The organism is Allorhizobium sp. Av2, assembly GCF_021462805.2.
GTDB classification, from domain to species: domain Bacteria; phylum Pseudomonadota; class Alphaproteobacteria; order Rhizobiales; family Rhizobiaceae; genus Allorhizobium; species Allorhizobium vitis_G.
The window spans coordinates 1321826-1379496 of the sequence record NZ_CP192696.1 but is presented as its reverse complement, the minus strand read 5'-3'; the positions used below and the strand labels follow the sequence as shown (position 1 = coordinate 1379496).

The 57671-nt window shown below is 57.7% G+C and carries 54 protein-coding genes, 1 tRNA gene and 1 pseudogene (2 of these 56 running past the window's edge); 23 read left to right on the top strand and 33 right to left on the bottom strand.

Annotation, left to right across the window (positions count from 1 at the left end; all coding sequences use genetic code 11):
• From FS819_RS06675 to FS819_RS06630, 10 genes are all read right to left on the bottom strand, one after another.
• Nucleotides 1-256 carry the 5' end (the start) of a pyruvate dehydrogenase complex dihydrolipoamide acetyltransferase gene (locus FS819_RS06675; protein WP_156547819.1) on the bottom strand. The gene continues 1091 nt to the left of window position 1, outside the view, so the window shows 256 of its 1347 coding nt (coding positions 1-256); the start codon lies at nt 254-256; its stop codon lies off the left edge, out of view.
• A gap of 15 nt (nt 257-271) precedes the next feature.
• Nucleotides 272-1657 carry a pyruvate dehydrogenase complex E1 component subunit beta gene (locus FS819_RS06670; RefSeq protein WP_156629730.1) on the bottom strand — a complete coding sequence of 462 codons (1386 nt, stop codon included), beginning with the start codon at nt 1655-1657 and terminating at the stop codon, nt 272-274.
• A 20-nt stretch (nt 1658-1677) separates the two neighbouring features.
• Nucleotides 1678-2724 carry a pyruvate dehydrogenase (acetyl-transferring) E1 component subunit alpha gene (gene pdhA, locus FS819_RS06665; protein WP_156547821.1) on the bottom strand — a complete coding sequence of 349 codons (1047 nt, stop codon included), beginning with the start codon at nt 2722-2724 and terminating at the stop codon, nt 1678-1680.
• Between the two features lie 201 nt (nt 2725-2925).
• Nucleotides 2926-3237, bottom strand: a complete 312-nt coding sequence (locus FS819_RS06660) for an FtsB family cell division protein (RefSeq protein WP_015915925.1) — start codon at nt 3235-3237, stop codon at nt 2926-2928.
• Between the two features lie 181 nt (nt 3238-3418).
• Nucleotides 3419-4693, bottom strand: a complete 1275-nt coding sequence (gene eno, locus FS819_RS06655; protein WP_070164621.1) for a phosphopyruvate hydratase — start codon at nt 4691-4693, stop codon at nt 3419-3421.
• Nucleotides 4694-4779: 86 nt separating this feature from the next.
• Nucleotides 4780-5634: a 3-deoxy-8-phosphooctulonate synthase gene (gene kdsA / locus FS819_RS06650; protein ID WP_156547822.1), complete on the bottom strand. Its 855-nt coding sequence runs from the start codon at nt 5632-5634 to the stop codon at nt 4780-4782.
• Complete coding sequence (locus FS819_RS06645) at nt 5631-6482, bottom strand: VOC family protein (protein WP_156547823.1); 852 nt, start codon at nt 6480-6482, stop codon at nt 5631-5633. Before FS819_RS06645 ends, kdsA begins: the two co-directional genes overlap by 4 nt.
• A 28-nt stretch (nt 6483-6510) precedes the next feature.
• On the bottom strand, nt 6511-7191 hold the full coding sequence (locus FS819_RS06640) for a hypothetical protein (protein WP_156547824.1): 681 nt from the start codon (nt 7189-7191) through the stop codon (nt 6511-6513).
• Between the two features lie 99 nt (nt 7192-7290).
• On the bottom strand, nt 7291-8511 hold the full coding sequence (locus FS819_RS06635) for an amidohydrolase family protein (RefSeq protein WP_156547825.1): 1221 nt from the start codon (nt 8509-8511) through the stop codon (nt 7291-7293).
• Between the two features lie 101 nt (nt 8512-8612).
• The gene (locus FS819_RS06630) at nt 8613-9812 is read right to left on the bottom strand and encodes an amidohydrolase (protein ID WP_156547826.1); all 1200 of its coding nucleotides are present in this window, start codon (nt 9810-9812) and stop codon (nt 8613-8615) included.
• 235 nt (nt 9813-10047) lie between these two features.
• Between FS819_RS06630 and FS819_RS06625 the strand changes: the two genes are divergently transcribed.
• Entirely contained in the window at nt 10048-11601 is a 1554-nt protein-coding gene (locus tag FS819_RS06625) for a gamma-glutamyltransferase family protein (RefSeq protein WP_156547923.1), read from the top strand.
• Between the two features lie 427 nt (nt 11602-12028).
• Here FS819_RS06625 and uvrB read toward each other — a convergent pair whose 3' ends face one another.
• Nucleotides 12029-15034, bottom strand: a complete 3006-nt coding sequence (uvrB, locus tag FS819_RS06620; protein WP_156547827.1) for an excinuclease ABC subunit UvrB — start codon at nt 15032-15034, stop codon at nt 12029-12031.
• Between the two features lie 140 nt (nt 15035-15174).
• Nucleotides 15175-17112 (bottom strand): putative bifunctional diguanylate cyclase/phosphodiesterase, encoded by a 1938-nt coding sequence (locus tag FS819_RS06615; RefSeq protein ID WP_156547828.1) that lies wholly within the window; start codon nt 17110-17112, stop codon nt 15175-15177.
• A gap of 348 nt (nt 17113-17460) precedes the next feature.
• On the opposite strand from FS819_RS06615, the gene FS819_RS06610 reads away from it, so the two are divergent.
• Entirely contained in the window at nt 17461-17814 is a 354-nt protein-coding gene (locus FS819_RS06610; protein ID WP_156547829.1) for a VOC family protein, read from the top strand.
• 117 nt (nt 17815-17931) lie between these two features.
• Here the strand turns inward: FS819_RS06610 and ccoP are convergent, their stop codons facing one another.
• From ccoP to ccoN, 4 genes are read right to left on the bottom strand one after another with little or no spacing between them, the layout of a single operon-like run.
• Nucleotides 17932-18795 carry a cytochrome-c oxidase, cbb3-type subunit III gene (gene ccoP / locus FS819_RS06605; RefSeq protein ID WP_156547830.1) on the bottom strand — a complete coding sequence of 288 codons (864 nt, stop codon included), beginning with the start codon at nt 18793-18795 and terminating at the stop codon, nt 17932-17934.
• A gap of 2 nt (nt 18796-18797) precedes the next feature.
• Nucleotides 18798-18959, bottom strand: coding sequence for a cbb3-type cytochrome c oxidase subunit 3 (locus tag FS819_RS06600; protein WP_156547831.1), 162 nt, complete (start codon nt 18957-18959; stop codon nt 18798-18800).
• A gap of 10 nt (nt 18960-18969) precedes the next feature.
• Complete coding sequence (ccoO, locus tag FS819_RS06595; RefSeq protein ID WP_070150883.1) at nt 18970-19701, bottom strand: cytochrome-c oxidase, cbb3-type subunit II; 732 nt, start codon at nt 19699-19701, stop codon at nt 18970-18972.
• 10 nt (nt 19702-19711) lie between these two features.
• Nucleotides 19712-21352 (bottom strand): cytochrome-c oxidase, cbb3-type subunit I, encoded by a 1641-nt coding sequence (gene ccoN, locus FS819_RS06590; protein ID WP_070165108.1) that lies wholly within the window; start codon nt 21350-21352, stop codon nt 19712-19714.
• An 88-nt stretch (nt 21353-21440) separates the two neighbouring features.
• On the opposite strand from ccoN, the gene FS819_RS06585 reads away from it, so the two are divergent.
• Complete coding sequence (locus tag FS819_RS06585; protein ID WP_156547832.1) at nt 21441-21590, top strand: hypothetical protein; 150 nt, start codon at nt 21441-21443, stop codon at nt 21588-21590.
• A 489-nt stretch (nt 21591-22079) separates the two neighbouring features.
• On the top strand, nt 22080-22586 hold the full coding sequence (locus FS819_RS06580) for a hemerythrin domain-containing protein (RefSeq protein WP_156547833.1): 507 nt from the start codon (nt 22080-22082) through the stop codon (nt 22584-22586).
• 157 nt (nt 22587-22743) lie between these two features.
• Here the strand turns inward: FS819_RS06580 and FS819_RS06575 are convergent, their stop codons facing one another.
• The 4 genes from FS819_RS06575 to rpiA form a co-directional block, all read right to left on the bottom strand.
• The gene (locus tag FS819_RS06575; protein WP_070150888.1) at nt 22744-24120 is read right to left on the bottom strand and encodes a class II 3-deoxy-7-phosphoheptulonate synthase; all 1377 of its coding nucleotides are present in this window, start codon (nt 24118-24120) and stop codon (nt 22744-22746) included.
• Nucleotides 24121-24459: 339 nt separating this feature from the next.
• Entirely contained in the window at nt 24460-25848 is a 1389-nt protein-coding gene (gene gor / locus FS819_RS06570; RefSeq protein WP_156547834.1) for a glutathione-disulfide reductase, read from the bottom strand.
• 227 nt (nt 25849-26075) lie between these two features.
• Nucleotides 26076-26669, bottom strand: a complete 594-nt coding sequence (locus FS819_RS06565) for a DUF2059 domain-containing protein (RefSeq protein WP_156547835.1) — start codon at nt 26667-26669, stop codon at nt 26076-26078.
• A gap of 139 nt (nt 26670-26808) precedes the next feature.
• Nucleotides 26809-27507: a ribose-5-phosphate isomerase RpiA gene (gene rpiA, locus FS819_RS06560; protein WP_156547836.1), complete on the bottom strand. Its 699-nt coding sequence runs from the start codon at nt 27505-27507 to the stop codon at nt 26809-26811.
• Nucleotides 27508-27727: 220 nt separating this feature from the next.
• On the opposite strand from rpiA, the gene FS819_RS06555 reads away from it, so the two are divergent.
• Nucleotides 27728-28441 carry an HAD family hydrolase gene (locus tag FS819_RS06555; protein WP_156547837.1) on the top strand — a complete coding sequence of 238 codons (714 nt, stop codon included), beginning with the start codon at nt 27728-27730 and terminating at the stop codon, nt 28439-28441.
• Between the two features lie 65 nt (nt 28442-28506).
• On the opposite strand, the gene FS819_RS06550 is transcribed toward FS819_RS06555, so the two are convergent.
• Nucleotides 28507-30351, bottom strand: a complete 1845-nt coding sequence (locus FS819_RS06550) for a L,D-transpeptidase family protein (protein ID WP_156547838.1) — start codon at nt 30349-30351, stop codon at nt 28507-28509.
• 395 nt (nt 30352-30746) lie between these two features.
• Here FS819_RS06550 and fumC point away from each other — a divergent pair, with 395 nt between their 5' ends.
• The gene (gene fumC, locus FS819_RS06545; protein WP_156547839.1) at nt 30747-32138 is read left to right on the top strand and encodes a class II fumarate hydratase; all 1392 of its coding nucleotides are present in this window, start codon (nt 30747-30749) and stop codon (nt 32136-32138) included.
• A 136-nt stretch (nt 32139-32274) separates the two neighbouring features.
• On the opposite strand, the gene FS819_RS06540 is transcribed toward fumC, so the two are convergent.
• Nucleotides 32275-32721, bottom strand: coding sequence for a hypothetical protein (locus FS819_RS06540; RefSeq protein WP_156547840.1), 447 nt, complete (start codon nt 32719-32721; stop codon nt 32275-32277).
• A gap of 187 nt (nt 32722-32908) precedes the next feature.
• On the opposite strand from FS819_RS06540, the gene FS819_RS06535 reads away from it, so the two are divergent.
• Nucleotides 32909-34513, top strand: coding sequence for a fumarate hydratase (locus tag FS819_RS06535; RefSeq protein WP_156541606.1), 1605 nt, complete (start codon nt 32909-32911; stop codon nt 34511-34513).
• Between the two features lie 183 nt (nt 34514-34696).
• Nucleotides 34697-35764: a GGDEF domain-containing protein gene (locus tag FS819_RS06530; RefSeq protein ID WP_060715615.1), complete on the top strand. Its 1068-nt coding sequence runs from the start codon at nt 34697-34699 to the stop codon at nt 35762-35764.
• 18 nt (nt 35765-35782) lie between these two features.
• Here FS819_RS06530 and FS819_RS06525 read toward each other — a convergent pair whose 3' ends face one another.
• The gene (locus FS819_RS06525; protein WP_060715616.1) at nt 35783-36148 is read right to left on the bottom strand and encodes a gamma-butyrobetaine hydroxylase family protein; all 366 of its coding nucleotides are present in this window, start codon (nt 36146-36148) and stop codon (nt 35783-35785) included.
• A 276-nt stretch (nt 36149-36424) separates the two neighbouring features.
• Between FS819_RS06525 and moaA the strand changes: the two genes are divergently transcribed.
• From moaA to mobB, 4 genes are all read left to right on the top strand, one after another.
• A complete protein-coding gene (gene moaA / locus FS819_RS06520; RefSeq protein ID WP_070151087.1) occupies nt 36425-37426 on the top strand; it encodes a GTP 3',8-cyclase MoaA in 1002 nt (333 codons plus the stop codon).
• Between the two features lie 102 nt (nt 37427-37528).
• Nucleotides 37529-38422 (top strand): DMT family transporter, encoded by an 894-nt coding sequence (locus FS819_RS06515; RefSeq protein ID WP_156547841.1) that lies wholly within the window; start codon nt 37529-37531, stop codon nt 38420-38422.
• Nucleotides 38423-38436: 14 nt separating this feature from the next.
• A complete protein-coding gene (gene mobA / locus FS819_RS06510; protein ID WP_156547842.1) occupies nt 38437-39078 on the top strand; it encodes a molybdenum cofactor guanylyltransferase MobA in 642 nt (213 codons plus the stop codon).
• Entirely contained in the window at nt 39065-39592 is a 528-nt protein-coding gene (gene mobB, locus FS819_RS06505) for a molybdopterin-guanine dinucleotide biosynthesis protein B (RefSeq protein ID WP_156547843.1), read from the top strand. Before mobA ends, mobB begins: the two co-directional genes overlap by 14 nt.
• Nucleotides 39593-39639: 47 nt before the next feature.
• On the opposite strand, the gene FS819_RS06500 is transcribed toward mobB, so the two are convergent.
• Nucleotides 39640-42216 (bottom strand): OmpA family protein, encoded by a 2577-nt coding sequence (locus FS819_RS06500; protein WP_197434062.1) that lies wholly within the window; start codon nt 42214-42216, stop codon nt 39640-39642.
• A 288-nt stretch (nt 42217-42504) separates the two neighbouring features.
• Here FS819_RS06500 and FS819_RS06495 point away from each other — a divergent pair, with 288 nt between their 5' ends.
• The 7 genes from FS819_RS06495 to FS819_RS06465 all read left to right on the top strand — a co-directional run bounded on the left by FS819_RS06495 (nt 42505) and on the right by FS819_RS06465 (nt 48481).
• Nucleotides 42505-43281 carry an ABC transporter substrate-binding protein gene (locus FS819_RS06495; RefSeq protein WP_156534967.1) on the top strand — a complete coding sequence of 259 codons (777 nt, stop codon included), beginning with the start codon at nt 42505-42507 and terminating at the stop codon, nt 43279-43281.
• Nucleotides 43282-43375: 94 nt separating this feature from the next.
• On the top strand, nt 43376-44179 hold the full coding sequence (locus FS819_RS06490) for an ABC transporter permease (RefSeq protein ID WP_156547845.1): 804 nt from the start codon (nt 43376-43378) through the stop codon (nt 44177-44179).
• Nucleotides 44176-45006: an ABC transporter permease gene (locus tag FS819_RS06485; protein WP_156547846.1), complete on the top strand. Its 831-nt coding sequence runs from the start codon at nt 44176-44178 to the stop codon at nt 45004-45006. The genes FS819_RS06490 and FS819_RS06485 overlap by 4 nt, the downstream gene beginning before the upstream one ends.
• Nucleotides 45007-45240: 234 nt before the next feature.
• Nucleotides 45241-45507 carry an usg protein gene (locus FS819_RS06480; protein WP_041696536.1) on the top strand — a complete coding sequence of 89 codons (267 nt, stop codon included), beginning with the start codon at nt 45241-45243 and terminating at the stop codon, nt 45505-45507.
• Between the two features lie 194 nt (nt 45508-45701).
• A complete protein-coding gene (locus FS819_RS06475; protein ID WP_070164593.1) occupies nt 45702-46511 on the top strand; it encodes a class I SAM-dependent methyltransferase in 810 nt (269 codons plus the stop codon).
• Between the two features lie 21 nt (nt 46512-46532).
• Entirely contained in the window at nt 46533-47507 is a 975-nt protein-coding gene (gene pip, locus FS819_RS06470) for a prolyl aminopeptidase (protein ID WP_156547847.1), read from the top strand.
• A 104-nt stretch (nt 47508-47611) separates the two neighbouring features.
• The gene (locus FS819_RS06465; protein ID WP_156547848.1) at nt 47612-48481 is read left to right on the top strand and encodes an NAD(P)-dependent oxidoreductase; all 870 of its coding nucleotides are present in this window, start codon (nt 47612-47614) and stop codon (nt 48479-48481) included.
• Between the two features lie 37 nt (nt 48482-48518).
• On the opposite strand, the gene FS819_RS06460 is transcribed toward FS819_RS06465, so the two are convergent.
• The 3 genes from FS819_RS06460 to FS819_RS06450 form a co-directional block, all read right to left on the bottom strand.
• Entirely contained in the window at nt 48519-49007 is a 489-nt protein-coding gene (locus FS819_RS06460) for an Lrp/AsnC family transcriptional regulator (protein WP_015915887.1), read from the bottom strand.
• A 65-nt stretch (nt 49008-49072) separates the two neighbouring features.
• On the bottom strand, nt 49073-49708 hold the full coding sequence (locus tag FS819_RS06455) for a uracil-DNA glycosylase family protein (RefSeq protein ID WP_156547849.1): 636 nt from the start codon (nt 49706-49708) through the stop codon (nt 49073-49075).
• On the bottom strand, nt 49705-50220 hold the full coding sequence (locus FS819_RS06450; RefSeq protein ID WP_156547850.1) for a thermonuclease family protein: 516 nt from the start codon (nt 50218-50220) through the stop codon (nt 49705-49707). The genes FS819_RS06455 and FS819_RS06450 overlap by 4 nt, the downstream gene beginning before the upstream one ends.
• 130 nt (nt 50221-50350) lie before the next feature.
• Between FS819_RS06450 and FS819_RS06445 the strand changes: the two genes are divergently transcribed.
• On the top strand, nt 50351-51886 hold the full coding sequence (locus tag FS819_RS06445; protein ID WP_156547851.1) for a sensor histidine kinase: 1536 nt from the start codon (nt 50351-50353) through the stop codon (nt 51884-51886).
• 19 nt (nt 51887-51905) lie between these two features.
• On the opposite strand, the gene FS819_RS06440 is transcribed toward FS819_RS06445, so the two are convergent.
• Complete coding sequence (locus FS819_RS06440; RefSeq protein WP_139190284.1) at nt 51906-52217, bottom strand: hypothetical protein; 312 nt, start codon at nt 52215-52217, stop codon at nt 51906-51908.
• Between the two features lie 175 nt (nt 52218-52392).
• On the opposite strand from FS819_RS06440, the gene FS819_RS06435 reads away from it, so the two are divergent.
• Nucleotides 52393-52467, top strand: a tRNA-Asn gene (locus FS819_RS06435).
• An 82-nt stretch (nt 52468-52549) separates the two neighbouring features.
• Here the strand turns inward: FS819_RS06435 and FS819_RS06430 are convergent.
• The 3 genes and pseudogenes from FS819_RS06430 to FS819_RS06420 all read right to left on the bottom strand — a co-directional run.
• Nucleotides 52550-52813 (bottom strand): hypothetical protein, encoded by a 264-nt coding sequence (locus FS819_RS06430; RefSeq protein WP_070164587.1) that lies wholly within the window; start codon nt 52811-52813, stop codon nt 52550-52552.
• A 124-nt stretch (nt 52814-52937) separates the two neighbouring features.
• The gene (locus tag FS819_RS06425) at nt 52938-53456 is read right to left on the bottom strand and encodes a GNAT family N-acetyltransferase (protein WP_234624433.1); all 519 of its coding nucleotides are present in this window, start codon (nt 53454-53456) and stop codon (nt 52938-52940) included.
• Nucleotides 53457-54557, bottom strand: a pseudogene (locus FS819_RS06420) (anhydro-N-acetylmuramic acid kinase); the annotation flags it as partial.
• A 141-nt stretch (nt 54558-54698) separates the two neighbouring features.
• Between FS819_RS06420 and tyrS the strand changes: the two are divergent.
• Nucleotides 54699-55955, top strand: coding sequence for a tyrosine--tRNA ligase (gene tyrS, locus FS819_RS06415; RefSeq protein WP_156547852.1), 1257 nt, complete (start codon nt 54699-54701; stop codon nt 55953-55955).
• Nucleotides 55956-56036: 81 nt separating this feature from the next.
• Here tyrS and FS819_RS06410 read toward each other — a convergent pair whose 3' ends face one another.
• Both FS819_RS06410 and FS819_RS06405 read right to left on the bottom strand, forming a co-directional pair.
• Nucleotides 56037-56543 (bottom strand): methylated-DNA--[protein]-cysteine S-methyltransferase, encoded by a 507-nt coding sequence (locus FS819_RS06410; protein WP_156547853.1) that lies wholly within the window; start codon nt 56541-56543, stop codon nt 56037-56039.
• Nucleotides 56540-57472: a DMT family transporter gene (locus FS819_RS06405; RefSeq protein WP_156547854.1), complete on the bottom strand. Its 933-nt coding sequence runs from the start codon at nt 57470-57472 to the stop codon at nt 56540-56542. Before FS819_RS06405 ends, FS819_RS06410 begins: the two co-directional genes overlap by 4 nt.
• Nucleotides 57473-57585: 113 nt before the next feature.
• Between FS819_RS06405 and FS819_RS06400 the strand changes: the two genes are divergently transcribed.
• Nucleotides 57586-57671 carry the 5' portion of a bifunctional transcriptional activator/DNA repair enzyme AdaA gene (locus FS819_RS06400; RefSeq protein ID WP_156547855.1) on the top strand. It continues 499 nt past the right edge of the window, so 86 of the gene's 585 nt are visible here — the first part of the coding sequence; it begins with the start codon at nt 57586-57588; the stop codon falls past the right edge of the window.

The window sequence follows — 57671 nt, the reverse complement described above, 5'->3', positions numbered from 1 at the left end:
CCGAGACATCCTCGCCTTCAGCGGCGAGAATGGCGATCAGCGCATTGACCTTGACGCCTTCGGTGCCAGCGGCAACGACGATTTTGGCAACGACGCCCTCATCCACGGCTTCCACTTCCATGGTTGCCTTGTCGGTTTCAATCTCGGCGATCACGTCGCCGGATTTGACGGTATCGCCTTCCTTGACCAGCCACTTGGCCAGATTGCCCTCTTCCATCGTGGGAGAGAGGGCCGGCATGGTGATATTGATCGGCATATGCCTCGCCTCCCCTTATTTGTAGCAGACGGATTTAACGGCCTGGACCACTTCGCCGACATTCGGCAGAGCGAGCTTTTCAAGGTTGGCCGCGTAAGGCATCGGCACGTCCTTGCCAGCCACGGTCAGAACAGGCGCATCGAGATAATCGAAGGCTTCGCGCTGAATGCGGTTGGCCACGAAATCGCCGACGGACGACTGCGGATAGCCTTCTTCCACCACGACCAGACGACCGGTCTTCTTGACCGATTCGATTACCGTCGGCAGGTCCATCGGACGGATGGTACGCAGGTCGATCAGTTCGACATCGATGCCAAGCTTGGTCAGCTCTTCCACGGCCTTGGTCGCATAGGTCATGCCAATGCTCCAGGACACGATGGTGACATCCTTGCCGGTCTTGTGAATGCGTGCCTTGCCGATGGGCAGCACGAAATCATCCAGCTTCGGCACATCGAAGCTGTGACCGTAGAGAATTTCGTTTTCGAGGAAGACCACCGGATTCGGATCGCGGATCGCCGCTTTCAGCAGGCCCTTGGCATCGGCTGCCGTGTAGGGCGAGATCACCTTCAGGCCGGGTATCTGGCTATACCAAGCAGCATAATCCTGGCTGTGCTGGGCGCCAACGCGGGCCGCAGCGCCGTTTGGACCACGGAACACGATGGGAGCGCCCATCTGACCGCCGGACATATACAGCGTCTTGGCAGCCGAGTTGATGATCTGGTCAATCGCCTGCATGGCGAAGTTGAAGGTCATAAACTCAACGATCGGACGCAGGCCCGCCATGGCGGCACCCACGGCCACACCAGCAAAACCATGCTCGGTGATCGGGGTATCGACCACGCGACGGTCGCCGAATTCGGCAAGCAGGCCCTGGGTGATCTTGTAGGCACCCTGGTACTCCGCCACTTCCTCACCGATGATGAATACATCGTCATTGGCGCGCATTTCTTCGGCCATGGCTTCGCGCAGGGCTTCACGCACGGTCATCGAGACCATTTCCGTTCCGGCCGGAATGGACGGATCGCTGGCAGCGCTTGAAATCGGCTGAGCCGGAACAGGCGCAGAAGCCGAACCGGTTTCGGTCGGCTTTTCTTCCTGCGGCACGGCAGGTGCTGCTGCTTCTTCAGCCTTGGGAGCGGAAACGTCGGAAGCGCTTTCACCATCCTGCAACAGCACGGCAATCGGCGTGTTGACCTTGACATTCTGGGTTCCGGCTTCAATCAGCAGCTTGCCGATCACGCCTTCATCCACGGCTTCCACTTCCATGGTTGCCTTGTCGGTTTCGATTTCGGCAATCACATCGCCGGATTTTACGCTATCGCCTTCGGCTTTCAGCCACTTGGACAGCGTGCCTTCCTCCATTGTCGGAGACAGGGCGGGCATGAGAATATTGACTGGCATGGGCTAACCCTCCCTCTCGCTTACAACAGGATGTCGGTGTAGAGCTCGGATGCATCCGGCTCCGGATCGGCTTGGGCGAAATCGGCGCTGTCGGCGACGATGTCGCGCACGTCCTTGTCGATCAGCTTGAGATCGTCTTCACTGGCCCAACCCTTTTCCAGGAGACGCAGCCGGACCTGTTCGATCGGGTCATGCTCGGAGCGCATTTTCTGCACTTCGTCCTTGGAGCGGTATTTGGCCGGGTCGGACATGGAGTGACCGCGGTAGCGATAGGTTTCCATTTCCAGGATGACCGGGCCCTTGCCGGCGCGGCAATGCTCGACAGCCTGGACGGCAGCCGCCTTAACGGCGCGCACATCCATGCCATCCACCTTGAAGCCGGGGATGTTGAAGGACACGCCGCGCTGGGAGAAATCCGTCTGCGCCGAGGCGCGGGCAACGGATGTCCCCATGGCATAGCGGTTGTTCTCAATCACATAGATCACCGGCAGGTTCCACAGACGCGCCATGTTGAAGCTCTCGTAGACCTGGCCCTGATTGGCCGCGCCATCGCCGAAATAGGCGAGAGAGACATTGTCATTGCCGCGATACTTGTTGGCGAAGGCCAGACCCGTGCCAAGCGACACCTGGGCACCGACGATGCCGTGGCCACCGTAGAAATGCTTCTCCTTGGAGAACATATGCATGGAGCCGCCCTTGCCCTTGGACAAGCCGCCGCGACGTCCGGTCAGTTCGGCCATCACACCGCGTGCGCTCATACCGCAAGCCAGCATATGGCCGTGGTCACGATAGCCGGTAATGACCTGGTCGCCGAGCTTCAGCGCCATCTGCATGCCGACAACGACAGCTTCCTGGCCAATGTAGAGGTGACAGAAACCGCCGATGAAGCCCATGCCGTAAAGCTGACCGGCCTTTTCCTCGAAGCGGCGGATCAGAAGCATTTCGCGATAGGCTTTCAGCTCCTTTTCGCGGTCGAATTCTTCAATCGTCCCAACAGCGAAATCGCCTTTTGCAGGCTTTGCTGCCGGTTTGCGGCCTGAAGCAGTCGCGTTTTTGCGCGGTGCCATTCATCCCTCCCTGAGTTGTGTAAGGGTTTTTGATTGGCACACACCATATGCAAGAATGGGACAGGCCGCAATGCATTAAATGCATGCCTTCCATTCCGTATAAACACCAGATATTTAATAATTTTTTGCGATTAACTGGATTTCAGTTAATCAACAATCCCCTAAATATCACGGGCATTGTCGCGAATGGAATGATTCACACTAGCGATTGAAAATGACGATCTCATCAGGACGGGACATGTTCAGCTGATAGCGGGCTTTTTCATCGATCATATCGCGCTCAAGCGAGCCGTCGCTGAGCAGTTTTACCTGAGTTTCCAGCTTCTTGCGGTCGTGAATGAGCGCCGCCAGTTCCTTGCTCCGCTCAGCCCGCACGACATCGAAATGCTCGCCGGCCTTCAACCCGTAATCGCCATGAATGCTGTGATAGCCGAAATAGCCGATAAAGGCGATGGTAACGGCGGGAAGGACCAGACGTCCAAATTTACGGTTCTTATGGTGACGTGTCCACATTCTCGATTTGGCCTTGCAACGCACAACATCTTTGCATCGACATTAGAGCCATTTGCTTAACCGAGTATTGACCTTGTTACGAAAAAGTTCAGCCTCTGCTCAATGCAAAAAGCCCGCACCGTTTGCACGGCGCGGGCTTGAGTGAAAAATCGTTGCGGAACAACCAGCTCCGCTCGCCGGATCAGGCCTTCAAAATGGACGTACCGGCATAAGCGGCCTGCGGTCCAAGCAGTTCCTCGATACGGATCAGCTGGTTGTACTTGGCCAGCCGGTCGGAGCGCGACAGCGAGCCGGTCTTGATCTGTCCGCAATTGGTGGCAACCGACAGGTCGGCAATGATCGAGTCTTCGGTTTCGCCCGAACGATGCGACATGACGGCGGTATAGGCAGCCTTGTGCGCGGTCTCAACCGCATCCAGGGTTTCCGACAGCGAACCGATCTGGTTGACCTTGACGAGGATCGAATTAGCGACACCCATGCGAATACCGTCGCGCAGGCGGGCGGAATTGGTGACGAACAGATCGTCGCCAACCAGCTGGGTCGTCGCACCGATCTTGTCGGTCAGATATTTCCAGCCGTCCCAATCGTCTTCGGCCATACCGTCTTCGATGGAGATGATCGGGTATTTGGCAGCCAGCTCAGCCAGATAGTCAGCCATGGCTTCCGGCTCCAGCGTGCGGCCTTCGCCTTCCATAACATACTTGCCGTCCTTGAAGAATTCGGTCGAAGCGCAGTCGAGCGCCAGATACATGTCTTCGCCCGGTCGGTAACCAGCCTTCTCAATCGATTTCATGATGAAATCAAGTGCTTCCGGTGCACTCTTCAAGCCAGGTGCGAAGCCGCCTTCATCACCGACATTGGTGTTGAAGCCCTGTGCCGAAAGTTCCTTCTTCAGCGTATGGAACACTTCCGAGCCCATGCGCACGGCGTCACGGATATTCTCCGCACCGACAGGCATGATCATGAATTCCTGGAAGTCGATCGGATTGTCGGCATGGGCGCCGCCATTGATGATGTTCATCATTGGCACAGGCAGGATACGGGCATTAGGGCCACCGACATAGCGATAGAGCGGCAGGCCGGAGGCTTCTGCAGCCGCCTTGGCAACCGCCAGCGAAACGCCGAGAATGGCATTGGCGCCGAGACGCGACTTGTTTGGCGTGCCGTCCAGCTCGCGCATGATCGTGTCGATCTGGATCTGGTTTTCAGCGTCATGGCCGCCGATGGCGTCATAGATTTCGCTGTTGACGGCTTCGACGGCCTTTTCGACGCCCTTGCCCAGATAACGCTTGCCGCCATCACGCAGCTCAACGGCTTCATGGGCGCCGGTGGATGCGCCCGACGGAACCGCGGCGCGGCCCATGCTGCCATCTTCCAGATAGACATCGACTTCGACGGTCGGATTGCCGCGGCTGTCGAGAATCTCGCGGGCAATAATGTCGGTAATAGCGGTCATGGTCACTCCCTGCTGTAAAGGCTGGACAAGGCTCTGTTCGCCCTGTCTTAGCCGATGAATTGAAAATTACAATGACATGGTCCAGGTCAGGCGGCCTTGGTGACGGCGTCAAACGCCAGCAGCTTTTCCAGCAAGCGCTCAAGGTCCTTCAGATAAACCATATTGGGACCGTCAGACGGCGCATTGTCAGGGTCCTGATGCGACTCGATGAAGAGACCCGCGACGCCAACCGCCACGGCGGCGCGTGCCAGTGTTTCCACGAATTCGCGCTGGCCACCGGTCGAGCCGCCCTGCCCGCCCGGCTGCTGCACCGAGTGTGTGGCATCGAAGATCACCGGCGCACCCATGCCTGCCATGATCGGCAGCGAGCGCATGTCGGAGACCAGCGTGTTATAGCCGAAGGAAGCGCCGCGCTCGCAGAGCATGACATTGGGGTTGCCGGACAGCGTGATCTTTTCCATCACGTTCTTCATGTCCCAAGGCGCTAGAAACTGGCCCTTCTTGACATTGATCGCCCGGCCCGTTTTTGCCGCAGCCACCAGAAGATCGGTCTGGCGGCACAGAAAAGCAGGGATCTGCAACACATCAACCACTTCAGCCACCTCGGCGCACTGGTCTTCGCTGTGAATGTCAGTCAGGACAGGAAAGCCGAATTCCTTTTTAAGGTCAGAGAAGATCGCCAGACCCTGCTCGATGCCAATGCCCCGCCCGGCCTTCAGCGAGGTGCGGTTTGCCTTATCGAAAGAGGATTTGTAGACGAGGCCAATGCCGAGTTTGTCGCAGATTTCCTTGATCGAGCCCGCCATCATGAAAGCGTGCTCGCGGCTTTCCATCTGGCAGGGACCGCAGATCAGCGAAATTTTCGCACTGTTGGAGAAGGAGACCGTCTTGGCGCCTTCGCCAATGGTGACGGTTGCATTCGGCAGGGCAGAAGCGGTCATGGCGTATTCTCCTCAAACAGAAAGGCAACGCCCTGTCCGGGCGCGGCCGGGACGGTAATGCCGCCCGCTAGTCTCTCATGGGCAACGCCATTAGCAGCCAGAACCGCCGCTGTCACCTCAAGATCGGCAACCGTAAACACCAGCGCCTCCGCCACCAGGGCCTTGTTCTTCGTCTCGCCGGAAATGATTTCCATCGACAGATTGGCGGCGTCGAAGGCCAATCCATTGGTGGTTTCTCTGGCTGCTACGCCCAATATGGTTTGTAACCAACTGGCATAAAGCGCTGGCTTCGGCGCATAGAAAAACACCCGCGTCAAACCGATGACGCCATTGGCATGGGTTTCGAGTGCTTTCCTGTCAGCAGGCAACGGATTGACCCGCTCGCATGTGAATAGAAAAAAAGGCTCAACCTCCCGCGCTGAAAAGGCAAGGTGAAAGCGCGCAACAGTCTCGCTCCCATCCGGCAGGCGCATCGGCCTTGAAAATTCCAGCATGTCGCCACCTGTCATGCCGGCTGCGACAAAGGCCGCGTGATCCGCCTTGGCGTCCTGCGATGCGGTGACAACAGCCGAAAGACCCTGGCTGTACATCTGCCTGAAGGTGCGATCACGCGCGATGAAGACATTGCCCTTGGCAATGGCGGCGTCCACAGCCTCATGGTCGCTGATCGCCAGCGGTTCCAGATAGATCCCATCGGCCAGAAATAGGCAGGCATTGACCGTGCCGAACGGATGGCGCCCATCCGGCGCGACCGTAAAGCCAAGAGCGGTCAGGCGGCTTCTCGCCGCCTCCAGCGTTACCACTGGCAGCACCAGATGATCGACTAGACGGACATTTGTATTCGACATGCTAAAAACTCACTGTGGAGCGGTTATATTAGTTGGTATCGAGCTTCGGCGGCGTAAAATCAAGCAGGTCGCGGCGATAGGTTTCCACCACCATACTGATCGGCGTTCCATCCGGCACACTCAGCAATGCCTTGTGCTGAAGAACATAGTCGGGCACCGACAAGGAATTGCCACTGGCCGGTGGCAACGCGCCGCCCATTTCCCATCCGTCCGGCAGCGGCTTCCACAACAGCTCGGCAGACATCGTGTGCCGCTGGAAATGCAGCGGCTGCACCACACGGCCAAACGCACCGTCCGTCGTGTCGAGCACTTTGTTCATGTCATCCGTCAGCCGGGCCGGTACATACCAGTTGTCGGCTTCAGACAGGATACGATCGCCGCATTTCAGCCGTACCCGACGATAGCCGACCTTATCGCCATCCGCGACCTTGAGGGCGGCGCGGATCTCACCCGTGGCGGGCTTGTCGACATCCTTTACCCGCTCGGCAACAATTTTTGCTCCATCCGCCAGCTTGTGGGTGCTGCACCAGCGGTCCAGCGTCAGCGTGGCACTGTCATGGCTCAGCAGGTCGGCATTCAGCGTTTGCAATACGGCCAATGCCTGTAACCGCGACACGGGCGTATCCGGCCAGGAGGCGGGCGTGGCAGCAAGGCTCAGGGAAGAAACGGTCATGGCAGCAACCACAGCTGGCAGGAATAAAAAACGCATGCAAGCTCCTGAAATAGAAGGAAAAACCCTAATGGAGAGTCGGGCGGACATCAGCATGAAAACATGACGGAGAGATGACCGCATTCCAACATTTCGATGTCACCGATAGAGCTGCGGCGGCTTGCGCTCGAAGGTCTTTACCCCGCTTTTCCAACCTGTCACCGCAGGCGCAATCGTCGCCACGGCCTCGGCACCGGAGGTGGCATCAAACAGGACAAGATCAGCCGCAGCCCCGACCTTCAGCTGTTCATCCAGCCCCATCAGCCGGGCTGGAAAACGGGTGATCATCTCGAAGACCTGGTTCAGATCCGCAGGCGTCGCCAGTTGGGCAACATTGGCGTAGAGATTGGCCATGCGCATCAGCGAGACATCGCCGAACGGCGTAAACGGGTTGAGGACATTATTGGTCGAGATGGTGACGTTCACCCCCTGGCGCGCCAGAAGATGCGCGGGTGCAATGCCCCTTGGACACAAGTGATCGATATCCCGACCGGTCAGGAAAAGATCGGTAGCGGGCAGAACCGTCACGGTAATACCCGCTTCGGCCAATTGCTTTGCCACCCGCTCCACTTCGTCGGGAGAAATAGCGGAAAGCTTGGTGACATGGCCAACAGACACTTTGCCTTGGTAACCCCGCGCCAACGTCTGGGCAATCACCGTCGGCAGGTTGGACCCGGAAGGATCGAGATCGAAATCGAGGTGGAAATCGACAGGTATATCGAAGCGCTGGGCCAGCTCGAAAATTCGGGAAATATGCTCGGCGGGCCTTGGATCGGTGTAAGGGCAGCCACCAATCAAATCGGCTCCTTGCGACAAGGCGATTTCCAGCATCCGCTGGGTTTCCGGCTCATTGGTCAAGCCTTCCTGAGCAAAGGCGCAGATTTCGATATCGATCAGATGGGCGTAATCGGCCTTCAGCTTGCGGATCGCCGAAAATGACCGGAAACCGGCGCGCGGATCGATTTCGACGAAGGTCCTGATCCGGGTCGTGCCGTGCACAATGGCCCGGTCCACGACATCGGCGGCGCGGGTATAGACATCTTCCTCGGTAAAGGCCTGCTTGGCTTTCGAGGTCTCCGACACAGCTTCCGCCAGTGTTCCGCTACACACCCGGCAGCGCCCGATGATCCCTGCCTTGTCGAGATGCAGGTGGGTTTCGATCAACCCGGCGCAGACCAACCGGCCCGCCGCATCCTCCTGCGGCGCATCGCAACGGAAATCCGGCTCCAGCGCAACAATCCGCCCCGCCTCGAAGGCGATGTCCAGCGGCTGCGCCGACATCGGCAGCCTGGCGCGGCGCAACACGAAATCAATCGCCATGCGTTTTCATTCCCCTCTTTGGCTGACAATCATCCAGCCACCGTCTCTGCCGCATGAAATCTCTTTCTATCCGCAAACGATATCCCATGGATGAGCGACCGTCACAAGGCGACGAGATTACCGTTGCTGGCAATCAGCACACCCGCCTTGAACACCATGCGCTCCATCGGGCGCGCCGCCACGGCTTCGGCAATCGAGGCGACTGGCAGGATGATAAAATCGGCTGGGCTCCCTTTGCCGAGGGCCGCACTGCTGCGCCCCAAAACCTCAGCCGAGAGCGTACTGACCAGCGCGAAGGCATGTTCAAGATCGGCATCGGCGCGGAAGTTCTGCCGGTCACAGAGAATGCTGGCCCGCTCCAGGAGATCGCCATTGCCGAGCGGCGACCAGGCATCGCGGATGTTGTCATTGCCGGAAAACACCCGCACGCCCGCAGCCTTCAGCCGCTTGATCGGCGGCATGCTGGTATCGCCAGGACCGGTGGTCATGATCGCCACATCGGCGCGCGCCAGCGCTTCCGCCGTGCGCCCGAAATCCATATCATCCAGCGCGCCCAGGCAATAGGCATGGCTGACGGCGCATTTGCCATGAAGACCATGCGCCAAAGCCCGTTTGGCGATCTGGCGGATTTCGAACGCGCCGAGCGGACCCGGATCGTGAAGATGCAGATCCACCCCGACGCCATGCCGTCCGGCGATGGCAAAAATTGCGTTCAGATGACCGGTAATGTCATCGTCTATTCCGGCTGGGTCGAGACCACCGATCAGATCCGCACCCGCCTTGACCGCCTGCTCCAGCAGATCGGCAGTGCCGGGATCGGCCAAGACGCCGGACTGCGGAAACGCCACCGTCTGAATATCGACCAGATGACCATGGCTTTGCTTGAGGGACAGGATAGCTTCCAGCCCGGCCAATCCGACTTCCGTATCGATATCGGCATGGCTACGGCAGGTAACGGTGCCATAGGTGGCCATCTTCTCCAGCAGCTTGCCGCCACGCACCTCGACCGGCAAGGGCAGCGAGCGACGGAGCGCCTTTTCTGCCCGGATTCGCTCTGCGACCGAGCCTCCGGGAATATGGGCAATGAACGGCATGCCGATCAGCGTCTTATCCAGATGCACATGACCATCGACCAGGCCCGGCAGGACCAGACCGCCGCGCGCGTCGATCCGCGGCTTTTCCGTTGAAACACCCTCACCCACCGCCGCGCCGATAGCGGCAATTGTAGACCCGGCAATAACGATATCGACCGGCTCACCGAGACCATTGCGGGCATTGAAAACGACGAGGGTGGCGCTCATGGAAAGATCGACTTTCAAACAGACGGGCAATCAAACAGGCGGAATGCGGGCCGGATCATGCCGTATTTCCTGGCCGGACACGAGGTTTAAAGCAAAGTCAGGATTGCGGTAATTTGGTGTTCCGTGTCAGGCTTGGACTTAATTATTCCCCGCCTCTTGCCGGAACGTATCCATGCCCTCTTCATCTCATATCATTTCCCCAACGACATACGCTGCGTCCGGCCCTGACACTGGAATGGTCACCAGCCCGCATCCGCTGGCAAGCGCTGCCGGATTGGCTGTTCTGGAGCGCGGCGGCACGGCAGCGGAAGCGTCCATCGCCATGGCCAGCACCATTGCCGTCGTCTACCCGCATTTCTGCGGCCTGGGCGGCGACTCGGTCTGGATTATGGCCGATCGGCAGGGCCGCCAGACCTGTTTCCTGGGAATCGGTCAAGCAGCGTTGGAACTGCCGGATTTTACCAGTGACAGTATTCCACTGCGCGGCCCGCTTTCAACCCTCACCACCGCTGCCACCGTCGATGCCTGGGAGGCCGTTCACCGCTATTCCACTGAGTATTGGGGTGGCAAACAGGCGTTTGGCGATCTGTTGCAGGATGCCATTCATCATGCGCAACACGGGTTTCCGGTCAGCCTCTCGCAAGGCTTCTGGCTCGATATGCGTAAGGACATGCTTGCCGACTGGCCAGGCTTCATCAACCTGTTTTTCAACAATGGACGACCCTTTGCCTTGGGAGAGATCTTCCGCCAGCCAGCGCTTGCCCGCTCCCTGGAGAATATTGCCAGCCATGGGGCGCGCAGTTTTTACCAAGGCACGCTTGCCCAGCGCATCGCCGAGGGGCTTCGGGCAGTCGGGTCGCCAATCACTCTTGCCGATCTGGCAGCAACACGCACCCGGCAGGTGGAACCGGCGCGTCTATCCTATCGCGGGTTGGAGCTTCTAGCGCCGCCGCCGCCGACACAAGGGATCTCCACTCTTGCGATCATGGGCATTCTCCAGCATTTCGACCTGTCCACCCTCACTCCCGGCAGTGCGCAGCATCTGCATCTGGTCGTAGAGGCGGTAAAACAGGCTTTCCTGACCCGCAACCGGATCGCCGACCCGGATTTTGCCGATCAACCCGTGCAGGAATGGCTATCGGCAGAACAATTGCAGCAGGCCGCCAGGGCCATCAATACAGACCACGCGCTGGCCTGGCCGCATCCCTACCGAACCGGGGACACAGTGTTCTTCGGCGCGACTGACGCTGCGGGCCAAAGCGTCAGCACGCTGCAAAGCACCTATTTCGATTGGGGCAGCGGCGTTGTCGTCGGCGATACCGGCATTCTCTGGCAAAACCGGGGAGCGGCTTTCTCCCTCGATCCGCAAAGCCCCAATTGCCTGCAATCGGGAAAAAGACCCTTCTATACCCTCAACCCCGGACTTGCCCTGCGCGACGGCAAACCGGCGCTGATCTACGGCACCCAGGGTGCAGACGGCCAGCCGCAGACCCTGGCCATGCTGCTGACACGGCTGATCGATTATGCGCAGCCTCCCGCCCAGGCGCTGGCCGGACCGCGATTTCTCCTGGGAAAGACGTTTTCCGATAGCCGCGACAGTTTGAAAATTGAGGCAGACTGCGGCCAGGCGGTGCTCGATACCCTGGCCGATCTCGGTCATCAGCTGGCACCCATTGAGCCGCAAAGTCCAATCGCGGGCCAGGCAGGTGCCATCACCATCGCCCCGGATGGCAGCCTGACAGGCGCCCATGACCCACGCGGCGAGGGTGTGGCGCTAGCCGCGTGTTGACCAATTGCATAGGGTCACTAGGTTTTATACGAACGATCATTGATCGGTGATCGTTCGTCTTCCTTTACTCAAGTCGATGATTCATCTGAGCGTTTGCACCATTCTGAAAGTGGGAATGCAGCAGCATCTTCGAGACTTGGAATGGGAGAGCCTGACAAGGCTTTGGGACGGAGTTGCGAAAACGGCTGTTGCGTAAGCAAGATCCTATAGCATCGAACCGGTTTCGGTTTTTAAACGATGCTATAGGATACCCAACCGAAAAAGGGGGGCGTTTTTCGGTTGGGTCGTGTTTTCATCCATCTGGAGATGTGTCAACGATTTTTACGTTTTCTAACAAAATTCCGAGAATTTCAGTGTCTCGCAGAAACAGTGAAACTCTCTATCTATTTGTTTTTACGCATTTTCGGACGAACAAGCCGAGCCCAACCTACCGCCCCGGCTTACCGGTCTTTCCCTTGGTGCGTGTCTTGCGTTTCTGATCTCCAGCATCTTCGTAGGAACCGGCCCCGGATTTGGCGCGGATAATCGGACGGGGATCGTCCGTTTTAACATCGCCGCTTTTCGAGCTGGGCTTGTCAGGAAGCTTGCCGGGAACAGGCTTTTCCGTCCGACCGACCGTCATTTCATCCAGGCTGTTCTTGCGAAACAGCGGCTTGGCCGTGTCCGTGCCGGGGCCCATATCATCCAGGGATGGTTTGGCGAAATAGGAGCCGTTGTCAGTGGATTCCTGACGGGAATCGTCTGCTGCAACGCCAGCGGACTGGCCGGACACGGCTTGTTCTTGCGCCCGGGCAGCGGCCTTTTCGCCGGGATCACCCATGCTGGCCAGCTCGACCTCCTTCAAACGCTTGATTTCGTCGCGCAAACGAGCGGCGGTTTCGAAATCGAGGTCGGCGGCGGCATCGCGCATCTGTTTTTCCAGCGCCGAAAGATGGGCCTGGAGATTGTTGCCGACCAGATGACCACCGGCGGCAAAGCCCTTGCCGCTCGCCCCGGAAATGTCGGCGCGGACATGGTCGCGCTCGTAGACCGAATCGAGAATGTCGGAAATCTTCGCCTTGACCGATTCCGGCGTGATGCCGTGTTCAAGATTGTAAGCCACCTGCTTTTCCCGGCGACGCGACGTTTCGTCCATGGCGCGCCGCATGGAGCCAGTGATCTGGTCGGCGTAGAGAATGACCTTGCCATCGACATTACGCGCCGCGCGGCCAATCGTCTGGATCAGCGAAGTCTCGGAGCGCAGGAAGCCTTCCTTGTCGGCATCGAGAATGGCGACGAAGCCGCATTCGGGAATGTCCAGACCTTCGCGCAGCAGGTTGATACCAACCAGCACGTCGAAGGCGCCGAGCCTGAGATCGCGCAGGATTTCGATGCGTTCCAGCGTGTCGATATCCGAATGCATATAGCGCACCCGCACACCCTGCTCGTGCAGATATTCCGTCAGATCCTCGGCCATGCGCTTGGTCAGCACCGTCACCAGCGTACGGTAGCCCTTCAGCGAGGTTTCCTTGATCTCACCCAGCACGTCATCGACCTGGGTCTTGGCGGAGCGCACTTCGACCGGCGGATCGATCAGGCCGGTCGGGCGAATGACCTGCTCGGCAAACACGCCGCCCGACTGTTCGAGTTCCCAACTGCCGGGTGTCGCCGAGACCGCGACGGTCGGCGGACGCATGGCGTCCCATTCCTCAAATCGCAATGGCCGGTTGTCCATGCAGGACGGCAGCCGGAAGCCATATTCGGCCAGCGTCGCCTTTCGCCTGAAGTCGCCGCGATACATGCCGCCAATCTGGCTGACGGAGACATGGCTTTCATCGATGAACAGCAAGGCGTTATCGGGAATATATTCGAACAGGGTCGGCGGCGGCTCACCGGGCGCACGGCCCGTCAGGTAGCGGGAGTAGTTTTCGATGCCCGCGCAGGAGCCAGTCGCTTCCATCATTTCGATATCGTAGCGGGTGCGCTGCTCCAGCCTTTGCGCCTCCAGCAGACGTCCGCCCTTTTCCAGCTCGGCCAGCCGCTGCTTCAACTCCTCCTTGATTGCTTTGATCGCCCCGTTCAGCGTCGGGCGCGGCGTGACATAGTGCGAATTGGCATAGATCTTCACCGATTTCATATCGCCGGTCTTATGGCCGGTCAGAGGATCGAATTCTGTAATCGCATCGATCTCGTCGCCGAACATCGAAATGCGCCAGGCGGCATCCTCCAAGTGGGCGGGGAAGATTTCAATCGTATCGCCCCGCACCCGGAAAGAACCACGCACGAAATTGATATCCTGCCGCTTGTATTGCTGCGCCACGAGGTCGGCCAGCAATTGCCGCTGGTCGATCCGGTCGCCGACCGACATCTGGAAGGTCATGGCCGTATAGGTTTCAACCGAGCCGATACCGTAGATGCAGGACACCGAGGCGACGATGATACAATCGTCCCGTTCCAGGATAGCGCGGGTGGCGGCGTGGCGCATCCGGTCGATCTGTTCGTTGATCGAGCTTTCCTTCTCGATAAACGTATCGGAGCGCGGCACATAGGCTTCCGGCTGATAGTAATCATAGTAGGAAACGAAATATTCCACCGCATTGTCGGGGAAGAAATGTTTGAATTCCGAATAAAGCTGGGCCGCCAGCGTCTTGTTCGGCGCCAGAATCACCGCTGGCCGCTGGGTCGCCTCGATCACCTTGGCCATGGTGAAGGTCTTGCCGGAACCAGTCACACCGAGCAGAACCTGACTGCGCTCCCCGGCGTCGATACCTTCCACCAGATCCTTGATTGCCGTTGGCTGATCGCCCGCAGGCTCGTAATCCGACACCATGCGGATCGGGATACCACCTTCGGATTTTTCCGGCCGGGCTGGGCGATGTGGCGCCCAGATCTTACCGCCCTTGAACAGCGGATTGCCGCTTTCGATCAGCGCCGACAGCGCCTCTACTGTCGCCGTCACAGCGCCTGGTGCAAGGCTCTGCGCCTCTTCAAGCGAGGTATCCATGCCAGACACCGGGTTGAGACCGGCAGCGGCGCGCGTGGCCGGATCGGATGACGCGCCAATGGATACGCCGCGTGAGGTGCGCATGGCGCTGCCGCCGTCTTCGCTCTTGGCCTTGGCAGTGCGACCGGCCTTTACGGGTTCGGCGGCCTCAGTCTTGCGGCCCGTGCTCTTCTCAAGCGCAATCTTTTCGGCATGCCTGCGCGCTTCGATCTCGATCTTCTTGCGGTGCTTGCCAGCCTTGGAAGCGAGTTCCCTTTGGCTTTCGATGCCCCCCGCTTCCGCTTGCGCTTCCAGCTGCTTCACCCAATCTGCGACACTCCCGCTCAAGGGCGCTCCTTCAAAAGCTGCCTGCGGTGACTCTTCAAACCCAGCAGCATACGGCGATCCTGCCTCATCCTGCGATGGGTTGTCATTGTTACGGACGGGAGATTTTTTCGGAGATCTGGCCATGGTCCGAATATGGATAAGACCGCAGTCAAAGTGAAGTGCGCCAGACGAAAATCAGAACAAAAAAGCAACAATTTCGCTAAAGTTTTTATCCCTTGGCATTCTCGGAAAAACCAAGGGCTCATGTCCCTGACTGGCCTCCCTCAGGCCACGGCGCGCCGTGATTTTTTCTCACTCAGTTGCTTTTTTTTAAAATCGAGCCACTTGGGCAGCATATCGGCGGGCATAGGCCGGGAGAAATAATAGCCCTGGCCAATCGTGCAGCCGATTTCGGTCAATGTCCTGGCATCTGCTACCGTTTCTACGCCCTCCGCCACGATATCGACACCCAGTGCGCGGCCGAGACCGACCAGGGCGACAACAAGCGCCTTGTTCTTTGGAGAATTACTGATACCGGTGACGAAACTGCGATCGATCTTCAACCGGGTAATCTTCAGGCTGATCAAATAGGCCAAGGACGAGTATCCCATGCCGAAATCATCCACCGTCAGCTTGTAGCCGCTGTTTTCAAGCCGGGTCAGTTGTTCGCCCGCGACCGCCGGATCCAGAATGGTTTCCTCGGTAATCTCCACTTCCAGGAGATTGCGATTGACGCCATAGGCAGCGGTCATCCGGTCGAGCATGACAGATACGTCATAGAGCGCAAATTCACGCGGTGAGACGTTCAAGGCAACAGCCGTCTCCGGCATGCCAAGCTCTTTCAGCCTGTTGAGCAGTTGGCAGATATTTTCTGTCACGAAACCGGTCAGCGCCTCACACATCTGCATGGCCTGGGCGGCGTTGACGATTTCAGGCGGAGCAATCGCCCCGAACTCCGGATGGAACCAGCGGACCAGCGCCTCGAAGCCGACGACCTTGCCCGTCGCTAGATCGACCTGTGGCTGGAACCAGGTCTCGAGCGCACTGTCGCGGAGGGCCGTTGGCAGATCCTGCTCGATACGCCGTTGGCGATCGATGCGCTGTTTGATCTGATGATCGAATTCCCGCAATTGACCGCGACCGTCCTGCTTGGCATCCGACAAAGCCATGCTGGCACAGGTAAACAGCCCGTCACCATCTTCCGCATGGTCGGGAAAAAACGCAATCCCGGCGCTCAAACCAGGACTGACCTGGGTGCCATGGACGGCAATCGGAACCATGGACGCGGCGATAACGGTCTCAGCAAGCGCCCGGCAATCCTGGCGCACGTCGCCGCTTCGCAACATGATGGCAAATTCATCACCGCTGATCCGAGCTGTGACCGCGTCACCGCCAGCGGCATTTTTCAACCTTTGCCCCAGGATCGCCAGAAACTGGTCTCCACCGCGATGACCAAAAGCATCGTTGATCAGCTTGAACCGATCGACATTGACCAATAACAGGCCAATTTCCCGGTTTCCGACTTTGGCAGCAGCAATTTCCCCCGCGAGCCGTCCATTGAAGTAGATCCTGTTGAACAGCCCCGTCACGGGATCACCGTTGGCCAGAACCTCCAGCCGCAAATTCTTGTGCTGAATATCCTCATTGGCAATGGTCAGCGATTGCGTCGCGGCCTGGCTCCTCAGCTTGGCCATTTCGCTATCCAGAAAGGTCCTGTCCGCCTTCAACAGCAGATGAGACATGAAAATGGCCAATACCATGAAATTAAACGTGGATACGGTCGCAATGATGCCGCCATGAATCGCGAAATTCCACGATATCGCTAAAATCATCGGAATACAGTAGCTGAAGGCGACCTGACTGGTGCCAGCCTGGCGGAACATGGCTGTCGCCACCAGACCGCCAATAACCACCAGAATACACGCATTACGGCCCAGCAGGTCCATATCGACCACCGCTGTCGGCAGTAGAGCCCAGACGATCCCTTGCAGACAAGCCGTGATGCACATCAGCCGAAGCACGTCATCCGGATTGGACGAGGCATAGTGACGGTGCTGCAGATGGCGCGACAATAGAAATCGAAATAGCGTTGCGACAGCCAGTGCCATCATCCAGCCGATAACGACGCTCACGTCGTTCGCCTCGGCCAGAAGCAGAATGGACGTGGATAGCCCAGCCATCACATTGTAAACTGCCGCCGCTCCACTGCCACGCAATGCCATGGACGCCCGCGCCTTATGGGCAGACGACAATAAAAATGCTTTTTGATCAGCAGTTTCTGAAAACAAGACTATCTCATTCTTCAAACTAGGCGCAATAATTGTTTTTTTCAGGGGCCTGCCGCTAAGATTGCGCTTTTCCGGTAAGAAATAATGAACAAGGCAGTTAAAAATTGCGAAACGCCTTACAATTAATCATCGCTAAAAAAGACGTGCGAAATATGCATCCTATGGATGCACTAAAGTTAACTTTAGCGTTATCACAGTTCTGCATAATTTTCACCTTAAACAGCAACCGATTTAAAGAGATTACGCAGCAGGAAAATACAATCCAAGGGGAGATGGTCGAGCATGACGCAACGGAACGATCAAATTGATTATATCGAATTCAACGTGCGCGACATTTCGGTCTCAAAACAATTCTACGCCACGGCCTTTCGCTGGTCCTTTACCGATTACGGACCGGATTATACCGAATTCAACGATGGTCGGCTGAAAGGTGGGTTTACCACGACCGCTCCGGTTTCGGCGACCGGCGGACCGCTGGTCATCCTGTTTGCCGATGATCTGGAAAAGGCCTTGAGCAGCGTGGAAAGCGCCGGCGGCACGATCACCCGCCCGATCTTTTCCTTTCCCGGCGGTCGGCGGTTCCACTTCCGCGACCTGGATGGCTATGAACTGGCGGTCTGGTCGGACAGTCTCTAATATCGGGCACAAAGCTGCAATTGGGATGATGCTGTACCTAGCCTGCCTTCGCCAAACCAGTCTTCATGCAAGACCAAAGGAGAGCCGCCGGAACTATTGAGCCCCGGCGGCTGTTTATCACTCGCCGCCGCCGAGTGAGTGAACGTAGACAGTCAATTCCTTGACTGTCGTATCGCCTAGACGCGCTGACCATCCCGGCATCACGCCATGCTTGGGATGGGACACCTGCTGGATGATCTCCTGTTCGCCTTTGACCTTCAGCCAAATGGCGTCACCGAGATTGGGCGCACCGAGATCGCGGTTGCCCTCAGCCTTTTCACCGTGGCAGGCAACACAATTGTCCATGAACACCTGCTTTCCGGGCGCAACCAATGCGTCGTTGGACGGCTTGCCCGTCAGGCTGACGACATAGGCGGAGACCTGGCGGATTTCTTCGGGCTTCAAAATGTCGGCAAAGGCCGGCATTTCCGACGCCCGGGTTTCCGGATCGCTCGTGTAGCGAATACCGTGTTGCAGAGTGGTGTAAATGGCATCCACACTGCCGCCCCACAGCCAGTCATCATCGTTCAGGTTTGGATAGCCGGGGCCACCGGCCGCACCAGAACCGTGACAGGGGGTACAATTGACCTTGAAGGCCGCAGCACCGCCAGCGGTGGCGAATTCGGTCAGATCCTTGTCGGCCAGGATATCCTTGATCGGCAGGGCCGCGATCTTGTCGGTGAACACCGATTGCGCCGCCTTGGCCTCTGCAAGCTCGGCGGTGACTGCGGCACGGTTGGTATAACCGAACAGGCCCTTGGTATTGGTAGAGAGCATTGGCCAGGCCGGATAGACCACCGTATAGCCGATCGCCCAGACAATGGTAGCGTAGAAGGTATAGACCCACCAACGCGGCATCGGGTTGTTCAGCTCGCGGATGCCGTCCCATTCATGACCCGTGGTTTCGACACCGCTGATTTCGTCAATGTGTTTGTCAGACATGATCAGTCCTCCCGCAAGGGGATAGAGGCAGCATCTCCCGCCCGCTCTTTGGCGCCTGGACGAAAGACGAAGAGAATGGCGCCCGCGAAGAACAGCAGCATGGCGAGCATGCCCCAGCTGTCAGCGAAATGGCGCATGGCCGTATAGATTTCGGTTCCTTCCATGACGCCCTCCTCAACGGTAGCCGGTTGCGTCGTCATATTTGGTGAAGTCCACCAAAGTGCCGATCATTTGCAGGTAAGCGATCAGCGCGTCCATTTCGGACAGGACCGCCGGGTTGCCGTCGAAATCGCCGACTTTCGCCTTGGGATAGCGGGCCAGCAGTGCCGTGGTATCGGCATTCGGGTCCGCCTGGGCGGCCAGATCGGCCTTGGCATTATCGATCATGTCCTGGGTATAGGGCACGCCGACTTCGCTGTTGACCTTCAAGTCCATGGAGACGTTGGTGATCTTCAGCGGGGTCTCTTTCAGGAACGCATATTTCGGCATGATCGATTCCGGCACCACGGAACGCGGATCGCTCAGGTGCTGGACATGCCAATCGTTCGAATAACGATCCCCGACCCGGGCCAGATCCGGCCCGGTGCGCTTGGACCCCCATTGGAACGGATGGTCGTACATCGATTCCGCCGCCAGGGAGTAATGACCGTAACGTTCCACTTCGTCACGGAACGGACGGATCATCTGGCTGTGGCAGAGGTAACAGCCTTCGCGGATGTAGATGTCGCGACCGGCCAGCTCGAGCGGCGAGTAGGGCCGCATGCCCTCCACCTTTTCGATGGTGTTTTGCAGGTAGAACAGCGGCGCGATTTCGACGATGCCGCCTATCGCAACCACCAGCAGCGAACCCAAAAGCAGCAGGCTGGCATTTTTTTCGATGATCTTGTGTTTATCGAGAATGGACATGGTGCCCTCCTTACTCCGCCGGTTGCAGGACAGGCGCCATGGCCGAACCTGCAAGAGGCGCCTCGTTGCGCTGGTGGCCGAGAATGGTCATGGTGATGTTCCAGGCCATGACCAGGCTGCCGGCGAGATAGAGCCCGCCGCCGACGGCGCGCATGACATAGTAGGGGAACATGGCCTTGACGGTTTCCGCGAAGGAATAGACCAAGAAGCCCTGCGCATCGTATTCGCGCCACATCAGTCCCTGCTGGATACCGGCTACCCAGAGCACGGCGGCATAGACAACGATGCCGAGCGTGGCGAGCCAGAAGTGCCAGTTGACCATCCGCATCGAATAGAGGCGGTCACGGTGCCAGAGCTTGGGCGTCAGGTAGTAGATCGCGCCGAAGGTGATCATGCCAACCCAGCCGAGAGCGCCGGAGTGAACGTGACCAATGGTCCATTCGGTATAGTGGCTAAGCGAATTGACCGTCTTGATCGACATCATCGGGCCTTCGAAGGTCGACATACCGTAGAAGGCGATGGCCATCACCATCATTCGGATGATTGGATCGGTACGAATCTTGTCCCAGGCGCCCGAAAGCGTCATCAATCCGTTGATCATCCCGCCCCAGGACGGCATCCACAGCATGATCGAGAACACCATGCCCAGCGTCTGCGCCCAATCGGGCAGTGCGGTATAATGCAGGTGATGTGGACCGGCCCAGATATACATGAAGATCAGCGCCCAGAAGTGGATGATCGACAGCCGGTAGGAATAGACCGGGCGACCGGCCTGCTTGGGCACGAAATAGTACATCATGCCCAGGAAGCCCGCCGTCAGAAAGAAGCCGACGGCATTATGCCCGTACCACCATTGCGTCAGCGCATCCTGTACCCCTGAAAAAGCCGAGTAGCTCTTGACGCCGAGGAAGGAGACCGGGATCGCCAGATTGTTGACGATATGCAGCATGGCAATGGTGACAATGAAGGCCAAGTAGAACCAGTTGGCCACATAGATATGCGGCTCCTTGCGGGTCAGGATCGTGCCCAGGAAGGCGACGAGATAGGCGACCCAGACGATCGTCAGCCAGATATCGACATACCATTCCGGTTCCGCATATTCACGGCCCTGGGTGATCCCGAGCAGGTAACCGGTGGCAGCCATGACGATGAAGAAATTATAGCCCCAGAACACGAACCAGCCGAGCGTGCCGCCAAACAACCGGCTGCGACACGTGCGCTGCACCACATAAAACGATGTAATGATCAGTGCATTGCCGCCAAAGGCGAAAATCACGGCAGACGTGTGCAATGGCCGCAGCCGCCCGAAATTCAGCCAGGGGCCGAAATTCAGATCGGGAAAGGCCAGTTGCAGGGCGATGACCAGCCCGACAAGAAAGCCGATCACACCCCAGAACACCGTGGCGATGACACCATAGCGAATGACTTCGTCAAAATATTCAGACTTGGGTTGCGCCGCAGCCCGGCTGGAGAGGCCAGCAGCTGCCGGTGCAAACCGGATATGGCGCAGCATGACGACCGTGCCACCCAGGAGCACGAAAAAGGCCACCCACATATGGGCAGCAAACAGGCTGTCATAGGCGAAACCCGCCCCGAGCAGCGCGGCAAAGGCCAGAATGGCCAAAACCATGGTTTCGAAAGTATAATTCATTGTTGGCATCCCCCAACGGCTTTGTGTCGGCACGGCCCTTCCCTAAGGGAAGGGTTCCGCCCTGATTTGTGGTTTGCGCAGTCGCTCCATGAAAAAAGCCATTCCGTTGCCGGGACGTTTTTCTGACAGCGCCAGAGTATTTCCAGCAAAAGTACGTAAAAACAGCGAGATAGAGCGTTTTGCATTTCGAGGAAAAGCAGTATTGCTCGCCGCGCCATGCCGCCTGCCGGATGGATAGACTTCTGCGTCGAGTCTCTGTTTGACATTCCGCAGCCTCTGCAACCTTGATTCAAATCAAGGCAGTCCATGCAAAGATGGCGATATATGAAGGACGGCAATGGCATTGTGTCGCAGGCATCGGACATCCGATGCGGAGACATTGCGAACCGGCAGTTGCGGCGAAACACCGGAGGGTCTGAAAGGGTCTCTGGCGTTTCCTAAGTGACCCTTTCAGTGCGTGTTATGCATCCTGATCGGGAAACGGTCTTCAAGGCGGGATTTTTCTTGGCCTTGCACGATGCCGCATTGCCATGTTCAGAGCCCGGCGCTGTGAACGACAACCATGGCTCTTTGGAAATGGCCCTGGCACTTCATTTCCGGACATCTCAAGCCTTTGATGCATTTGAGATATTCGGCATTCATGCAGGGCGAAGATGTGGCTCACGCCTTCGCGCTTGTCAATAACGCCCTACGCATGTGCCGGGCCGGCAATAGAAGGAGATGCGGAATGCAGAGCAATTTGGACAAGACGGGTTTTCCGAAGACCAGAGATGCTCGGCCCCTTGCTTTGCCGCCGTGTGAGACCAGTCTGGAATGGCTGAATCATGCCCATGGGGAGCAAATGGCGCTGTGCGCCGAACTGGAAGAGATCGCCGATTCTCTGCCGAACACTATCAACCGGCAGAAATGCATCTACGCGGCCAAGGCGCTAACCCCGCTGATCAAGGGCGTCCATCACTATGAGGAAAGCATCCTGTTTCCCTGGCTCGAAACATCGACACGCAGCAGCGTCGGCATGCATGAGACGCTGAACCGGTTGCGCTTCGAGCATTGCGAAGATGAGTGTTTTGCCGAGGAACTGACAGATGCCCTGCTGAAACTCGGCAGCGGTGGCGAAGTCAACATGGAGGCCGTGGGCTATATGCTGCGTGGCTTCTTTGAAGGGCTGCGACGCCATATCGCCTTCGAGAGAGAACACATTCTCTGCCAGATCGGCGAAACCCAGCGGTCCTGACGGCTAAGCTTTTGCCGTTGATCACAACGGTGACTGTGCCGCTCTCTTCGGTCAATAAAAAACCCGTCACCCCATGAACTACCCCCGGAAAGGTTGATGTCCAACTTCCGGGGGCAGTTCATTTGCTATGACGGGTTTTTGATGTGAGCCGAAACGATCAGGCCCCGACGGATCTCAGCCGCTTCTCGTCGCGTCCGCCCTTCATGCGCTCGGCCAGAAGGAAGGCCAGTTCCAACGCCTGGTCCGCATTGAGACGCGGGTCGCAATGGGTATGGTAGCGATCCTGCAAATCCTCAGCAGAAACGGCACGTGCGCCGCCGGTGCATTCGGTGACATCGTTGCCGGTCATCTCGATATGGATACCACCAGGATGCGAGCCTTCGGCCCGGTGGATTTGGAAGAAGCTTTCCACTTCCGACAGGACACGGTCGAAGGGCCGGGTCTTGTAGTGGTTGAGCGTGATGGTGTTGCCATGCATCGGATCGCAGGACCATACGACCTTGCGCCCTTCCCGCTCTACCGCGCGGATCAGGCGCGGCAGATGATCGGCAACCTTGTCGTGGCCAAAACGGCAGATCAGCGTCAGACGACCCGCTTCATTCTGCGGATTGAGAATGTCGATCAGGTTGAGAAGATCGTCAGCCTGAAGCGACGGGCCGCATTTGAGACCCAGCGGGTTCTTGATGCCGCGGCAATATTCGATATGGGCGTGATCTGCCTGACGGGTACGGTCGCCGATCCAGATCATGTGGCCTGATGTGGCGTAATGATCGCCAGATGTCGAATCGACGCGGGTCAGTGCCTCTTCATAGCCGAGAAGCAGCGCTTCATGGCTGGTGAAGAAATCGGTTTCGCGCAGGCTGGCATTGGTTTCCGCCGTGATGCCGACCGCCTTCATGAAATCCATGGTCTCGGAAATCCGGTCGGCCAGCTTGCGGTAACGCTCGGCCTGCGGGCTGTCCTTGACGAAGCCCAGCATCCATTGATGAACGTTTTCGAGATTGGCATAGCCACCCATGGCGAAAGCGCGCAGCAAGTTCAACGTCGCGGCTGACTGGCGATAGGCCATCAACTGACGATGCGGATCGGGAACACGAGACTCTTCGGTGAAATCGATGCCATTGATGATATCGCCGCGATAGCTCGGCAACTCGACATCGCCTTGACGTTCGAAATCCGACGAGCGCGGCTTGGCGAACTGGCCAGCGATCCGGCCGACCTTGACGACCGGAAGCTGGGCGCCAAAGGTCAGGACAACGGCCATCTGCAGGAAGGCGCGGAAGAAGTCGCGGATCGTGTCGGCGCCGTGTTCGGCAAAGCTTTCGGCACAATCGCCGCCCTGAAGCAGGAAGCCATTGCCATCAGCCACATTGGCAAGTGCCTTTTTCAACCGGCGCGCTTCACCAGCAAAGACCAACGGCGGATAGGTCGCCAACTTTTTCTCTGCTGCGGCCAATGCGGCCTGGTCCGGATAGGCCGGAGCCTGCTTGATCGGCTTCTGCCTCCAGCTCGTCGGGGTCCAATTCTGCGCCATCGTCTTCACCTAAACAAAACGCGGCCATGCCTACGGGCCGCTCGGATTGGCGGCTTATAAACGCTTAATGGAAGCTTGAAAAGCAATACCTTGCTGTCAAATTGGCCTTCGATAGGTGAAAACCACTCTGGAAGGATTTTGGACAACAGGGAAGCAGTAACTGCCTCCCTGTATATTGAAGGGGACCGGTGGTTTTCACAGTCTGTTCACGAATTGCTGTTGGCGTGGCGAAAATGGTGATTTCGAGAACCGGAGCGGAGCGTACTTAGCGTACGTGAGCCTAGGTAAGCGCAGAAATTGCCTTTTGCAGCCCGCCAGCGGCTATTCTTGGATAGGCTGTCAGACCCGCTCGCCGTTCCTGATCCGATAGCTCGGGTTATACATGGTGACCAGTTCTTCGGACGCCGTCGGATGCACGGCCATGGTGCGATCAAAATCGTCCTTGGTGCAGCCGGCCTTGAGGGTAATTCCAAGCAATTGCGCCATTTCACCAGCGTCATGGCCAAGAATATGCGCGCCAACCACTTTTCGGTCAGCCGCATTGACGACCAGCTTCATGATCACTTTTTCGGTGCGGCCCGATAGCGTCGCCTTCATCGGCCGGAATTCGGCCTTGTAGATCTCGACCTCCGGGAACGTGCGGGCCGCCTCTTCCTCGGTCATGCCGACCGTGCCGATTTCCGGCTGCGAAAAGACCGCCGTGGCAATCAGGTCGTGATCCGGCGAGGTCGGATTGTCTTTGTATTCCGTTTCGATGAAACACATGGCCTCGTGGATTGCCACCGGCGTCAGCTGCACCCGGTCCGTCACGTCCCCCAGTGCAAAAATACCCGGGACGTTGGTGCGTGAATATTGATCGACGATGATGGCGCCGCGCTCATTGACAGCGACACCCGCCGTCTCGAGGCCGAGGCCCTTGGTATAGGGATCGCGGCCCAAAGCCAGCATGACCGATTCAGCCGAAATCACCCCGTTGTTGCGGGTGTGGACGGAAAGGCCACCTGCGGCCATCTTCTCGACTTCCTCGATCACATCCGTGCAGAGAATACGAATGCCCTTGGCTTCCATGGCCTGGTGCAGGCCACGGCGGATATCCTGGTCGAAACGCGACAGGATTTCCTTGCCGCGATAGATCAGCGTCGTATCAACGCCGAGACCATGGAAGATATTTGCAAATTCCACCGCGATATAACCGCCGCCAGCAATCACGATCGAGCGAGGCAGCGCCTCCAGATGGAAAGCTTCATTGGAGGTGATGCATAGCTCATGCCCCGGCAAGGACGTATGCGCATTGGCGGAGCCGCCGACCGCAATGATGATCCGCTCGGCAGTCACTTCGCGTCCGGTCGCCAGCAGACGGATGCGATTGGGACCGGTCAGTTCCGCACGGCTCTCAATCAGTTCCGCACCGGCGCTGTTCAAACCCTTTCTGTACAGGCCTTCCAGACGTTCGATTTCCTGGTCCTTGGCGGCGATCAGCTTTTTCCAGTCAAAACGGCTTTCGCCGACCGTCCAGCCAAATCCTGCGGCATCTTCGAAATGCTCGTGGAACTGCGATGCATAGACGAACAGCTTTTTCGGCACGCAACCCCTGATGACGCAGGTGCCGCCAAACCGGTATTCCTCGGCAATCGCCACCCGCTTGCCCATGGAGGCCGCAAGCCGGGCGCTGCGCACACCGCCGGAGCCGCCGCCGATGACGAACAGATCATAATCGAATGATGACATGGAAAACTCCCGCAAGACGGACGGCCAAAGCGCCCCTCGAAAATTTCAGTAGATCGGCCGGACTGGCGAACAATGATGACCGCTGGCCAAAAACCATAAGATCATCCATCCCCTATATGGGAATGGATAGGAACAACGACAACGGAATGCCGCCGGATCATTCCCGACGGGCCTGACGATAAAGCCCGGAACCAGGTCCGGGCTTTTCTTTAATCGGTGTTATCAGATCAAGGCTTGGGGGCAGGTGCTGGAGCCGCAGGTGCAGGCGCCGGTTCCGAAGCAGGCATCTGCGCCTTCAACTGTGCACCGGCCACCTTGACCAGGGCATCATTGGTGTTCTTTTCCAGATCACGCGCCACACCGGCAGCCCAGATATCGGCGGACTTGCCAAGTTCACGATTGGCGACCGGCTGATCCTTGATCAGCTTCTTGCCAGCCGGGCTGGAGAAGAACGCCGCAATCTGCTTCAACTCTTCCTGAGTAAAGGACTTGGCATAAACCGTTGCCGCTTCCTTTTCGAGATCGCCACGGCGTGCAGCCAACGCGATGGCCTGCTGGTCAACAGTCTTGTCGATCTGGTCTTCAAGGTTAGGATAAGCCTGGATGAGCTGTGCCTTCAACCGAGCGGCGACATTCGGCAGGATATTGTCGAATACATTGGTAACGCCGAGCGCCGTGATGGCCTGACGGGCAGTATCGATCTGCGCATCCGTCACATCCTGCGCGCGAGCGGCCGGACCAGCCAGAAGCGAAGCTGCGATAACCACACCGGCAACCATGTGACCGAGATTAAGGCGACCGAGACCCTGATATTTGCTCATAAAACTCATGCTCCTGTTTGTGTCCCCAGCGCTCGCCTCCAACGGCAGCGCTGAATTTTCATATTGGTATTATCGATGCACATGGCCGGGACGTGAACTTGCGCCAGACCATGACCACCCGGCTATCACGCCGCGTCAATCACGCCACAGGCTCGATCACCCGCGCACCATCAGAGCCAGCCACGACGGCCAGCGATGCCATGCCGATGAACAGACCGTGCTCCACCACCCCGGGTATAGCATGCAATGCCTGAGAAAGGGCCACTGCATCAGGAATGCGGCCAAAAGAAGCATCGAGAATATAATGCCCACCATCCGTCATAAACAGATCGTCACCAGACATGCGCAGGCCAATCGTCCCCGACAGGCCGAGTTTGGCGGCTGCCTTTTCGATGGAGATGCGGGTTGCGACGCCGCCGAATCCATTGATCTCGATGGGCAACGGATAGGCACCCAGCGTTTCCACCAGCTTTGTTTCATCGGCAATGACGATCATCCGTGCCGAGGCGGCAGCAACGATCTTTTCGCGCAGCAGCGCTCCACCGCCGCCCTTGATCAGGGTCAGGTGACGATCAAGCTCGTCGGCTCCATCGACGGTCAGGTCCAGTTCCGGCAATTCATCAAGCGACATCAGCGGCACGCCCAGTTCCAGGCAAAGCCTTGCGGTGCGCTCCGACGTTGGCACGCCTTGAACCTTGAAGCCGTCGGCGACCTTTTCAGCCAGCAACCGCACGAACTCCTCAGCGGTCGAACCGGTGCCGATGCCGAGCCGCATCCCATTTTCGACATAAGACAAAGCCAGTTCTGCGGCTTTGATCTTCATTTGACGAACGTCCATGCTGCCCGCAACTCCTCTTGCAACACTCGGCCAAGGCCTTTCGAAACTGCCGGTCAACTAAGCAAACCTTGCTGGTTTGCCAAGCATTCCGCAGAAAGTTCTCGCTGTTTACACGGGTCGCAAGCCAAACGAAAGCCCCTTTCGACGCCTTCCAATCTTGCATTTCGCCCTGAAAAACCTTAGCCCTGCCCGCCGAAAGCCAAGGTTTTAAGTGCAATCCATGGAAAGTCAGCCCGTGTCCCCAGCATTCAACGCCGCCCCCGCCACAGTCGTCTTCGATCTGGATGGAACCCTTATCGATACGGCAGAGGACCTCGTGGCAAGCCTCAACCATACTATCGCCGCGGCCGATCTGGCGCCGCTGGAGGCCGATGACCTCAACCATCTGGTCGGACATGGTGCGCGGGTGATGATCGAGCGGGCCTTCAGCCTGCGCGGCAGGCCGATTTCCGAGGTTGAATTCCAGCCACTGCTTGAACGCTTCATCGACCATTACAAAGACCATATGCCCGGCAAAAGCCAGCCCTATCCCGGCCTGCTGGACGCTCTGGAGCGGCTCGAAACGGCAGGCCACAGGCTGGCGGTCTGCACCAACAAGATGGAAGGCCTCGCCCGGCCACTGCTCGAGGGTTTGAACCTGACGGCCCGGTTCACGGCCATTACCGGCGGCGATACATTCGAGATGCGCAAGCCAGATGCCGGCCATCTGCTCGGCACCATCGCCAAGGCCGGCGGCGACCCGCGCCGGGCCATCATGGTCGGCGATAGCCGCAACGACATTCTGGTGGCGCGTAATGCCGGTATTCCCTCCATTGCCGTGCCTTTCGGCTATTCGGACGTACCAGTTGCCGACCTCGAACCCGATGTGATCATCGCGCATTTCAATGAATTGACCATGGAACTGGTCGAAAGGCTCCTCAACAAGGCCAATTGAAATCCCAAAACACAAAAGGCCCGGATCGACCGGGCCTTTTGCTTACATGCTTTGCTTAAAGTTTGTCAGCTCTGCACACCGCGCGAGGTCGATGTCACATCGAAGGCTTTGCGGGTCGCTTCATCGCGGCCATAGATGTCGTCGTAATATCGGACGACCCCATCCTTATCCGGCCAGGCGGTGAAATAAGCGACGTAAACCGGGAACTTCTGCGGCACCTGCACGGCACGATTCTGGCCGGAGGCAATCTGTGCATCTATGTCTTCAACTGTCGTACCCATCACGGCTGCGGCCATGACACGCGGCTCGGCCAGACGCACACAGCCGTGGCTGAGCGCGCGCATATCGCGTTTGAAGAAGCTCTTCGCGGGTGTGTCATGCATGTAGATGGCATGGGCATTCGGGAACAGGATCTTCAGGTCGCCCAACGCATTGTCGCTGCTTGGCGGCTGGCGCACATCGACATCGCTGGTCGTGTACCAGTCGACCTGCGAAGAGGCCACCTTGCGGCCCTTGTAGCTGACTTCATAGCCGAGGCGGTCGAGATAGCTCGGGTCCTGGCGCAGCTTGGGCAGCATTTCATTGACGATGATCGACCGCGGAACACCCCAATAAGGGTTGAATTCCACCGTCTGAATCATGTTCTGGAAGAAGAAAGTCTGGTGCTGGGGGGCACCGACAACAACCTTCATGGCAATCTGCTGCTGGCGGTCGTTGAAATAATAGGCCTCGAAAGCCGGCTGGTTGATGAACACATAGCGCGGTCCCAGATCGGCGGGCAACCAGCGCAACTGCTCCATGGCAACCACCAGCTTTTCGATCTTCTCGGCATTGGAATGTCCGACCATGGTGCGGACCGTTGCCTGACCAATGACGCCATCCGGCTTCAGGCCGCGTTCCTTCTGGTAGCTCTCGACCAGCGCCACCAGTTCCGGTGTGTAATCCGGCGTGCCAGTGTAGTCGGTCAGCGTCAGCGCATGCTCAGTCTTCAGCGCGTCACTGCCATAGGTCTTGATGCCTTCGACGATATTGGCAAGCTCAGGATTGCTGCCGCCGGGCTTCAAGACACCGGTGAGATTGATCTTGACGGGCTTACTCTGCTGCTGATTGGCCTCTGCCACCAACTTGGCGAGCTCAGCCTTCAGCGCCTGGAATTGCGGGCTGGCCGGATCGCGGCCATGCAGATAGGCAGCGATATCCGGGCTGGAGCGCACCAGATCCAGCACCGGATCGAGATTGACGGTCTTGCGCTTGAAATCGTGATAGCCTGAAATACGGTTCGGATCGAGCCTGCCGCGCACTGTGTCCTGAACATAGGTCAGGATTTTGGCCGAAAGGTTGAATTCGAAGGCCATCAACGCCTGGCGGCGGGCGTCTTCGGGCATGGTGTCGAGACCATCAGGCACTTTCACCGCATAATCGGCAGGCTCAAGCCCGGCCGTATCCGCCGTTGCGAGGGCGGCAACCGCCGACTTCGCCTTGTCGGTGATGGCGGTATCGCTGGCCCAGATCAGCGCGCCCTTGTTGTTATAATAGTTTTCCACAGCCTGCGCCACGTCGGGCGTGGCTTCAACCTTGACCTGCGACATGGCGAGATGGGCGACGGCCAGGGCATGGTCTTCACCAAAAACCGGGATCGGCATGTCCGGCGCCTTGATAGAGATCACGCGCTTGGTCTCGGCCTTATAGGCATAATAGCGAGGTGCGGCGACCTTCTGGATCGGCTCTGGATCGCGCAGCTGGGCCTGGGGAATGATTTCCGCCGGCGCTGGCTGGCGGCGCTCCTCCGACCTGCCGCGCAGCAGATCCATCAGAGTCGTGGCGCTCGCCGTTTGCGGCAGGGCGGCCACAACCGTGGACGTGGTCAGGAGGACTGCAATCAGCGCCCGGTTCAGTGAAGGTTTCTGCAACTGCTTTCCCCATTCAGAAAGGTCAAGGTCGGGATTCGAATTCGGTCCCCGAATATTAGCCGGTTCCCTAGCCGATTGCATCGGCTTTGGAAAGTTAACCATGCTCAAATGCTTGAAAAACAGAGGGTCAACTTTAAGTGACCAATCAGCGTGCCGTCATGGTTAACACGACGTCAAGGTTAAGCCGGGAATTGGTTAAAATTCAGTAACCGCAGATCCTTTCTTCCACCAAACTTTGATGACATTACCGCGACTGGACAACCGAACCTGCCTGAGACCGGTAAGCTTTGACGCGGGCGCGAAAACATGTATCAAAGCGTCATGTTTTACGGCGACCGTCATCAAGCCGGTCAACGGAGCCATTGCCTATTCAGACCATCAGTTGGAGACAGATCATGACTGCTAATCGCACCGAAACTGATACATTCGGCCCTATCGAGGTTGCAAGCGATCGATATTGGGGGGCACAGGCGCAGCGTTCCCTGGGCAACTTCAAGATCGGCTGGGAAAAGCAGCCCCTGCCGGTGGTGCGGGCGCTGGGCATCGTCAAACAGGCAGCAGCCCGCGCCAATATGGCGCTTGGCGGGCTGGACTCGACGCTCGGTGAAGCAATCATCAAAGCGGCGCAGGAGGTGATCGACGGCAAGCTCAACGATCATTTCCCCCTGGTGGTCTGGCAGACGGGATCCGGCACACAGTCCAACATGAATGCCAATGAAGTGATCTCCAACCGCGCGATTGAAATGCTGGGCGGGGTGATGGGTTCGAAAAAGCCCGTTCACCCCAATGACCATGTCAACATGAGCCAGTCGTCCAACGACACCTATCCGACCGCCATGCATATCGCCTCGGCCGAATATGTCGCGCATCATCTGATCCCCGGCTTGAAGCATCTGCATGCGGCACTGGACGCCAAGGCCAAGGCGTTTGACCATATCATCAAGATCGGTCGTACCCATACCCAGGACGCGACGCCGCTGACACTCGGACAGGAGTTTTCCGGCTACGCCGCACAGGTCGCCTCCTCCATCAAGCGGATCGAGCTGACGCTTCCCGGCCTTTATGAGCTGGCGCAAGGCGGCACCGCTGTCGGCACCGGGCTGAACGCCCCCATCGGCTTTGCCGAAAAGGTCGCCGAAGAAATTGCCGCGATTACCGGCCTGCCTTTTGTCACCGCACCCAACAAATTCGAGGCGCTGGCTGCCCATGACGCCATGGTGTTTGCGCATGGAGCCATCAATGCGGCGGCGGCGGCCTGCTTCAAAATCGCCAACGACATCCGCTTCCTCGGCTCCGGCCCGCGCGCGGGTCTCGGCGAACTGGCCCTGCCAGAAAACGAACCCGGCTCCTCCATCATGCCCGGCAAGGTGAATCCAACCCAGTCGGAAGCCATGACCCAGGTCTGCGCCCATATCTTCGGCAACAATGCCGCCCTGACCTTTGCAGGCAGCCAGGGCCATTTCGAGCTGAATGTCTATAATCCGATGATGGCCTATAATTTCCTGCAATCGGTGCAGCTGCTCGGCGACGCCGCCGTCTCCTTCACCGACAATTGCGTCGTCGGCATCGAAGCGCGTGAGGACAATATCAGGAAGGGCGTCGAAAACTCACTGATGCTGGTGACGGCGCTCAACAGCAAGCTCGGCTACGACGCCTGCGCCAAGATCGCCAAAACCGCTCACAAGAACGGCACGACTTTGCGTGAGGAAGCCGTGGGCGGAGGCTATCTGACCAACGAGGAATTTGACCAGTATGTCCGGCCGGAACTGATGATCGGGCCGAAGTGATCCGTCACCGCCTCCTTTGAATCTAATTAAATCCGTAGGTGCCCTCAGATTTCAACGCCTGAGGGCACTATATTTCCGGGATAGACCCAGGTTAAGCCGTAAGCTCAATGTTGCCGTTGCTATCGAACCGACAGCATTAGTCAGAGCTTGAACCGATCAGGATTGATGCGTTCGACGCCGATAAAAACAGAAATGCAAAATCCCAGAAGACGGGATATGCCGGGTGGCCATCCTGCAACTGAAACAAGTCAATTGTCTGTGTTGCATCGATCAGATCACGGACCTGACTTTCCAGTTCATCCATAAGGGCGACCAGATGTTGCGATTTCAATACAAGCGCGTCAGGACCGGAAGCCTCATCACCCCTGAAGAACAAATGTTCTTTCAGGATGGGCCACACCAACGCTTTGTCAATTTTCTTGATGTCGTCGAGCGTTGCCTTAGGACCCAACAACGCTTTTATAATAAGTTGTTTTTCGAGCAGGTCATCCAAAGGCATCTCGAAAAGCCTCAAGAACACGTTGTAATTCAACGCACCATCATTCAAGACGTCGGTAATTTGGTCGAGAAGCCGCTGATCCATTTAACCTCACAAGCCTATCGCCGAGCCGCGTTCGCGCGCCCGCGATAACAGCATAATAAACGAATAGAAAATCTATTCTCTCACGTTAAATGTTGCATCGCACTGTCCACTTTAGAATCATTTGCAAAGCGCTTGTCGCCGAACTAGACCAAATGCCGAAAATCCGTTTGGCAAAAAGGCTCCTTCGATGGCTGACGATCTCTTTCCCCTTGGCGAAGACACGACTCCCTACCGCAAACTGACCGCCGATTACGTCTCGGTCGAAACCTTCAAGGGCCAGGAAATCCTGACCGTTGATCCGGAAGGCCTGCGGCTTCTGGCCGAAACCGCGCTGTCCGACATCAACCACCTGCTGCGCCCAGGCCACCTGAAGCAATTGGCCTCCATTCTCCAGGACCCGGAAGCAACCGACAATGACCGTTTCGTGGCCTATGACCTGTTGAAAAACGCCAATATCGCCGCCGGTGGTGTGTTGCCGATGTGCCAGGATACCGGCACCGCCATCGTCATGGGCAAAAAGGGCCGCCGCGTCTGGACGGATGGCGGCGATTATGAGGCTTTGGCCCATGGCGTGCGCGATGCCTATGAAAAGCGTAATCTGCGCTATTCGCAGCTGGCACCCTTGAAGATGTTCGAGGAAAAGAACACCAAGACCAACCTGCCCGCCCAGATCGACCTCTATGAGGAGGGCGAGGATGCCTATAAATTCCTGTTCATGGCCAAGGGCGGCGGTTCTGCCAACAAGACCTTTCTTTATCAGGGTACGCCTTCGCTGCTGACCCATGACCGGATGATCGATTTCCTGAAGGACAAGATCCTGTCGCTTGGCACGGCAGCCTGTCCCCCCTATCATCTGGCGATCGTCATCGGCGGGCTTTCGGCAGAAATGAACCTGAAAACGGTGAAGCTCGCCTCGGCCCGTTACCTCGACGCCCTGCCGACTGAAGGCTCCGAAAGCGGCCATGCCTTCCGCGACATCGAGATGGAGCAGGAAATCCACAAGCTGACGCAATCGCTCGGCGTAGGTGCCCAGTTTGGCGGCAAATATTTCTGTCATGACGTGCGGGTCATCCGCCTGCCGCGCCATGGCGCCTCGCTGCCGATTGGCCTTGGTGTTTCCTGTTCCGCCGACCGCCAGGCGATGGGCAAGATTACCCGCGACGGGATCTTCATCGAGCAATTGGAAACCGATCCGTCGAAATACATGCCTGACATCGACGAGGCCGCCCTCTCCTCCTCCACGGTCAGCATCGACCTCAACCAGCCAATGAGCGCCATCCTGGCCGAGTTGAGCAAGCATCCCGTCAAGACCCGGCTGTCGCTGACCGGCACGATCATCGTCGCCCGCGATCTGGCCCATTCCAAGATCCGCGAACGGCTCGAAAACGGCGAAGGCATGCCGGATTACATGAAAAACCACCCGGTCTATTATGCCGGCCCCGCCAAGACGCCGGAAGGCTTTGCCTCCGGTTCCTTCGGGCCAACCACGGCTGGCCGTATGGATAGCTATGTGGACCAGTTCCAGTCGTTTGGCGGCTCGATGGTCATGCTGGCCAAGGGCAACCGCTCCCGTGCGGTGCGTGAAGCCTGCAAGACCCATGGCGGCTTCTATCTCGGCTCCATCGGTGGCCCGGCAGCCCGGCTTGCCCAGGACTGTATCCGCCATGTTGAAGTGCTGGAATATCCGGAACTCGGCATGGAAGCCGTCTGGAAGATCGAGGTCGAAAACTTTCCGGCCTTCATCGTCACTGATGACAAGGGCAACGATTTCTTCCAGGAATTCAACCTCTGATCGTTTAATCCACGTGCAAAGGCAACAATTTGGCTTTGCACGTGGACTACGATAGTTTACTGTGGATTTTCATAGAATAAATATCAATTTTACAATTCCTGGCGTTCTTTACTTATTGCTTTAAATATTTGCTCACCATTCAGTCCTAATCCTGAGTGGGGATTATCGGATGGGGCTAGCAGGATGAACACCGCAACATTGGCGCGATCGCAGGGGCTCGACATCGCAACGCAAATTTCCTTTGCGATGCGCTCTATGGGCATTTCGCCGCTGCCAAGAAATTACGAGCTGTTCTATGAGGCCTATATCGGGTCCAACCCGGTTCTGACCCGCAGGGTTACCGCCCTTGGAAGCCGCGCCACCCAGGATGACCTCGACCGGATTGCCGAGGAATTTTTCGGCCACAATTCTAACCGCATTATCGAAAATGCCCATTCAAGGCTGGTTTCGGAACTGGACAATCTGCTGCGGCTGATGAAGCAGGAACAAAGCTCGCTGGAGACTTATAACAAGCTGCTGGATGAGACCTGCTCACGCATCAATGCCAAGAGCAGCGGCAGTGTCGATTTGCTGCGCAATGCCATCGCACTCTTGACGCGGGCAACAGACGATACGCTGGCCCATGGCGAAAAGACCGCGGAAAGCTTTACCCAGAAATCCGTTGAAATGGATGCCGTACGGCGCGAACTGGACGAATACAAGCGGATCGCCAATACCGATTCGTTAACCCGGCTTGCCAATCGCCGCGCCTTCGATGAGCGGATGGCCGGTCTGTTCAACTATCCCTCGACACTGACGACAACGTCGCTCATGCTGATCGATATCGACCATTTCAAGAAGATCAACGATACATTCGGCCATCCGGTTGGCGACAAGATCCTGGCGACCGTGGCCGGCGTGATCCGCGCCAATGCACCGCGTGATGCCTTTGTTGCACGGGCGGGTGGCGAGGAATTCGCCATCATCGTTGAGGGCATGCCGGATACCGAAGTTTTCGGGCTGTGCGAACGCATCCGCACCAATCTGGAAAACACCCTGTTTCGCAACTCCCGCACCGGCGTCAATTACGGTCCGGTCACGGTCTCCATCGGCTTTGCCCTTGCCGCCAATTGCCAGGACCCCGGCGAACTGTACAGCCGGAGCGATATCGCCCTTTACTGCGCAAAGAATGCCGGGCGCAATTGCAGCAGGCCGTTTGAGCCGGGCATGCGCAAGGATTTCGCCAAGGGCTGGCTGATCTACAAGGGATGAGAGCTGGTATAAAAGCTTCTAAAGCTTATCGCGCGACAGGCCCTTTGCCTCCATGTCGCGCAGATACTCCCCAAACTTCGTCTCACCGGTTTGCCCAAGCTCGCGCAGATAGGCCCAGGTAAAGATACCGGTATCATGGCCGTCGTCAAAACCGATCCGCACCGCATAATTGCCGGTTGGAATAAGCTTGGCAATCGTCACATTGCGCTTGCCGGGCACGGTGATCTTCTGGCCCGGCCCGTGGCCTTGTACCTCCGCGGACGGCGAAAGCACCCGGAGCATTTCCGCTGCTACACTGACGCTCTCCCCATTATCAAACACCAGCGTCAAAAGCCGCCGATCCGGTGACACCCTGATTTCCTTCGGCCAAACTTCGCTCACCACATTCTCCCTGTCATATTTTAAAGCACCGCATTCGACACAATCCGAGCAAACCGCTTCGCACTTTTCGGTCTGATGCTGTATCACCCGATTCAGTTCGATCCAACTTATTCCAGTCGTCCAGCCTGTTGCCTTGCTTGACGGATCGCAATGCGCGCACCAGATTAGTGAGCAATCATGGAGGTTCGCTTGGATTATGCCCCCCGCCTGCACCAGCCGGCGCCAAACTTGCAGGAAAATCAGACCTTGCAGGCCCATACCGGTCTACAGCCGGCGCAGATGCCAGACAAAATGGTCGATCCCTTCGGCCGGGCCGTCACCTATCTTCGGGTTTCGGTAACGGACCGGTGCGATTTCCGCTGCACCTATTGCATGGCGGAAAACATGACCTTTTTGCCGAAAAAGGACCTGCTGACACTGGAGGAACTGGACCGGCTCTGTAGTGCCTTCATCGCAAAGGGCGTGCGCAAGCTGCGCCTGACCGGTGGCGAACCGCTGGTGCGCAAGAACATCATGTTCCTGGTCCGCAGCCTGTCACGCCACTTGCAAAGCGGCGCGCTTGAGGAATTGACGCTGACCACCAATGGGTCGCAACTCGCGCGCCACGCAGCCGAACTGGCCGACGCGGGAGTGCGTCGCATCAACGTCTCGCTGGATACGCTGGACGCGCAGAAATTCCGCACCATCACCCGCTGGGGAGACCTGGCGCAGGTCATCAAAGGTATCGATGCGGCCCAGGCGGCTGGCATTCACATCAAGATCAATGCGGTTGCCCTGAAAGGTTTCAACGAGGATGAACTTCCCGATCTGATGCGCTTTGCCCATGGCAGGGGCATGGATCTGACGCTGATCGAAACCATGCCGATGGGCGAGATCGACGAGGACCGCACCGACCGCTACCTGCCACTTTCCGAGGTTCGGCAAGGATTGGCAGAGCATTTCACCCTCCAGGATCTCGACTATCAGACCGGCGGCCCGGCCCGTTATCTCCGCGTCGAGGAAACCGGTGGCAGGCTGGGTCTGATCACCCCGCTCACCCATAATTTCTGCGAGAGCTGCAACCGCGTTCGCCTGACCTGCACCGGCACACTCTATATGTGTCTCGGTCAGAACGATGCGGCGGATCTTCGGGCCGCCTTGCGGTCCAGCGAGGATGATGCACTGCTGTCTGCGGCCATTGATGAGGCGATCCTGCGCAAACCCAAGGGCCATGATTTCATCATCGACCGCACCACTCGTCGCCCCGCCGTGTCGCGTCATATGAGTGTCACCGGCGGTTAACAGGTATTTTCAAACCTTTGCATCTATTGGTTTTCTGGATAGAACACCGCATCTAACTCCGGGCAAAGTGGCCGGGTGGACTGTTTGGAAAGCTTTTACGCGATGGTGCTGACCCGAAATATGAAGGGCGCTATGTTCATGGCAGCGGCCATGGCTGGCTTCACCATCAACGACGCCCTGTCGAAATCGCTGACCGAGGTGATGAGCGTTGGGCAGATCATGCTGGTGCGCGGCGCGCTGACCACGCTTCTGGTTTATGGCATTGCCCGTCAGGCCCGCGCCGCGATTTCACCCAAACTGCTCGGCAACCCGCTGATCATGACCCGCGTGCTGTGTGAGATTCTGGCCTCGATCACCTATCTCACGGCACTGTCTGCCATCCCGCTCGCCAATGCCGCCTCGATCCTGCAATCGCTGCCGCTGGCCGTCACGCTTGGTGCTGCGGTATTTCTGCGAGAACCAGTCGGCTGGCGGCGCTGGCTTGCCATTATCGCTGGCTTTATCGGGGTGATGATCATCATCCGACCCGGTCCGGAAGGCTTTACCCTGTCGGCGCTCTACGTGCTGGGCAGCGTGTTTTTCGCCGCCACCCGTGATCTGGTGACCACACGGATCGACAGGGCCACGCCATCCATCGTCATCACCCTGATGACCGCCGCCGGTAACGGGCTGGCCGGGGCGGCGCTCATCCCGGTCCAGGGTGGCTGGCAGCCGCTATCCCTACCGTCTTTCGGGGTACTGATCTGTGCCGCCATCTTGATGTTCATTGGCTATCAATGCATCATTCTCGCTATGCGCACCGCCGACATTTCCTTCATTGCACCCTTCCGCTATTCGGGCCTACTCTGGGCCATCGGCCTTGGCATTCTGGTGTTTCATGAATGGCCAGACCCCTGGATGCTGCTGGGCATGGCCGTTGTGGTCGGATCGGGTCTTTATACGTTCCACCGTGAACGGCTCCGGAAAATCCGCGATGCCAGCGCGCTGGCAGCTTGAGCCAAGAGCGCGCCATGGCACCACCTGCAACACCAACCGACCTTCCCGGCGTCATTCTGGCTGGTGGACTGTCGCGCCGCATGGGCGCGGATAAGGCAACCACCATGCTGGCAGGCCTTACCCTGCTAGACCATGTGGCCAACCGGCTGTCACCACAGGTCGGCAACCTCGTCGTCAACAGCAACGATCCGACCCTCAACACCCACTTGCCCCGAATCGGCGACACGATCACCGGTTATGCCGGACCGTTGGCGGGCATTGCCAGCGCCATGGAATTTGCCCGGCAGGTCACTTCCTCCAGCCATGTGCTGGTCGCCCCCATCGATACGCCCTTCCTACCGGCAGATCTGGCGCAGCGTCTACTGTCCGTGACAGCGGACGAAAAAACCGTCGTGCTGGCACGTTCGCTCGGGCGAGTTCACCCGGTTGTCGGCTTGTGGCCGGTCGCGTTGAAAGAACCAATCGAGCATTGGCTGGGCCAGCCCGACAATCGTAAACTCATGCTTTTCCTTCAGGATCAACCGTGTATCGAGGTCGAATTTCAGGCCATTGAAACCACCTATGGCCCGCTTGATCCATTTTTCAACGTCAACAGCCCGGATGATCTGGCCCGGGCGGAAATCTATCTCAAGGCTCTGCCCCATGACATCCAATGATCGCGTTCCTCAAAGGGTATTCGGCATTTCCGGCTGGAAGAATTCGGGCAAGACAGGGCTCACCGAGCGGCTGGTTGCCGAACTCACACAACGCGGTTTCAGGATTTCAACAATCAAACACGCCCATCATGATTTCGACATCGACAAGCCCGGTGCCGATAGCTACCGGCACCGTCAGGCCGGCGCGGCGGAAGTCGCTATTGTTTCGGGCACGCGCTTTGCCATCATGCATGAACTGCGGGGAAGTCCGGAGCCAAGCCTCGATGAAATTTTGTCTCGGCTATCGCCCTGCGATCTCGTGCTGATCGAAGGCTATAAACGCGAAGCAATCCCGAAAATCGAGGCGCGGCGTCTGGACGCAAGGAACGGCGCGCCGCTTGCCCCTGATGATCCGCATATCATCGCCATCGCTGCCGATCATCAGATCACCGACACAGACCTGCCGGTCTTCGATCTCGACGACACAATAGCGATTGCCGCTTTCATCGCCTCGGCTACAGGTCTCTGCAATTAAAAATGCCGCCGGATCGCTCCGGCGGCATGGTTGATATCCGAGTATTATCAGCGGGCCGCCTGCACCGGCCGCACCAATGGAGTGACCCGGCGAACCGTGACGCGCCGGTTCTGCTGTTCCGGCCCATAGGTCATCACCTTGAGGAACTGCTCACCATAGCCCTGGGTGATCATGTTTTCCGGCGGAATGCCGTAAACCTGGGTGAGGACATTGGCGACCGACTCAGCTCTGCGGTCCGACAGCACCAGGTTTGACTCAGCCGAACCGACGGCATCGGTATGGCCCTCGATCAGGAAGGTTTCGCCCGGATCGTCCTTCAACACCCGCACGATAGCATCCGCAACCTTCTTCAAGGTGCCAGCCTGGTTCATGGAAATATCGGCGCTACCAGTCGCAAATGTCACGGTATCGAGGTCGATGCGGCGCATCTTATCGCGGATACGGGCAGAGTTGCGAACCTCGTCAATCGTATAGACACGCTCGACGGGCTCTACCGGCGGCTGCTCCATGAACTTGTAATAATCGCGGTCGGGCGAACTGCCGACGTCAATAATATAGTCATTGAGCGGCACCCGCAGGCGCATGGGCGGCAGGTCCGCACCCGGATCACGGTAGACAACGCGGCGGTCGTCGTCGGCACCATAGAGATCCGGCGAGTAGAACAGCACATATTCCTCACCATTGGCATCGATGCGAGACCGCTGGATCAACTGGCCATAGCGATTGCGCAGGCTGACGATTCGATCGCCGTTTTCCTTGAAGACAGTGATGCGAACACGCTGGTGATCCACCTGTTCATAAACAGGCGGGCGGCCATATTGAGCAAAACGGCGGTTGTCGTCGCTGCGGATGACGATCTGGCCACCATAATCCATCACCTCGCGGTCATCGTCGAAGCTGCGTTCGACGCGGACATCGTCGGGATAGGTGAATTGCGGCTGATCGCGCAGACGGCGGCCCTGATATTGATCGATGGATTCGATGCGGATCTCCTGGCGCGGACGGTTGCCGTAATAGTCCTGCTGGGCCTGGGCATCGCTTTCGGGGATAGCGTAGCGATCCTGGTCATCGGCCTGCTGACGCAGACGGCGCAACTGGTCTTCAGACATGCCGCGACGCCAATTATTGTCCTTGTCGCTGTCGAGCACGGGCGCACCGCGATCCACCGGCAGGATGATGGTTTCATCGGTCTGCGACGGCTTGTCGGCCAAAGCCCGCAGCCGTTGCAATTCTTTCGGCGTAAATGGTGCCTGTTCCTGCGGCGGCAATTGCGGGCGCAATTGCTGATCGCTCACAGCATCGCCCGGTGCTCCCGTAGCTCCCGGACGACCGGGTTGTCCAGGTTGGCCCGGCTGGCCGTTCTGTCCAGCTTGACCACCCTGACCAGGAGCCCCGCCCTTTCCGCCTTGGCCAGGAAGACCACCTTGCTCACGAGACTGTGTGGCGTTCATTGGTGGCAACAGAGCTGGGCGCGGCTTGCCAGCCTCATCATTGCCGGGACCGGGCGGTGGCGGCATGGGAGCATCGGCACGTGGTGCGGCAGGCTGAACGGGCGGCTGCGGTGCCTCGGCAGGCGGCTTTGGCCCGCCCGGCAACGGCGGCTCAGCTACCGGAGGCGCTGGCGGCTTTCCGGCTGGCGGCTTTCCAGCCGGGGGCTCTGCGGGCGCGTTAGGCGCAGCAGGCTTTACTTGGGATTCAGGCGCCGTTTTAGGTTCGGGCTTGGCTTGGGGTTCCGGTTCGGCTGGCCGCGGAGCTTGCGGCCTTTGCGGTTGGCCCACAGGTGCTTGACCTTCCGCTTGCGGAGTTGGACGCTTCTGACCGTCCGGGGCTTTTCCAGCCGGATCTTGTTCAGCAGGATTTTGAGCAGCAGGGTTCTGAGCGGGCCTTTTGCCAGCAGGTCTCTGGTCTTCCGGTTTCACGGGCTGCGCCTCGCCCTTAGGCATTCCAGGCTGGGGCGTACCCGGTTGCGGTGCAATCGTACGATCACCAACAGGCGGCATCGGCGCACCTTTCGGCTCACCGGCAGGAGGCATAGGCGGCTGAGCTTCGTTCTTCTTCGGCTTCACCGGCTTTTCTTGCGGTTCCGCTGGAGGCTCGGCCATTTTCGGCGGCTCCATTTTTGGCGGCGGGGGAGCCTTTTGTGGCTCTATCGCTGGCTCCATCGGCTTTTCATGTTTTTTCTGCTGTGGCGGCTCGGCGGAAGGCGCTTCCATTCCAGCCGGAGGCTTTGGCCTAGTCTGCTGAGCAGGCGCTTCTTCCCGGGCAGGTGCTTCTACACGGGCAGGCGGGGCGGCTTCACTACGGGCGGGTGGCGCCTCAGGGCGCTTGTCTTCCTTCGGCGGTCTCGGTGCCTCAGGCGGGCGCTCCTCGCCGGGCTTTCCCTCTTCCGGCGGCCCCTTCTTTTTCTGCTTCGGCAGCTCTTCCGGCGGAGGCTCGGCCTGGGCCATCAGCACGATGCCGTGACCGTCAAGTGTCGTGCCAGCCGACATCGCCCGCATCCGGCCGGCAATATCCTGGCTTGGTGCGAGAGTGTCGGAAGTATAAGAGGCGGCAAAGGATGGTGCGGCAACGAGATTTGCAAGTGCAATAAGCACGGATGCCGTTATCCTGGATTGTACTGCCATGGGTTTTCCTCGCAGTTGAGGCATATTGCCTCGTTGTTCTTGAATTCGATTCTTTAACGACGTGCTTTTACGCGCCGGATTCTAGGCAGGAAGATGGCTGGATTGGAATGAACGAAGGGTGAATAGCATGTTCACGATATGAGGCGGGGAGTGGCTAGCATTAGCAGTTGCAATTTCCGCAAAAACGGAAAAACTGGCGAAACGTTCCGGCGAAAATTCAAAGAAATGGCCGGCACCTGCGCCAGCGGGACATTCTCATCCCGCATGGCAACCAACAGAGAGGATCTCATGCGTATCTCGACCCGTTTTCTGGCCGCCGCCTCCCTTACTGCCCTGTCATTGTTTGCCGGTGGCGCCATGGCTGAAGAAAAGCTCGTTATCGGCACGGAAGGCGCCTATCCGCCCTTCAACAGCCTGGAAGCCGACGGTTCGCTGACCGGTTTCGACATCGATATCGCCAAGGCGCTTTGCGAAGAAATGAAGGTGACATGCACCTTCAAGACCAATGATTGGGATGGCATCATCCCCGCATTGCAGGCGAAGAAATTCGACGCCATCGTCGCGTCGATGTCGATCACCCCCGAGCGCCTGGAAAAGGTGGATTTCTCCAAGAAATACTACAACACCCCTCCAGCCATCGCCGTGCCGAAGGATTCGCCAGCCAAAAGCGTCGAAGACCTGAAGGGCAAGACCATCGGTGCCCAAAGCTCCACGTCTCATGCCAATTATGCGGAAAAGCATATGGCTGATGCGCAACTGAAGCTTTACCCGACAGCCGACGAATACAAGCTGGACATCACCAATGGCCGTATCGATGCTGTCATCGACGATGTCGTGGTGCTGACGCAATGGGTCAAAAGCGATGCAGGCACCTGCTGCAAGATCCTGACGCCACTACCGATCGATCCTGTGATCAATGGTGAGGGTGCAGGCATTGCTGTTCGCAAGGGTGAAACCGCTCTGGCTGACCGCTTCACCAAGGCCATCGCCGCCATTCGCGCCAATGGCACCTATCAGAAGATCAATGCCAAATATTTCGATTTTGACGTTTACGGCGACAAATAAATCGGTTTAAGACGGCGTGATCCGGGTCTACCCGGATCACGCACAACAGACAAAACAAAAACATGCGGCAAAGACCGCAAGGGGAATTGGCTAAATGGGCGGACTCGCTTCCGCGCTCGACGCCTTCTGGGCGCTCGTTTCGCAGATTTTCGATCCCTTTTGCGGCAGCGCCGGGATCTTCGCCTGGTTTGCATCCGGGACACTTCTGGCCTGCGGCGACGCGGGCTGGGGCGATGAAATCGGTTTCGGCTTCAAGGTCACCGTCACGCTGGCTGCGGCAACCCTGCCCTTCGGATTGGTCATTGGCTTCCTGATTGCCCTTGCCACCCAAAGCAGCGAGCGCATGTTGCGCCAGGCAGCCGCAATCTACACGACGATCTTTCGCGGCCTGCCGGAACTCCTGACGCTGTTCATCGTCTATTACGGCTCGCAGATCCTCATTCAGTCCGTCCTCGCCTCCATGGGCTTTGAGGAACGGATTGAAATCAACGCCTTTTTCGCCGGCATGATCGCACTGGCTCTGGTGTTTTCGTCCTATTGCGCCGAGGTGTTGCAATCAGCCTTCCGCGCCATTCCCTCCGGTCAATATGAGGCGGGCTTTGCCATCGGCCTGTCGCGCACCAAAACCATGCTGTTGGTGATCGTGCCGCAATTGATCCGCATCGCCCTGCCCGGCATCGTCAATCTGTGGATGAACCTTTTGAAGGATACCGCGCTGGTCTCTGTCATCGGCCTTTCCGACATTATCCGCCAGACCGGCATTGCCGCCCGTGTCACCAAGGAAGCCTTCCTGTTCTATACGATTGCCTGTGCGCTTTATCTGGTGCTGGCAATCCTCTCCTCCATCGCCGTCGGCTATATCGAAAACTGGACGAAACAGTCGGGGGCGAACCGATGAGCCACAGTCTTGAACTGATTCCGCCGCGCCCAGCACCTCCAAGACATGAGCATCGCGTTACCCCTGGCCGGGTATTGGGCGGATCTTTGCTGCTGGTCTGGGCTTTGCTTGGCCTTGGCCTGCTGGCGATGATGATCGGCAATTGGGACCAGGATAAATTCGTCAAATACGGTCCGCGTTTTATTTCGGGCCTTGGGACGACGCTCAGCATCGTCGTCATCTCGATTGCCGCAGGCGCGGTCCTCTCTATCCCAATCGCCTTTGGCCGGATGTCGAAAAACCGTCTGGGCAATGCCGTGACCTATGCCTATGTCTATGTCTTTCGCGGTACGCCGCTGCTGGCGCAGGTGTTTCTGGTCTATTACGGCCTGGGTGGGTTCCGGACGGAATTCGAGGCCGTCGGTCTCTGGTGGTTCTTCCGCGATGCCTGGTATTGCGGGTTGCTGGCACTGTCGCTGAACACGGCCGCCTATCAGGCAGAGATCCTGCGGGGCGCGATCCGCAGCGTTGGACGCGGCCAGCATGAAGGTGCTGCTTCGCTGGGTCTGCCGCGCACCGTCACGTTCTGGAAAATCATCCTGCCGCAAGCGCTGATTGTTGCGCTTCGGCCTTACGGCAATGAAATCATCCTGATGGTCAAGGGTTCGGCCATTCTGTCGATCATCACCGTTCTCGATATGATGGGCGAGACCCGCTACGCCTTCTCGCGCACCTTCGACTACCAGACCTATCTTTGGGCGGCGATCTTCTATCTCGCCATTGTCGAAATCCTGCGCCATGGCTGGGCCGCCATCGAGACACGGCTGACGCGCCATCTCAAGCGCTGACAAAACCTGGCAGCACTCAAGACGATACGCTGCTAACCATATGATTTTTATTTTGAAATGTCATTTATGACAGTTTTGTTAAGCCTCAATTAAGCCTCGCATGGAACCATCATCCTATCGGACGAACCGATGCGCGACGGGCAGGTTTAACCTGTGCCGCCGGGATCAGAATGGGAACGAAACGAGGTTGCCATGAACACTGACATCAGGAATGACGACACACATAAATCTGGCATGACTTCCGATATGGAAATGATGCTGAAAGGCTATGGCATGACCACAGCGCAAATTCTCTACCGCATGCCTGATCACCAAAACCTGCTGCAAACCTTCATCTGGCAGAATTACGATCTGGCCCCGGATTTTCCGGAAATGCGCGGCTTTCTGAAATTCTGGCAGGAAAAGCTGGATGGACCGCTGCATTCGGTACGCTATGTCCATCGCAAGCTGATTGCCGCCAACGAATGGCGGGCGCTGAAAGGTGAATTCATCCTGCATTGACAGTCGGCCTTGGAGGGAAAGCTGCCAATATTGCCAAACGCGCCATGAGCCGGTAGACCCTCACGCCAATCGCCTGTTCTCGGCACCGACCATTGACTTTCAATGCCGGGCCGAGATCATGCGGATGGATTGAAATTTACGCCAGAGCCTGACGCCCGATCCGGTGCGCGGCGGCGTGATCTGAGGGCGACGCAATGGCGAAAATCGATGAAGAGAAGCTGTCCGAGGCTTATAACCGGGCATTGGCGCTTGAGAAGGCTGGCGATATCGACGCTGCGGTGAAGGCCTATCACGAGGTTCTGGAAATCGACCCGGAAGACCATGGCGGGGCTGCCGTGCGTCTTGCCTCGCTTGGCCGTGGTGAAACGCCGCCGCGTGCCTCCGATGCCTATGTGGAAACGCTGTTTGACCAGCATGCCGAGGATTTCGAAGATATTCTCGTTGATCAGCTCGGTTACGCCGTGCCGGTCATCGTGCGCCAGCGCTTGCAGGAACTGAAGCTTGGCCCATTCAAGCGCCTGCTGGATCTCGGCTGCGGCACCGGCCTGACCGGCGGCACCCTGCGCGATATGGTGGACGATATCACCGGCATCGATCTTTCGGAAAACATGGTCGAGATCGCCCATGAGAAAGACCTTTACGACACGCTTTACGTTGCCGAAGTCGAGGATTTCCTTGAGGACAATGACGAGGACCTGTTCGACGTGATCACCGCTACCGATGTCCTGCCCTATCTTGGCGCGCTTGAGCCGCTGTTTTTCGGCGTGTCGGAAAATCTGATGCTGGGCGGCTATTTCATCTTCTCCTCGGAAACCATGGGTGAGGATGTGCCCTACAAGGTCGGCCCGCATCAGCGTTTCGTCCATGCGCAGACCTATATCCGCGAGCGGTTGGCCGCCACTGGCTTCGAGGTCGTCGAAGTCACCGACATCAATGTGCGCATGCAGGATGGTGAGCCTTCGCCCGGCCATCTGGTGATCGCGCAGTTAAAAACCTTGAACTGACCTAAAAGCCGCGAGGGCGAGATGACCGGACCAGATCTTCATCCGCCCTTGCCGCCCTACCGAACCGGCCACCTGCCGGTCACGGACGGCCACCGGATCTATTTCGAATGCAGCGGCAACCGTCAGGGCATTCCGGCCGTCATTCTGCATGGCGGCCCCGGCTCCGGCCTCTCTGAAACCACGCGCCGATTCTTCAATCCCGAGCACTATCACATCATCCAGTTCGACCAGCGCCATTGCGGTCGCAGTCTCCCCTTTGCGGGCGATCCGGTGGTCGATATCAGTACCAACACGCTGCCGCATCTGCTTGAGGATATCGAAGCGCTGCGCCTCCATCTCGACATTGAGCGCTGGCTGGTGATGGGCGGGTCCTGGGGATCAACGCTGGCGCTCGCCTATGCCCAAGCGCACCGGAAGCAGGTTCTCGGCCTGCTGCTGACCATGGTCGTCACGACAAGTGCTGCCGAAATCGAATGGATCACACGCGGCGTCGGACAGTTTTTTCCGGCAGAGCATGCCCGCTTTCTCGACCATCTTTCAAGGGATCAGCGAGACGGCGATCTCACTACCGCCTATCACCAACTGCTGATCAATCCTGACAAAGAGATTCATGAAAAGGCCGCAAGTGCCTGGTGCGCATGGGAATCCGCCCATCTTGCCGTAAAGGCGGGCTATGTCCCGCATGCCAGATGGTCGGATGCCCGGTTTCGGCTGTGTTTTGCCCGGCTTGTCACCCACTACTGGTCGCATCGGGCCTGGTTAGGCGATGGGGAAATCCTTCAGCGCATCAAGCTGTTGGAGGGTATTCCTGCCATATTGATTCATGGCCGCCTCGATTTCGGTAGCCCGCTGAAGACGGCCTATGATCTGCATCAGGCTTGGCCGGGCAGTCGGTTGATTGTCGTTGAGGATGGTGAACACAATATCAGTGCGCCTGGCATGGCAGCCAGTGTCATCGGGTCCCTGCAACGCCTTGCCCGCGAATTGAAACACTGATCCGGCACCACCCCATCATGGCCGCTTGGCCCAAAAATAACTTTTCCTGCGTTGCGGGCTGCGATACCTCTGGCGGCGCGCAATAAGCAAAGGAGACTTAAGACATGGCCAAGGTGGCATTCATCGGATTGGGCGTCATGGGTTATCCCATGGCCGGACACCTGAAGGCGAAGGGCGGCCATGATGTGACGGTCTATAACCGCACCACGGCCAAGGCCGAAAGCTGGGTAGCCCAGCATGGCGGGGCGCTTGGCCTGACACCGGCAGAGGCCGCGAAGGATGCCGCTTTCGTCTTCACCTGCGTCGGCAATGACGATGACCTGCGTGCCGTCACCATTGGCGTCGATGGTGTTTTCGCGGGCATGAAACCCGGTGCGATCTTGATCGATAACACCACGGCCTCAGCGGACGTTGCCCGCGAACTTTATCAGGCTGCAAAGGCCAAAGGCATTGGCTTCATCGATGCGCCAGTGTCCGGCGGTCAGGCTGGCGCGGAAAATGGTGTGTTGACCGTTATGTGCGGTGGCGATGAACCAGTGTTCGAACAGGCCCGCCCGGTGATCGACGCCTATGCACGGATGATTGGCTTGATGGGGCCAGCGGGTTCCGGTCAGTTGACCAAAATGATCAACCAGATCTGCATTGCCGGTATCGTTCAGGGCTTGGCAGAGGGCGTGCATTTCGGCAAGCGGGCCGGTCTCGACATCGAAAAGGTCATCGATGTGATTTCCAAGGGCGCTGCCGGTTCCTGGCAGATGGAAAACCGCCACAAGACCATGGCCGTCGGCAAATATGATTTCGGCTTTGCCGTCGATTGGATGCGCAAGGATCTGGGCATCGTGCTGAACGAAGCCAAGACCAATGGCGCCACCCTGCCGCTGACAGCCCTGGTCGACCAATTCTACGGCGACGTGCAGAAGCTTGGCGGCAATCGCTGGGATACGTCATCCCTGCTGGCCCGGCTGGAAAAATGATGAGATTGGGGAGCCTGTCTATCAGGCTCCCCAACCCTTATTCTTCACCCGATTTATTATTGTCGAGCATCATGTAATCGAGCGGCAATTCGGTCGTGTATTTGATCTGCTCCATGGCGAAGGCCGAGGATACGTCACGAATCTCGATCTTGGCGATCAGCCGCTTGTAGAAGGCATCATAGGCGCCGATGTCAGGCACCACGACCCGCAGCAGGTAATCCACATCGCCGCTCATGCGATAGAATTCGACCACTTCGGGAAATTCAGCCACGACTTCGGAAAAGCGCTTCAGCCATTCGATCGAATGGGTATTGGTGCGCACCGAAACGAACACCGTCACCTTGGTATTGACCTTGACCGGATCGAGCAGCGCCACGCGGCGCTTGATCACGCCATCCTCTTCCATCTTCTGGATACGCCGCCAACAGGGCGTGGTGGAGAGACCGACCTTCTTGGCGAGGTCGGCAACGGCAAGAGTGGAATCCTCCTGCAAAATACGCAGAATTTTACGGTCCAGACGATCCATGAGCGACACCATTGAAATTTTTTTTCGGTATAGCGCAATTTGGAGCGAACGAAAGCAAAATGCTTTCACCGTAGCCAGTGATCCACTTGCTTTTTCAAGATAGGTAGCAATTCTGCCTCAAACCACGGATTGCGGCGCAGCCAACCGCTGTTTCGCCAACTGGGATGAGGCAGCGGCAAAATCTTCGGCCCTGGCCGGTTGGTAAAAAACGATTCGCGCCAGCTTTGCACCGTGGCATGCAAGGTTGGTTTTCGCAGGTCGCCCATATGCCAGCGTTGCGCATATTGGCCGATGGCAAGCACCAGTTCCACCTGTGGCATGACAGCCATGGCCGCATCGCGCCAATGCGGGGCGCATTCGCGCCGGGGCGACAGATCGTGACCTCTGGCATCATATCCCGGAAAGCAAAAGCCCATCGGCAGGATGGCAAAGTTGCGGCTATCGTAAAACGCCTCCCTGTCCACGCCCAACCATTGCCGCAGCCGATCGCCCGAGGCATCGTTGAAAGGCAGTCCGGTTTCATGCACCCGCTTACCCGGCGCCTGCCCGGCAATCAGAATGCGAGCGGTAGGCGACAGAATCACAACGGACCGTGGCTCATGCGGCAGCGCCGTTGCCTGTGTCGGACAATCCCGGCAGATCCGGCAGGCGTGAATGGCGGCGCGCAGTCCGTCGAGGTCAACAGGCACGTTCACGGTCAATTTTCGTCCTGCCTGCGGATGATATCATTGCGAGGATGCAGTTTTCGCCATTCTTCTGGCCGGTCGAAAGTGCCTGCCCAAAGCCCGACTTTGTCGGCCTGGGCCTGCTTTTCCTCACTCTCATAGCCGCCCGCATTCAGAACGAGACCGGAGCGAACCATGTCGGCACCAACATCGCGGCCCATGACAGTGCAGGTCACCAGAATACGGTCGTTTTCAATGCGATCCCTTCCCTGACAGAGAACACCGGCCTGAGCCATGCGCTGGGCCAGACCGAATCGGGCCTGTGCACCGCAAAGCTGGACCACGCCATCCTCACCCCGGCACCGCTGACCAATTTCGGGTGAATCCAGGCCTTTGAGTTGCAGACGTTGACCATTTGTCACCAATGTTTCACCATCGGCAATCACGAAAGGGCCATCGAAGGACGGCATTTTGCGGGGCCAGAAGGCAGCGGCAATCATAGTGCCGATGACCAGGCAGACGAAGGCGGCAGCAATGATCCGATGCATGCGTGACACAATCTGGCCCTTTTCAATAACAGCCGGTATCCGAGAATGGCAAATAAAACCTTTCCAGAAAGTAACTCTTAAGACTTCATGGCTAGTCTGAGACGGACCGCGGAAAAAATGCAACCATATCATGGGTAACGGCGTCTCAAACTCGACCGACAAGAATATTGTCGACCTATCGCGTAGCCACCGCAACAAGGCGACGGCAAAAGCCTTACGCATGACCAGAGAACGCTTGCATTCCACCCATGGCGGCACACCGGCTTTCGAAAAAGACCTGCTGTCCATGCATACCCAGGCCAGCCTGCAAGGCGCGGCCATCACACCTTTCATCACGATATTGACCGCGGGCCTGACGGCCTACCTGTCGGGAAGCCCGATCTATATCCTCTGGGCGCTGCTGACGCTGAGCATTCATGCCCTGAACATTCTGCTCATTCGCAAGGCTGCCAAGCGCATTCCGGTCTCCCATCATCAGGAACATTGGCGCCATGTTCTGCTGGGCGGGCATCTGGCCATGGGCTGCTGCTGGGCCGCCTTTACCTTCCAGACCTGCGAGGCCTGCGGCCCGACAAGCAACCTGCTGCTGAAAGGCTCCGTGCTGCTGGTGGTGCTCTGCACCACGGCCATGACCAATATTTTGCTGCGTCAGGCCGTACTCTATGCGTTTACCCCACCGATCATTGCGCTTTCCGCTCAGGCGTTTTTTTCGCAACGTGTCGACGACGCGACGCTGGCCCTGGCCTTTACCGTCTCCGTGCTGTTCTTCATCTATATCACCGGCAGGCTCTATGTCTCCAACCTCAAGCTGATCTCCTTCCAGAGCGAGAAGGACGACCTGATCGCCGAGTTGGAAGTGGCCAAATCCATGTCGGATGAAGCCCGCCGCCGGGCGGAAGAAGCCAATATGGCGAAATCGCGCTTTCTCGCCTCAATGTCGCATGAGTTGCGCACACCATTAAATGCCATTCTCGGCTTTTCCGAGGTCATGGCCCAGGAAGTGCTGGGGCCACTCAACAATCCGCTTTACCGGGAATATTCCGGCGACATTCACAGGTCCGGCCAGCACCTGCTCAATCTGATCAACGAAATACTCGATCTGTCGCGGATAGAGGCTGGCAAATACGATCTTTCGGAAGAATCAATCTCGTTGCTTGAAGTCGCCGAGGACTGCGTCGGCATGGTGCAATTGCGCGCCAAGGCCAAGGATATCAAGATTTCCCAGCAATATGAAGTCAACCTGCCCGCCCTTTGGGCCGATGAAAAGGCGCTTCGGCAAGTGGTGCTGAACCTTTTGTCGAATGCGGTGAAATTCACGCCGCCGGGCGGAGAAATCTTCGTCAAGGTCGGCTGGACCGTCGGCGGCGGGCAATATGTCTCCATCAAGGACAATGGCCCTGGCATCGCCGAAGAGGAAATCCCCGTGGTGCTCTCAGCCTTCGGCCAAGGCTCCATCGCCATCAAGAGCGCCGAACAGGGGACGGGCCTAGGCCTTCCCATCGTCCAGGCCATCCTCGCCAAGCATAGCGGCGAATTCAAGCTGAAATCAAAACTGCGCGAGGGGACGGAAGTGATTGCCATCCTGCCCGCCAAGCGCGTCCTGCAAACGATTCCAGCCGTACAAGGCACCCAGGCCGTGGAACCGAAGCGACGTTATTTCGCCTGAACAAACGAGTTCTGAACCCTCACCGCTGCATATGGGGCCGTCGTTTGCGCCCCAGCTTCCAGCCATTTTTTTGAGCCCTGGCAAATTTCAGCCCGGCCCTTCGGCGAAACCGCCGGACCGGCGCGACGTCATGGGACAGCACCAAGACACCAAGCGGCACCATCCAGAAGCCAAGCACGGGCAGAAAGCCCAGGCAGCCGCCAACCACCAGAAGACTGCCAACCGTGATCCGCCCGCCGCGAGACTGCGGGATCGGCAGGTTGAAACGCCCCAGATGCAGGCGGCCCTTCTCGGTATCCATATGATAGGTCTTGGTTTTCTTTTCCGTCACAGTCGTCCTTCAAGGCCGCTTGAGGCCAGTTTTCCCACAGACATCAGATGGGAAAGAGGGGAAAACAAAACAAGAGGCACTTTTTTTTCAAAAAGGGACTTGGCAAACCATCAAAGCCTGAGTAGAAGCCCACTCACACCAACGGACGCGGTTCACACCGCTTCAAACGGTACATTCCCTGGTAGCTCAGCGGTAGAGCATTCGACTGTTAATCGACAGGTCGCCGGTTCGAATCCGGCCCGGGGAGCCATATTCCAGCTGAATAGCTGACATTATAAAGCCGGATCATTTCTGATCCGGCTTTTTTTCTATCCTAATTCAAGCTGATGGGCTTAACGGCAAACCGTGGTTGTCTTGTAGACCCAACGCCCATGATGACGGAACTTGACCTTCTTGGTCCGGCAGTTATCGCGGTAGGCGTGATGACGCCGCTCGAAATTGCGATGATGCGGACGACGATCGTCACGGCTGTAGTAGCGATCAGGATTATGACCGCGATCATACACCATAACCCTGACATCATCGGCCAGAGACGGCGCCGCCGTTGCTGTGATGCTTCCCAGACCGATCAGACATGCGACCAAAAATTTCTTCATCTTCTATCTCCTGATGCGTTTCACTGGAAACGATGACTGGAGATTAAGCGAAACAAGATGAACGCAATCTGATCCTCTTGTTCATGTTGAGGACGGGTGTTTTTCAGCGGTCACATGCCTTCGGTTACTCAGTCGCCACGCATTCAAAAAACTGAAATGGCCGACCTTTGTAGTCGCGCTGCTCCGTCTCCGTAAGGCCGATCTTGCGCAGCACGGCCAGCGAGGCCGCGTTATCGATATGGGCGAAGGCGATGAAGGCGTTACCGATGCCTTGCTCAAAAAACCAGTGCTTCAAGCCATCAGCGATTTCCGTTGCAAAGCCTTTGCCCCATTCATCATGGCAGATGGAATAGCCCAATTCGTAATGCCCGCTGTCTTTCGACCACGAGAAACCGGCACGCCCGATGAAGCGGCCATCCTCCCGGGCAACCAGCTTGAGCTTACCAACACCATTTGCCTCATAGTCATCCATCCAGCCATCGATGCGCTCAGCCGAATAGGACTGGCTCCATGGCGCTCCCGTGCTGACAAAGCGGCTGGTTTCAGGGGTCGAATGAAGATCGGCCAGCAATGTCTCATCGCCCGCCCGCCATGGGGTCAGCAAAAGCCGCTCCGTCTCGCAGACCAGCGGAACTTGATGCACCCCGCCCGAGACCGCCTGGCGCACGCCAGTGGTACCAGGAAAGGTCAGTGGCAAGCCTTTTAGCGATCGCACCGCCAGATAGGCCCAGGCCTCCGCCTCCATGGCATCGCCATCGAGCGCCAGATCATCGGCATTGACGATCACAGCCCCTTCCCGCGCCGCCATGTCGCTCAAATCTGCCATGACAACCTCATTCAACCGGCCACCGCCGCAGATCACATAGGTTTTCGGCTGTTGCGGCAAATGCCGGGCCGAGGCGAAAATCGACGCCGCGGCCACATGCGCCAGCGTGCGCGCGCCATCTTCAAGGCTGATATCACCGGGCTTGGGCGGGGTGAAATCATTACGATCCAGTGAGCGGCGCAGATTGGAGGTGAAAAACCCATGGCCGAGATATCGGTCCGCCAATGGCTTCACCACCCTGCCCTTGGCAGCAATCCCGCCTCCGGCATCAAAAGCAAGACCAGTGTGGGCCTCAACCCATTGGTCGATCAGGGTATTGCCGGGACCACTGTCAAAGGCAGCGATTTCGCCGTCGGCACCGATATAGGTCAGGTTGGAAATGCCGCCGATATTGACGAAGCAGGCCGGAAGGCGTTCCGCCCCCAACCCGCCAGCCAAGGCGGCATGATAGGCAGGCACCAGCGGAGCGCCTTGCCCGCCATGCACCATATCATTGGCCCGCATATCGTAGACGACATCAATACCGATTTCGCGGGCCAGCAACGCGCCATCGCCAAGCTGCACCGTCAAAGCCTGATCCGGCCTGTGCAACACCGTCTGGCCATGAAAGCCGATGACATCGATATCGCGGGCGCGAAGCCCATTCTGCATCAGGAAGGTCTTGACCGAATCTGCATGACGCAGCGTCAACTCCCTCTCCAGCGCGGCCAAGCTTGCCGGGCGCTGGCGGCGGTCGGTGATCACCTTGGCATCCTCCAGCCCCTGCTTCAGTCGCTGGCGAAACGCATCGTCATAAGCCACCGCCAGAAACGGCCCACGCTCCACCACCGCCTCGCCATCTGTAGTGACCAGGGCAACATCGATGCCGTCCATGGAGGTGCCACTCATCAGGCCGATTGCTTGCAGCGTTTTGGTCACGACTCGATGTTCCTTTTCCCGGCGATCAGAAAGAGCGGTATTGATGGCTGAAATTGATGCACTTTTCAAAAAACAATGATAAAGCCGCCTCGAATTCCAAATTCACAAGAGCAAAGTCCGATACCAGAAGGCGTGACGATCATGTCCAAGTTCAAGTCCGATTTCCTCCGTACAATGCATGAGCGCGGGTTTATTCATCAGATTTCCGATGAAACCGGCCTTGATGATCTGTTGTCGAAGGAAACCGTGACCGCCTATATCGGCTATGATCCCACGGCATCGTCACTGCATGCTGGCTCGCTCATTCAGATCATGATGTTGCACTGGTTTCAGGCAACCGGCCATCAGCCGATTTCTCTGATGGGTGGCGGCACTGGCATGGTGGGCGATCCGTCCTTCAAGGAAGAAGCCCGTCAATTGATGACCGTGGACAAGATCGAGGACAATATTGCCTCGATCAAGCGCTGCTTCGCGCATTACCTCGATTACGACAAGGGCCCCAAGGGCGGCGCATTGATGCTCAACAATGCCGAATGGTTGCGTGGGCTGAACTATCTCGAATTCTTGCGCGATGTGGGCCGCCATTTCTCGGTCAACCGCATGTTGTCGTTCGAGAGCGTCAAGACCCGCCTCGACCGCGAACAGTCGCTGTCCTTCCTGGAATTCAACTACATGATTCTCCAGGCCTACGATTATGTCGAGCTGAACAAGCGCTACGGCTGCCGCCTGCAAATGGGTGGTTCTGACCAATGGGGTAATATCATCAACGGTATTGACCTTGGCCACCGCATGGGCACACCGCAGCTCTACGCGCTGACCTCGCCACTGTTGACGACATCCTCCGGTGCCAAGATGGGCAAGTCGGCCACCGGCGCTGTGTGGCTGAATGCCGACCTGCTGTCGGCCTATGATTTCTGGCAATATTGGCGCAACACGGAAGATGCTGACGTCAGCCGCTTCCTGAAGCTCTACACAACGCTGCCGATGGACGAGATCGCCAGATTGTCGGCGCTGGGTGGTGCGGAAATCAACGAGGTGAAGAAAATCCTCGCCACCGAAATTACCGCCATCCTGCATGGCCGCGCAGCCGCCGAAGAAGCAACTGAGACGGCCCGCAAAACCTTCGAGGAAGGCGCACTGGCCGACAACCTGCCCTCCATCGAGGTCGCTAGCGCCGAGCTTGAGGCAGGCATCGGCCTTCTCGCCCTGATCGTCAAAGCCGGCCTCGCCGCCTCCAACGGCGAAGCCCGCCGTCATGTGCAGGGCGGAGCCGTGAAGATCAATGATCAAAGCGTGTCAGATGAGCGCGCAAGCATTGGCACTGGTGAAGTGACGGCTGATGGGGTGATCAAGCTGTCATTGGGTAAGAAGAAGCATATTTTGGTACGTCCGGTTTGATGTGATAAGCCCTCTGTACCTTTGTGGGTGCGGAGGGCTTTCATTGTTTATAGATGTGATGGAATTTCTGAGAAAAGACCATCAAAGCAGCCGTGGCTCATCAATCCCTACGGCAGCTCTCTCAAGCGTCAAAAGCCACTTTTTCGTATCAAGACCACCACCAAAACCCGTCAAACTTCCGTTCGAACCAATCACCCTATGACAGGGAATGACAATCGGGAGTGGATTGGCTCCATTTGCAGCCCCAACCGCGCGGCTCGCTGATAAACGACCTATGCGGCGTGCCAACTCGCCGTAACTGATTGTCATGCCAAACGGAATTCGTATCAGTTCTTGCCACACGTCACGTTGAAAATCGGTCCCTTCCAGATCGAGCGGCAGATCAAATTCCTGCCTTGTCCCATTAAAATACGCCCGCAACTGATCTTTCGTGCCTTCGAAAGCGGCGTCATCCAACACCCATTCCGGTTTAGGCTTGATGAAGCCCTTGCCGCTTGGAAAACCAATACGGGATAGTCTGCGACCATCACCCGCCAAAAGAAGGCTGCCTATCGGGCTATTCATAAACGTGTAGCGAACATTCTTCATTGGCGGCTCCCATCGTTCCTTTTGTCGAACAATCGAAACAAACGACCGTCTATCGATATCAGGCCCATAAAAATCAAAGCCATGCCAGCGAAATGGTTGAATGCTAAGACCTCCCCCAGAAACACGCTTCCCAAAACGATGGCGCTCACAGGAATGAGCAAGGTCACCAGAGAACTGTTAATCGCGCCGCCCACGGCGAGAATATGAAAAAAGATAATATAGGCCAGCGCGGTGGACAGCAGCCCCAAGCCCAGAAGCGCTGCGATGACGCCACCGCTCGGCGCTGCCAAGTGCCAAGGCGCGTCCACAAAGGCAACGATTGGTATCATCATAAGGGTCGTCGCCGTCGTCTGGCCAAAGGCACTTGTCGTTGGCGTAATTCCCATGCGCCGAAACCGGCGGCCAAAGACACCTGCAAACCCGTAGGATAGAGCAGCCCCAAGGCAGGCAAACAGGGCCAGCAACGAAAGCTCGTGTGATGACAGGCCATTGCCGGACATCAGCACCAGAACACCCATGAAGCCAAAGAGGATGCCTGCGACCTTATTGGGTGCCAGCCGTTCTTCTTCGGTCAGGAAATGCGCCACAACAATCGAAAAGATTGGCGTCGTTGCATTCAGGATCGAAGCAAGGCCGCTGGCAATCTGCGTCTGCCCCCAAAAGAGAAGGCTGAACGGAATCAAATTGTTCAACAACCCCATACCGAAGAAAGCCACCCAGATTTTCGTGGCTGTTGGAATGGCCTGTCGCGTTACCCGCAGATAGACATACAAAGCCAAGGCCGCAATTGCCACACGCGCAAAAACGACAGTAAACGGCGGCAGTTCAGAAAGGGCAACCTTTGAAAAGAAGAAAGAACCGCCCCACAGAACGGATAGAAACAAAAGGAGAGCCCAGTCTGAAAGGCCCATGGATTCTGTTTTCTGCATATAAAGATCCTGTCGTGATGCAACAGGGCAAACCTATCCGATCTCACGCCCCTTACTCGCCGGAATCGGACTCCGTCCTTTTATGAGTATCCAGACTGCTATAATATCCAGCCATGAGTTTGGATATTTCCATATGCGAGCAAGCATGGCTGGCACGTAACCCAGATTTCGACGGACGATTCTTCATCGGCGTTCGAAC

Bases quoted from the DNA above. Each gene is read 5' to 3' on its own strand.
- mobB (WP_156547843.1), top strand. From the start codon at position 39,065: ATGACATCCAATGATCGCGTTCCTCAAAGGGTATTCGGCATTTCCGGC.
- ccoO (WP_070150883.1), bottom strand. From the start codon at position 19,701: ATGTCCATTCTCGATAAACACAAGATCATCGAAAAAAATGCCAGCCTG.
- FS819_RS06475 (WP_070164593.1), top strand. From the start codon at position 45,702: ATGGCGAAAATCGATGAAGAGAAGCTGTCCGAGGCTTATAACCGGGCA.
- FS819_RS06585 (WP_156547832.1), top strand. From the start codon at position 21,441: ATGAAAAAAGCCATTCCGTTGCCGGGACGTTTTTCTGACAGCGCCAGA.
- FS819_RS06500 (WP_197434062.1), bottom strand. From the start codon at position 42,216: ATGGCAGTACAATCCAGGATAACGGCATCCGTGCTTATTGCACTTGCA.
- FS819_RS06615 (WP_156547828.1), bottom strand. From the start codon at position 17,112: ATGGCATTGCGTGGCAGTGGAGCGGCGGCAGTTTACAATGTGATGGCT.
- FS819_RS06410 (WP_156547853.1), bottom strand. From the start codon at position 56,543: ATGAAGAATGTTCGCTACACGTTTATGAATAGCCCGATAGGCAGCCTT.
- FS819_RS06530 (WP_060715615.1), top strand. From the start codon at position 34,697: ATGAACACCGCAACATTGGCGCGATCGCAGGGGCTCGACATCGCAACG.
- pip (WP_156547847.1), top strand. From the start codon at position 46,533: ATGACCGGACCAGATCTTCATCCGCCCTTGCCGCCCTACCGAACCGGC.
- FS819_RS06635 (WP_156547825.1), bottom strand. From the start codon at position 8,511: ATGGCGATTGATTTCGTGTTGCGCCGCGCCAGGCTGCCGATGTCGGCG.
- FS819_RS06660 (WP_015915925.1), bottom strand. From the start codon at position 3,237: ATGTGGACACGTCACCATAAGAACCGTAAATTTGGACGTCTGGTCCTT.
- FS819_RS06405 (WP_156547854.1), bottom strand. From the start codon at position 57,472: ATGCAGAAAACAGAATCCATGGGCCTTTCAGACTGGGCTCTCCTTTTG.
- rpiA (WP_156547836.1), bottom strand. From the start codon at position 27,507: ATGGACGTTCGTCAAATGAAGATCAAAGCCGCAGAACTGGCTTTGTCT.
- pdhA (WP_156547821.1), bottom strand. From the start codon at position 2,724: ATGGCACCGCGCAAAAACGCGACTGCTTCAGGCCGCAAACCGGCAGCA.
- FS819_RS06480 (WP_041696536.1), top strand. From the start codon at position 45,241: ATGACTTCCGATATGGAAATGATGCTGAAAGGCTATGGCATGACCACA.
- gor (WP_156547834.1), bottom strand. From the start codon at position 25,848: ATGTCATCATTCGATTATGATCTGTTCGTCATCGGCGGCGGCTCCGGC.
- ccoN (WP_070165108.1), bottom strand. From the start codon at position 21,352: ATGAATTATACTTTCGAAACCATGGTTTTGGCCATTCTGGCCTTTGCC.
- mobA (WP_156547842.1), top strand. From the start codon at position 38,437: ATGGCACCACCTGCAACACCAACCGACCTTCCCGGCGTCATTCTGGCT.
- FS819_RS06465 (WP_156547848.1), top strand. From the start codon at position 47,612: ATGGCCAAGGTGGCATTCATCGGATTGGGCGTCATGGGTTATCCCATG.
- FS819_RS06495 (WP_156534967.1), top strand. From the start codon at position 42,505: ATGCGTATCTCGACCCGTTTTCTGGCCGCCGCCTCCCTTACTGCCCTG.
- FS819_RS06625 (WP_156547923.1), top strand. From the start codon at position 10,048: ATGGTCACCAGCCCGCATCCGCTGGCAAGCGCTGCCGGATTGGCTGTT.
- fumC (WP_156547839.1), top strand. From the start codon at position 30,747: ATGACTGCTAATCGCACCGAAACTGATACATTCGGCCCTATCGAGGTT.
- FS819_RS06630 (WP_156547826.1), bottom strand. From the start codon at position 9,812: ATGAGCGCCACCCTCGTCGTTTTCAATGCCCGCAATGGTCTCGGTGAG.
- eno (WP_070164621.1), bottom strand. From the start codon at position 4,693: ATGACCGCTATTACCGACATTATTGCCCGCGAGATTCTCGACAGCCGC.
- ccoP (WP_156547830.1), bottom strand. From the start codon at position 18,795: ATGTCTGACAAACACATTGACGAAATCAGCGGTGTCGAAACCACGGGT.
- FS819_RS06670 (WP_156629730.1), bottom strand. From the start codon at position 1,657: ATGCCAGTCAATATTCTCATGCCCGCCCTGTCTCCGACAATGGAGGAA.
- FS819_RS06645 (WP_156547823.1), bottom strand. From the start codon at position 6,482: ATGTCGAATACAAATGTCCGTCTAGTCGATCATCTGGTGCTGCCAGTG.
- FS819_RS06485 (WP_156547846.1), top strand. From the start codon at position 44,176: ATGAGCCACAGTCTTGAACTGATTCCGCCGCGCCCAGCACCTCCAAGA.
- FS819_RS06575 (WP_070150888.1), bottom strand. From the start codon at position 24,120: ATGGCGCAGAATTGGACCCCGACGAGCTGGAGGCAGAAGCCGATCAAG.
- FS819_RS06600 (WP_156547831.1), bottom strand. From the start codon at position 18,959: ATGGAAGGAACCGAAATCTATACGGCCATGCGCCATTTCGCTGACAGC.
- FS819_RS06610 (WP_156547829.1), top strand. From the start codon at position 17,461: ATGACGCAACGGAACGATCAAATTGATTATATCGAATTCAACGTGCGC.
- FS819_RS06640 (WP_156547824.1), bottom strand. From the start codon at position 7,191: ATGCGTTTTTTATTCCTGCCAGCTGTGGTTGCTGCCATGACCGTTTCT.
- FS819_RS06460 (WP_015915887.1), bottom strand. From the start codon at position 49,007: ATGGATCGTCTGGACCGTAAAATTCTGCGTATTTTGCAGGAGGATTCC.
- FS819_RS06555 (WP_156547837.1), top strand. From the start codon at position 27,728: ATGGAAAGTCAGCCCGTGTCCCCAGCATTCAACGCCGCCCCCGCCACA.
- tyrS (WP_156547852.1), top strand. From the start codon at position 54,699: ATGTCCAAGTTCAAGTCCGATTTCCTCCGTACAATGCATGAGCGCGGG.
- FS819_RS06565 (WP_156547835.1), bottom strand. From the start codon at position 26,669: ATGAGCAAATATCAGGGTCTCGGTCGCCTTAATCTCGGTCACATGGTT.
- uvrB (WP_156547827.1), bottom strand. From the start codon at position 15,034: ATGGCCAGATCTCCGAAAAAATCTCCCGTCCGTAACAATGACAACCCA.
- kdsA (WP_156547822.1), bottom strand. From the start codon at position 5,634: ATGACCGCTTCTGCCCTGCCGAATGCAACCGTCACCATTGGCGAAGGC.
- FS819_RS06580 (WP_156547833.1), top strand. From the start codon at position 22,080: ATGCAGAGCAATTTGGACAAGACGGGTTTTCCGAAGACCAGAGATGCT.
- FS819_RS06430 (WP_070164587.1), bottom strand. From the start codon at position 52,813: ATGAAGAAATTTTTGGTCGCATGTCTGATCGGTCTGGGAAGCATCACA.
- FS819_RS06450 (WP_156547850.1), bottom strand. From the start codon at position 50,220: ATGCATCGGATCATTGCTGCCGCCTTCGTCTGCCTGGTCATCGGCACT.
- FS819_RS06445 (WP_156547851.1), top strand. From the start codon at position 50,351: ATGGGTAACGGCGTCTCAAACTCGACCGACAAGAATATTGTCGACCTA.
- FS819_RS06535 (WP_156541606.1), top strand. From the start codon at position 32,909: ATGGCTGACGATCTCTTTCCCCTTGGCGAAGACACGACTCCCTACCGC.
- FS819_RS06515 (WP_156547841.1), top strand. From the start codon at position 37,529: ATGGTGCTGACCCGAAATATGAAGGGCGCTATGTTCATGGCAGCGGCC.
- moaA (WP_070151087.1), top strand. From the start codon at position 36,425: ATGCCAGACAAAATGGTCGATCCCTTCGGCCGGGCCGTCACCTATCTT.
- FS819_RS06490 (WP_156547845.1), top strand. From the start codon at position 43,376: ATGGGCGGACTCGCTTCCGCGCTCGACGCCTTCTGGGCGCTCGTTTCG.
- FS819_RS06540 (WP_156547840.1), bottom strand. From the start codon at position 32,721: ATGGATCAGCGGCTTCTCGACCAAATTACCGACGTCTTGAATGATGGT.